The organism is Snodgrassella sp. W8124, from assembly GCF_016100875.1.
In the GTDB taxonomy this organism is placed as follows: domain Bacteria; phylum Pseudomonadota; class Gammaproteobacteria; order Burkholderiales; family Neisseriaceae; genus Snodgrassella; species Snodgrassella alvi.
Map to the genome: position 1 here is coordinate 1361354 of NZ_JACFRP010000001.1, position 57671 is coordinate 1419024.

52 protein-coding genes and 2 tRNA genes (2 of these 54 running past the window's edge) are annotated in these 57671 nt (G+C 41.2%); 19 read left to right on the forward strand and 35 right to left on the reverse strand.

Going from position 1 to position 57671, the window contains the following annotated elements; all coding sequences use genetic code 11:
* From H3U73_RS05975 to H3U73_RS06005, 7 genes are all read right to left on the reverse strand, one after another.
* Positions 1 to 637: the beginning of a sodium-dependent transporter gene (locus H3U73_RS05975; RefSeq protein WP_084551781.1), read on the reverse strand. The gene continues 725 nt to the left of window position 1, outside the view; the window shows 637 of its 1362 coding nt (coding positions 1–637); its start codon is at positions 635 to 637; its stop codon lies off the left edge, out of view.
* Positions 638 to 834: 197 nt separating this feature from the next.
* Positions 835 to 1638: a carbon-nitrogen hydrolase family protein gene (locus tag H3U73_RS05980; RefSeq protein ID WP_084551782.1), complete on the reverse strand. Its 804-nt coding sequence runs from the start codon at positions 1636 to 1638 to the stop codon at positions 835 to 837.
* 167 nt (positions 1639 to 1805) lie between these two features.
* Positions 1806 to 2906: an acyl-CoA desaturase gene (locus tag H3U73_RS05985; protein ID WP_198190182.1), complete on the reverse strand. Its 1101-nt coding sequence runs from the start codon at positions 2904 to 2906 to the stop codon at positions 1806 to 1808.
* 19 nt (positions 2907 to 2925) lie between these two features.
* Positions 2926 to 4050: a sterol desaturase family protein gene (locus H3U73_RS05990; RefSeq protein ID WP_084551784.1), complete on the reverse strand. Its 1125-nt coding sequence runs from the start codon at positions 4048 to 4050 to the stop codon at positions 2926 to 2928.
* Between the two features lie 632 nt (positions 4051 to 4682).
* Complete coding sequence (locus tag H3U73_RS05995; protein ID WP_078474283.1) at positions 4683 to 5192, reverse strand: Fur family transcriptional regulator; 510 nt, start codon at positions 5190 to 5192, stop codon at positions 4683 to 4685.
* Positions 5193 to 5202: 10 nt separating this feature from the next.
* On the reverse strand, positions 5203 to 5955 hold the full coding sequence (locus tag H3U73_RS06000) for an SDR family oxidoreductase (RefSeq protein ID WP_198190183.1): 753 nt from the start codon (positions 5953 to 5955) through the stop codon (positions 5203 to 5205).
* Positions 5956 to 6424: 469 nt separating this feature from the next.
* On the reverse strand, positions 6425 to 7375 hold the full coding sequence (locus H3U73_RS06005) for a D-alanyl-D-alanine carboxypeptidase family protein (protein ID WP_084547286.1): 951 nt from the start codon (positions 7373 to 7375) through the stop codon (positions 6425 to 6427).
* 407 nt (positions 7376 to 7782) lie between these two features.
* Between H3U73_RS06005 and clpX the strand changes: the two genes are divergently transcribed.
* Positions 7783 to 9045 (forward strand): ATP-dependent Clp protease ATP-binding subunit ClpX, encoded by a 1263-nt coding sequence (clpX, locus tag H3U73_RS06010; RefSeq protein WP_084547285.1) that lies wholly within the window; start codon positions 7783 to 7785, stop codon positions 9043 to 9045.
* A 164-nt stretch (positions 9046 to 9209) separates the two neighbouring features.
* Here the strand turns inward: clpX and H3U73_RS06015 are convergent, their stop codons facing one another.
* A complete protein-coding gene (locus tag H3U73_RS06015; protein ID WP_025330304.1) occupies positions 9210 to 9887 on the reverse strand; it encodes a helix-turn-helix transcriptional regulator in 678 nt (225 codons plus the stop codon).
* A 183-nt stretch (positions 9888 to 10070) separates the two neighbouring features.
* Here H3U73_RS06015 and H3U73_RS06020 point away from each other — a divergent pair, with 183 nt between their 5' ends.
* Positions 10071 to 10346 carry a hypothetical protein gene (locus tag H3U73_RS06020; protein ID WP_084551786.1) on the forward strand — a complete coding sequence of 92 codons (276 nt, stop codon included), beginning with the start codon at positions 10071 to 10073 and terminating at the stop codon, positions 10344 to 10346.
* Positions 10347 to 10539: 193 nt separating this feature from the next.
* Here H3U73_RS06020 and mpl read toward each other — a convergent pair whose 3' ends face one another.
* Together mpl and H3U73_RS06030 are read right to left on the reverse strand one after the other, a co-directional pair.
* Positions 10540 to 11943 (reverse strand): UDP-N-acetylmuramate:L-alanyl-gamma-D-glutamyl-meso-diaminopimelate ligase, encoded by a 1404-nt coding sequence (gene mpl / locus H3U73_RS06025; protein ID WP_084551787.1) that lies wholly within the window; start codon positions 11941 to 11943, stop codon positions 10540 to 10542.
* Between the two features lie 242 nt (positions 11944 to 12185).
* The gene (locus H3U73_RS06030; RefSeq protein WP_078474351.1) at positions 12186 to 12602 is read right to left on the reverse strand and encodes a hypothetical protein; all 417 of its coding nucleotides are present in this window, start codon (positions 12600 to 12602) and stop codon (positions 12186 to 12188) included.
* Between the two features lie 673 nt (positions 12603 to 13275).
* Between H3U73_RS06030 and H3U73_RS06035 the strand changes: the two genes are divergently transcribed.
* Positions 13276 to 14316 (forward strand): alpha/beta fold hydrolase, encoded by a 1041-nt coding sequence (locus tag H3U73_RS06035; RefSeq protein ID WP_084551788.1) that lies wholly within the window; start codon positions 13276 to 13278, stop codon positions 14314 to 14316.
* A 142-nt stretch (positions 14317 to 14458) separates the two neighbouring features.
* Here the strand turns inward: H3U73_RS06035 and pnp are convergent, their stop codons facing one another.
* A complete protein-coding gene (pnp, locus tag H3U73_RS06040) occupies positions 14459 to 16582 on the reverse strand; it encodes a polyribonucleotide nucleotidyltransferase (RefSeq protein WP_084551789.1) in 2124 nt (707 codons plus the stop codon).
* 429 nt (positions 16583 to 17011) lie between these two features.
* On the opposite strand from pnp, the gene H3U73_RS06045 reads away from it, so the two are divergent.
* The gene (locus tag H3U73_RS06045) at positions 17012 to 17587 is read left to right on the forward strand and encodes an acyl-CoA thioesterase (protein WP_037391735.1); all 576 of its coding nucleotides are present in this window, start codon (positions 17012 to 17014) and stop codon (positions 17585 to 17587) included.
* Positions 17588 to 17671: 84 nt separating this feature from the next.
* Here the strand turns inward: H3U73_RS06045 and rpsO are convergent, their stop codons facing one another.
* Both rpsO and truB read right to left on the reverse strand, forming a co-directional pair.
* Complete coding sequence (gene rpsO, locus H3U73_RS06050; RefSeq protein WP_025330297.1) at positions 17672 to 17938, reverse strand: 30S ribosomal protein S15; 267 nt, start codon at positions 17936 to 17938, stop codon at positions 17672 to 17674.
* An 87-nt stretch (positions 17939 to 18025) separates the two neighbouring features.
* Positions 18026 to 18949, reverse strand: coding sequence for a tRNA pseudouridine(55) synthase TruB (gene truB / locus H3U73_RS06055; protein WP_025330296.1), 924 nt, complete (start codon positions 18947 to 18949; stop codon positions 18026 to 18028).
* Positions 18950 to 19765: 816 nt separating this feature from the next.
* On the opposite strand from truB, the gene adhP reads away from it, so the two are divergent.
* On the forward strand, positions 19766 to 20779 hold the full coding sequence (gene adhP, locus H3U73_RS06060) for an alcohol dehydrogenase AdhP (RefSeq protein ID WP_025330295.1): 1014 nt from the start codon (positions 19766 to 19768) through the stop codon (positions 20777 to 20779).
* 64 nt (positions 20780 to 20843) lie between these two features.
* Here adhP and nagZ read toward each other — a convergent pair whose 3' ends face one another.
* The 11 genes from nagZ to H3U73_RS06115 all read right to left on the reverse strand — a co-directional run bounded on the left by nagZ (position 20844) and on the right by H3U73_RS06115 (position 33016).
* Entirely contained in the window at positions 20844 to 21941 is a 1098-nt protein-coding gene (gene nagZ, locus H3U73_RS06065) for a beta-N-acetylhexosaminidase (protein ID WP_084553997.1), read from the reverse strand.
* A 167-nt stretch (positions 21942 to 22108) separates the two neighbouring features.
* Positions 22109 to 23581 carry a DegQ family serine endoprotease gene (locus H3U73_RS06070; RefSeq protein ID WP_198190184.1) on the reverse strand — a complete coding sequence of 491 codons (1473 nt, stop codon included), beginning with the start codon at positions 23579 to 23581 and terminating at the stop codon, positions 22109 to 22111.
* A gap of 80 nt (positions 23582 to 23661) precedes the next feature.
* Positions 23662 to 24303 carry an endonuclease III gene (gene nth / locus H3U73_RS06075; RefSeq protein ID WP_198190185.1) on the reverse strand — a complete coding sequence of 214 codons (642 nt, stop codon included), beginning with the start codon at positions 24301 to 24303 and terminating at the stop codon, positions 23662 to 23664.
* A 12-nt stretch (positions 24304 to 24315) separates the two neighbouring features.
* Positions 24316 to 24966, reverse strand: coding sequence for a thermonuclease family protein (locus tag H3U73_RS06080; RefSeq protein ID WP_198190186.1), 651 nt, complete (start codon positions 24964 to 24966; stop codon positions 24316 to 24318).
* 163 nt (positions 24967 to 25129) lie between these two features.
* Positions 25130 to 25798 carry a ribose-5-phosphate isomerase RpiA gene (gene rpiA, locus H3U73_RS06085; RefSeq protein ID WP_198190187.1) on the reverse strand — a complete coding sequence of 223 codons (669 nt, stop codon included), beginning with the start codon at positions 25796 to 25798 and terminating at the stop codon, positions 25130 to 25132.
* 87 nt (positions 25799 to 25885) lie between these two features.
* Entirely contained in the window at positions 25886 to 26368 is a 483-nt protein-coding gene (gene ispF, locus H3U73_RS06090; RefSeq protein WP_084553989.1) for a 2-C-methyl-D-erythritol 2,4-cyclodiphosphate synthase, read from the reverse strand.
* The gene (ispD, locus tag H3U73_RS06095; protein WP_198190188.1) at positions 26365 to 27072 is read right to left on the reverse strand and encodes a 2-C-methyl-D-erythritol 4-phosphate cytidylyltransferase; all 708 of its coding nucleotides are present in this window, start codon (positions 27070 to 27072) and stop codon (positions 26365 to 26367) included. The genes ispF and ispD overlap by 4 nt, the downstream gene beginning before the upstream one ends.
* Entirely contained in the window at positions 27069 to 27809 is a 741-nt protein-coding gene (dnaQ, locus tag H3U73_RS06100; RefSeq protein WP_198190189.1) for a DNA polymerase III subunit epsilon, read from the reverse strand. The genes ispD and dnaQ overlap by 4 nt, the downstream gene beginning before the upstream one ends.
* A gap of 602 nt (positions 27810 to 28411) precedes the next feature.
* Positions 28412 to 29785: a TolC family protein gene (locus tag H3U73_RS06105; RefSeq protein ID WP_370570143.1), complete on the reverse strand. Its 1374-nt coding sequence runs from the start codon at positions 29783 to 29785 to the stop codon at positions 28412 to 28414.
* Between the two features lie 102 nt (positions 29786 to 29887).
* The gene (locus tag H3U73_RS06110; RefSeq protein WP_084551800.1) at positions 29888 to 31825 is read right to left on the reverse strand and encodes a MacB family efflux pump subunit; all 1938 of its coding nucleotides are present in this window, start codon (positions 31823 to 31825) and stop codon (positions 29888 to 29890) included.
* 3 nt (positions 31826 to 31828) lie between these two features.
* Entirely contained in the window at positions 31829 to 33016 is a 1188-nt protein-coding gene (locus H3U73_RS06115; RefSeq protein ID WP_078474340.1) for an efflux RND transporter periplasmic adaptor subunit, read from the reverse strand.
* Positions 33017 to 33868: 852 nt separating this feature from the next.
* Here H3U73_RS06115 and coaD point away from each other — a divergent pair.
* A complete protein-coding gene (gene coaD, locus H3U73_RS06120) occupies positions 33869 to 34384 on the forward strand; it encodes a pantetheine-phosphate adenylyltransferase (RefSeq protein ID WP_025330283.1) in 516 nt (171 codons plus the stop codon).
* A 108-nt stretch (positions 34385 to 34492) separates the two neighbouring features.
* On the opposite strand, the gene H3U73_RS06125 is transcribed toward coaD, so the two are convergent.
* Together H3U73_RS06125 and H3U73_RS06130 are read right to left on the reverse strand one after the other, a co-directional pair.
* Positions 34493 to 34837 (reverse strand): antibiotic biosynthesis monooxygenase, encoded by a 345-nt coding sequence (locus H3U73_RS06125; protein WP_100125244.1) that lies wholly within the window; start codon positions 34835 to 34837, stop codon positions 34493 to 34495.
* A gap of 232 nt (positions 34838 to 35069) precedes the next feature.
* The gene (locus H3U73_RS06130) at positions 35070 to 35963 is read right to left on the reverse strand and encodes a LysR substrate-binding domain-containing protein (protein ID WP_171991472.1); all 894 of its coding nucleotides are present in this window, start codon (positions 35961 to 35963) and stop codon (positions 35070 to 35072) included.
* 105 nt (positions 35964 to 36068) lie between these two features.
* Between H3U73_RS06130 and H3U73_RS06135 the strand changes: the two genes are divergently transcribed.
* From H3U73_RS06135 to H3U73_RS06145, 3 genes are all read left to right on the forward strand, one after another.
* Positions 36069 to 36473 (forward strand): CidA/LrgA family protein, encoded by a 405-nt coding sequence (locus H3U73_RS06135; RefSeq protein ID WP_078474338.1) that lies wholly within the window; start codon positions 36069 to 36071, stop codon positions 36471 to 36473.
* A gap of 36 nt (positions 36474 to 36509) precedes the next feature.
* On the forward strand, positions 36510 to 37199 hold the full coding sequence (locus H3U73_RS06140; protein WP_084551803.1) for an LrgB family protein: 690 nt from the start codon (positions 36510 to 36512) through the stop codon (positions 37197 to 37199).
* Between the two features lie 179 nt (positions 37200 to 37378).
* The gene (locus H3U73_RS06145; protein WP_198190190.1) at positions 37379 to 38749 is read left to right on the forward strand and encodes an NAD-dependent succinate-semialdehyde dehydrogenase; all 1371 of its coding nucleotides are present in this window, start codon (positions 37379 to 37381) and stop codon (positions 38747 to 38749) included.
* Between the two features lie 98 nt (positions 38750 to 38847).
* On the opposite strand, the gene H3U73_RS06150 is transcribed toward H3U73_RS06145, so the two are convergent.
* The 9 genes from H3U73_RS06150 to gluQRS all read right to left on the reverse strand — a co-directional run bounded on the left by H3U73_RS06150 (position 38848) and on the right by gluQRS (position 48193).
* Positions 38848 to 39336 (reverse strand): hypothetical protein, encoded by a 489-nt coding sequence (locus H3U73_RS06150; RefSeq protein WP_198190191.1) that lies wholly within the window; start codon positions 39334 to 39336, stop codon positions 38848 to 38850.
* 28 nt (positions 39337 to 39364) lie between these two features.
* Positions 39365 to 39727 carry a DUF423 domain-containing protein gene (locus tag H3U73_RS06155; RefSeq protein WP_198190192.1) on the reverse strand — a complete coding sequence of 121 codons (363 nt, stop codon included), beginning with the start codon at positions 39725 to 39727 and terminating at the stop codon, positions 39365 to 39367.
* Between the two features lie 371 nt (positions 39728 to 40098).
* Positions 40099 to 40380 carry a hypothetical protein gene (locus tag H3U73_RS06160; protein ID WP_084553978.1) on the reverse strand — a complete coding sequence of 94 codons (282 nt, stop codon included), beginning with the start codon at positions 40378 to 40380 and terminating at the stop codon, positions 40099 to 40101.
* A 260-nt stretch (positions 40381 to 40640) separates the two neighbouring features.
* The gene (cydX, locus tag H3U73_RS06165; RefSeq protein ID WP_025330274.1) at positions 40641 to 40760 is read right to left on the reverse strand and encodes a cytochrome bd-I oxidase subunit CydX; all 120 of its coding nucleotides are present in this window, start codon (positions 40758 to 40760) and stop codon (positions 40641 to 40643) included.
* Positions 40761 to 40824: 64 nt separating this feature from the next.
* Positions 40825 to 41973 (reverse strand): cytochrome d ubiquinol oxidase subunit II, encoded by a 1149-nt coding sequence (cydB, locus tag H3U73_RS06170; RefSeq protein ID WP_198190193.1) that lies wholly within the window; start codon positions 41971 to 41973, stop codon positions 40825 to 40827.
* Between the two features lie 9 nt (positions 41974 to 41982).
* Complete coding sequence (locus H3U73_RS06175) at positions 41983 to 43527, reverse strand: cytochrome ubiquinol oxidase subunit I (protein ID WP_037393520.1); 1545 nt, start codon at positions 43525 to 43527, stop codon at positions 41983 to 41985.
* Between the two features lie 378 nt (positions 43528 to 43905).
* Positions 43906 to 45561 carry an amino acid ABC transporter ATP-binding/permease protein gene (locus H3U73_RS06180; protein WP_198190194.1) on the reverse strand — a complete coding sequence of 552 codons (1656 nt, stop codon included), beginning with the start codon at positions 45559 to 45561 and terminating at the stop codon, positions 43906 to 43908.
* Entirely contained in the window at positions 45558 to 47261 is a 1704-nt protein-coding gene (gene cydD / locus H3U73_RS06185; protein WP_171991503.1) for a thiol reductant ABC exporter subunit CydD, read from the reverse strand. The genes H3U73_RS06180 and cydD overlap by 4 nt, the downstream gene beginning before the upstream one ends.
* A 38-nt stretch (positions 47262 to 47299) precedes the next feature.
* Positions 47300 to 48193, reverse strand: coding sequence for a tRNA glutamyl-Q(34) synthetase GluQRS (gluQRS, locus tag H3U73_RS06190; protein WP_198190347.1), 894 nt, complete (start codon positions 48191 to 48193; stop codon positions 47300 to 47302).
* A 261-nt stretch (positions 48194 to 48454) separates the two neighbouring features.
* Between gluQRS and tsaB the strand changes: the two genes are divergently transcribed.
* The 10 genes from tsaB to H3U73_RS06240 all read left to right on the forward strand — a co-directional run.
* Complete coding sequence (gene tsaB, locus H3U73_RS06195; RefSeq protein WP_025330268.1) at positions 48455 to 49138, forward strand: tRNA (adenosine(37)-N6)-threonylcarbamoyltransferase complex dimerization subunit type 1 TsaB; 684 nt, start codon at positions 48455 to 48457, stop codon at positions 49136 to 49138.
* Positions 49135 to 49566: a ribosomal protein S18-alanine N-acetyltransferase gene (gene rimI, locus H3U73_RS06200; RefSeq protein WP_198190195.1), complete on the forward strand. Its 432-nt coding sequence runs from the start codon at positions 49135 to 49137 to the stop codon at positions 49564 to 49566. The genes tsaB and rimI overlap by 4 nt, the downstream gene beginning before the upstream one ends.
* On the forward strand, positions 49560 to 50426 hold the full coding sequence (locus tag H3U73_RS06205) for a uracil-DNA glycosylase family protein (protein WP_198190196.1): 867 nt from the start codon (positions 49560 to 49562) through the stop codon (positions 50424 to 50426). The genes rimI and H3U73_RS06205 overlap by 7 nt, the downstream gene beginning before the upstream one ends.
* Before the next feature lie 99 nt (positions 50427 to 50525).
* Positions 50526 to 52499 carry a monovalent cation:proton antiporter family protein gene (locus H3U73_RS06210; RefSeq protein ID WP_172332926.1) on the forward strand — a complete coding sequence of 658 codons (1974 nt, stop codon included), beginning with the start codon at positions 50526 to 50528 and terminating at the stop codon, positions 52497 to 52499.
* 65 nt (positions 52500 to 52564) lie between these two features.
* Positions 52565 to 52640 (forward strand) — tRNA-Val (locus H3U73_RS06215).
* A gap of 32 nt (positions 52641 to 52672) precedes the next feature.
* Positions 52673 to 52749 (forward strand) — tRNA-Asp (locus tag H3U73_RS06220).
* A 460-nt stretch (positions 52750 to 53209) separates the two neighbouring features.
* Positions 53210 to 54154, forward strand: a complete 945-nt coding sequence (locus tag H3U73_RS06225; RefSeq protein WP_084551808.1) for an ABC transporter ATP-binding protein — start codon at positions 53210 to 53212, stop codon at positions 54152 to 54154.
* Complete coding sequence (locus H3U73_RS06230) at positions 54151 to 54951, forward strand: ABC transporter permease subunit (protein WP_198190197.1); 801 nt, start codon at positions 54151 to 54153, stop codon at positions 54949 to 54951. The genes H3U73_RS06225 and H3U73_RS06230 overlap by 4 nt, the downstream gene beginning before the upstream one ends.
* 266 nt (positions 54952 to 55217) lie before the next feature.
* Positions 55218 to 56417 carry an MFS transporter gene (locus H3U73_RS06235; RefSeq protein WP_198190198.1) on the forward strand — a complete coding sequence of 400 codons (1200 nt, stop codon included), beginning with the start codon at positions 55218 to 55220 and terminating at the stop codon, positions 56415 to 56417.
* 798 nt (positions 56418 to 57215) lie between these two features.
* Positions 57216 to 57671: the 5' portion of a LysR family transcriptional regulator gene (locus H3U73_RS06240; protein WP_198190199.1), read on the forward strand. It continues 513 nt past the right edge of the window; the window shows 456 of its 969 coding nt (coding positions 1–456); the start codon lies at positions 57216 to 57218; the stop codon falls past the right edge of the window.

A 57671-nucleotide genomic window follows, 5' to 3' on the forward strand; every position in this document is an offset into this window, starting at 1 on the left:
AAGCAAAAGCCTTACCAAATGAAGGTCCGCTGACAACAGCCGCATAAACTACCAGACCAATCAGTAAAAGACCCAGCCCTGGCATCATCACTTTACAAGAACGTTCCAAACCGGCACCTACACCCATGGCTACAATCAAAGCGGTAGCAAACATGAAGACGGTATGCCATGTAAGTAAATGGCTTACACTACCAAGAAATTGCTGGAAGACCTGACCGGTACCCTCGCCATTTAAACCTTTAAAAGTACCAGTACCGGCAAGAAAAATGTAATCAGCAGCCCACCCGCCAATAACGCTGTAAAAAGAAAGAATCAGGAATGAACCAAGTACGCCGATAATACCTACCCAGCGCCATGATTTAGATTGCCCTTCATCAGCAGCAACATCTTCCATGGTATGAATCGGATTTTTCTGCCCACGACGGCCAATCAGCCATTCAGCCACCAGAATAGGCAAACCAATCACAAACATGCAAATCAGATAGGTAAGCACAAATGCAGAACCGCCCATCTGACCGGCCATATAGGGAAATTTCCAGATATTACCCAAACCAACTGCTGAACCTGCTGCGGCGAGCATAAACCCCATCCGCGAGCTCCACTGAGAATGCGATTTTTTCTTTGTTCCGCCACTCATCGCTACTGCCCCTTACTTCTTAATTCAAACTTTAATCAATAATCATGCCATGAATCGTATTTTTGGACAAGAAATGATTGTGAATGTACCGTTTTTGAGACTATTAAGCCCATTATTCAGACATTATGTCCAAATAATGGGCTTAAGTATGGATTAAATTCAGGCTGGTTCAAAAAATACTAACTTAAAAAACATATTTACAACAGTCGATGCTGTAGTGCCGGTAGCTTAGTTCGTACTGATTGCAGAAATTCAGTATCCAGCTCTGCACAAATAACCCCCTCTCCTTCTGGCAAAGAGGCAAGAATTTCTCCCCAAGGATTAATAATCATACTATGGCCATATGTACGGCGGCCATTCTGATGTTGCCCACCCTGTGCAGACGCCAGCACATAACACTGATTTTCAATTGCTCTGGCAGTTAATAATGTGTTCCAGTGTGCTTTACCCGTGGTATAAGTAAATGCTGCCGGTAACACCAGTACTTCAAATGGAAGCTGGGCACGGAAAAATTCAGGAAAACGTAAATCGTAACAAATACCCTGTGCCACAGCGATATTATCAATTCTCAGCTCCGGTACATCCATGCCACGCAGTATTGTATCGGCTTCTGCGTAAGACTCATTGGCACCAGTGTAACCAAACAAATGCATTTTATGGTAGAAACCCAGTAACTCTCCTGAGCGCCCGTACACCAGCATGGTATTAAATATTTTGGTTTTATCCGTACTTTGTAAAGGTATGGTACCCCCAAATAGTATGATCCCCAGCTCAGCAGCCAGAGTTTTCAAAGCTGTTTGCAATCGGCCATCTCCAAAAACCTCAGCTACAGCTACTTTATCTGTTTCGTCTTTACCCATTATCGGCCAGTATTCAGGTAATACTACCCACTCTGCACCCTCAGCAGCTGCCTGTTGCACCAGTCGTTGCATTGTGCGCACATTCTCTGCTACCTGAGTACCAGATACCATTTGCACTATAGCTACTTTTACATTCAGCATCAGTTACTCCCGAATTTTATCCTCACCTATGCTCTTTATAACCGTAACATAGCCGTCTGGCAAATTATTCTCTTTTCAACAATATTATCTGAATTTTGATCTCAATTTTGTAAGCGTTGGCACATGCGGATTTATTTTACTTTGATTAGCATGGATAACAGCAAATATTACGACAAATTCTCTCGATAATTGCTTCCCATTTTCTTCAGAAATTCCTGTTGAGATTTAAACAGACCGATTAAAGATAAAGCCTGATACGAAATATTGAATTGCTGTGCTATATCCGCCACAATAGGAGTCAGTTTATGATAATGCCGGTGGCTAACACCGGGATATAAATGATGGGTTAAGTGCAAATTCAATCCGCCCAGCCAATATTCAAGCCAGCCATATTTTAGATGCCAGTTGAGCGTTGTGTTAAAAGCATGCTGCAAACGTCCATGCATAAAATGTCCATTTTCCGGCGCCTGATAGAAAGTAGCTTTAGCCCAATGACTACCTAAAATCAATACAACAAATATCAGCGAAGAACTCATTTGACTTAAACAATAAACCAGCACAATCCAGCTAAAATTGAATTGCGGACATACCCAAGCCGGCAAAATGAACGCCAGTAAAATATGCCCCGATTTAGCTAGTAAAAATACCATCCATCCATTCCTGCCCTGGCTAGTAAATTTTTTAACATTGAACTTAAGACCTAATCTGTCCTGCCAGTCAAAACACCAGACAATAGCCGGAAATGTCATTGCTGCTACTATTGGCCAGTAATAATGCTGATAGCGCATAAACCAATAATATACCTGAAACGGAGTCTGTCGCAACACTCCGTTATAATCAATATCTAAATCGTAGTATTCAACATTAGTGTAAGGATGATGTTGAATAACATGACGAACACGCCAGCAGTCTGGATCAATACCCAGGGGAATGGTAATAAGACAATTTAACCATTTATTTGCTCGTCCGGAACGGAAAAAAACATTATGTGAAGCATCATGTACTACATTAATAGCCAGCAGTAGCGCAAAGGTAATATAGCAAAAATATAATAATGAAAACCAAATTACTGAGCTTTGATGCAATGCCGTAATATAGCTTGCAGCACAAAACAGACAAAGTATTGCCAGCTTGAACTTCATACCCCTGTCAGCATAACGATGATCCTGATGTGCAGTCAGATATTCTTGCAAAGCATCATTAAGAACCTTTTTTAAACTTTTATCCTGTTGCGAATTGTATTCAAGTTCTCTTAATTCAGATCTCATATTTTATCCGTACTCGGCTTCAGGGTTCGATTACAGGCAGAGATTTTCGATATACTCTTATCCAGTTAATGAAAATAATGATGCCATGTATGCTCAGCAGTGCCATAGTAATTTGCCAGTAGATCTGATGCCATTGAAATCCATACAAAAATAACAATGGCATAGTTAAAGTTAATATTATCCAGCCTATTATTCCCCACGGGCGACCTTCGGACATCGCGCCCAGAAAAACTGTTCCACCAGCCAGGTAAGCAAATAATATATATTGAGTTAAACTAATATCGCTCAGACCGTATCCATATGTATAGATATAACTAATAGCTAAAATAAACAATGCTGTTGACCCTAAAGTCATGAGTAAATTTGAAATAGTAAATTTGTCAGGAAACGGGGAGGGCTGAAAAGGGATTTTAAATATTTGCATAAAAGGAAAATTACTGGCTAATAACGGATTAAATGTTTTTACGCCCGGAGAACCATAATTAATAGTGCCTTCCGGCATTTCAGCATAACTACCGAATAATTTATCCCATATAATAAATGAACCACCAAAATTGCGATTAGAATAATATCTGTCATTAATATGATGCACACGGTGGTGAGTGGGTGTAACAAAAATTTTCTCTAAAAAACCTAGTCGGGGCGTGAAATCATTATGATTAAAAAACTGGATAGAATAATGTATTATAGAAACTGTCAGGAAAATTTCTGTAGGTAATCCAAGAAAAGCTAAACCAACATTAAATACAGCAGACAGTATAGAAGAGTACCAGGAATTTCTGACCGCCAGGGACAAATTAAAATTTTCACCCTGATGATGAATTAAATGAACAGCATATAACAAACGAAAAGTATGTAATAAACGATGCTGCCAGTAAAAGCAAAAATCCCAGGCAAAGATGGCAAATATCCATATATAAAAGACCGGGGTTGAAGAAAATAAATTTAAACTACAATTTTGATAAACATAGGCATAACATAAAATTTCCAGCCCCCTGAATAACCACAAAACAAGATGCCCAGAATTTAAATTGAAGATAATATCAAGCCAATTAATATTCTGCTTTTTAATCCATTTCAATAATATTGCTTCAATATAGATACAAACCAACATAAAGATAATAGGGAATGTCAATGTATTCATTCTGCTTCCAATAACTTAATTGGTAAAATATTAACTGTTATTTATTAATCTATATTTCCGGCTAACTGCAGTAGTTCAGCGATTGCTTAGAATCAGATCAAATAATAGTTATAATCTTTTAAGAATTAAATTCTAAAAATTCAAAGACAGACTTCATAATACAGACATTAAAATTAGATACTTTACTCTAGATCAAATTTTCTAATTTTATTTATCATAGAAAAACTTGATTTAACATTTATTTTAAATGCTGGCTTATAATCGGATATGACAATATCGCTTTCAATCCTATTTAATTATTACAGGATAGCATGTCATACAATAAATAATGGAAATAATGTCAGACGCAACAATCTAATGTAATCTATATTTGTTTTTCTTTATTACTGTTTGGACACAATTTATTCCGTTAGTAGGATATTTGCTATAACAATAAAATTTAGTGTATATAGTTTTCATTCAACATTATAAAACGCCATCAGGATAGGTAATTCCACTTAATTCCTTGAGAATGTATAGATAATAATGTTGTTTAATTAACCATATTTTCACGAATAATTCGGCGTTTCTTATGCATAAAAGATAAAGGAATGGTTTCAACCGGTTTAAGAATCCAAAACTGACTGGATAACTTATTTAAAGTTTTCATTTTGAGTACGACACTGGCTACACATACCAGTCAAAACAATATGTTCATCATTAAGTAAAAATCCGCTATCAGCTACCCTCTGTCGTAAAGCTACCCATTCCGGGCTCATACTTTGTTCATCCACTGCTCCGCACTGATTACATACCAGCACAAAATCACTGTGATGAATATGATCCGGCTGGCATTGTTCACCACAATCATGCTGAGCATGCCGACATAATATATAGCCATTAATCGCCGGAATTTTGTGCAGAATACCTTGTTCTGTCCAAAAATCCAGCGCTCTGTACGCTGTCGGTGGTGCAATTGTGTTGTGACTACTTTGCTGCATATGAGCCAAAACCTGATAAGCTTTAATCACTCCGCTCATGCTCAGCACGATATCCAAAACCTGTGCGCGCAACTGAGTAATGGTTACACCTTGTGCTTCACATTGAGCCAATATACGCGTTTTCTCTGTGGTTCTTGTCGACCATGCAAGTTTATCCGTCATGACTCAAACCTCAAGCCAAATCACGGGTTACACTCAGACCGGCGAAGGTTTGTGATACCGGCATAATTTCAATATGGTTAACATTCATATGTGCCGGAGTCTGATACAGCCATAATACGGTGTTGGCAATATCTGCCGGTTGCAGATAGCTGATATTTTCATATACGGCAGCAGCCTGTTTATCATCGCCGCGAAAGCGTACATTGGAAAATTCAGTATCACCGCATAAACCGGGGGCAATATTGGTGACTCGTATGCGGGTACCGGCCAGATCAGTACGCAAATTCAGGCTGAACTGGCGTACAAAAGCTTTGGTAGCACCGTAAACATTACCGCCTTTATATGGCCATGATCCGGCAGTAGATCCCAGATTAATGATATAGCCGCTATTTTTCGCTACCATACGTGGCAATATTTGCCGGGTGACATAAGTTAAACCCAGAACATTGGTATGAATCATGGTTTCCCAGTCAGCAAAGTTTGCTTCCTGAGCCAGCTCCATGCCCAGTGCCAGCCCGGCATTGTTCACGAGTAAATCAATATCCGCCCAAGTACCCTGTAAGGAGGCTAATGCATTATCTACACTGCTTTTATCGGCTACATCCATTTGTAATGGTAAAAACTGTGTACCCAGTTCTGTCTGTAAATCTTGCAGCTTATCCAGCCGCCGTGCGGCACCAATAACCTGGTAACCGGCATGAACCAGCACACGACACATTTCTGCGCCAAATCCTGCAGAAGCACCTGTAATTAATATTGCCATGTCAGTATCTTTCTCTGTTTAAAGATAACACCTCTATTTGTCCCTTATGAGATAAGTCAATATTTATTCCATTTCCAATATTATGGTATTACATTTCTATTTTGCTACGACCGAGTCTTGTTTATCAACCGGTGACATCCATTCATTCATACCTCAGGAATATTTATCAGTCTCAGAACCAATATTTTACACTGATGATTAAGCTTTTTACTCAGTACTATTCTCGGAAACTATGCCTTGCCCATTATTTTACAAACAAAAGATGCAGACGAATCAACTGACTCATTTATAAAACGCTATTAATCATATCTGTTAAATTACTTTCAGTTGCTGATGTTAATTCGTTATGTCTGGCTTTCTATCATGTTAATTAACTGCTTTGACAGTTACATTACGATATAAACGGATTGATTTATTGATAAAAAACCCCGTTATTGCTAACGGGGCTCTTTGATAACAGATATATGGTTTATAAGGATTGCTGCATCGCCCATGAACGTAAAGCGCGGGCATCGCTTACGCGGGTTGTTGAACTGGGAGAGTTCAGTAAAACAATGGTTACCGGCTGGTTCTGCACACTGGTCAGCAGCACCATAGACCGACCTGCTTCACGAATATATCCGGTTTTTTGCAGCGCGATAGGCCATAAACCTTCGCGTACCAGCGCATTGGAGTTGTGATATTGCTCTACTCTGCCATTACTGGTGTATACCGAACCGGAATTGTCAGTTGAATATTGTCTGATAAGCGGATACTGACTGGCACCACGCACCAGCAAAGCCAAATCCCGTGCAGTGGACTGATTGCGCGGATCAAGCCCGGTTGGTTCGTAAAAACGTGAATTAGTCATTCCCAGCTCAGCCGCCTTATTATTCATGGCTTCTACAAATGCCGGCATACCGCCCGGATAAGTACGTGCCAGAGCATGGATTGCCCGGTTTTCACTACTCATTAAACCAATATGCAACAGCTCACGCCGGGTCATTACTGTACCAACAGACAGACGGCTGGTTGAGTTTTTCAGCCGGTCAATTTCGGCATCTGTGATGGTAATCTGATCATTCATGTTCTGATTGGCATCCAGCACTACCATTGCTGAAACCAGCTTAGAAATGGATGCAATTGAACGTACCTGATTGATATTTTTCTGGTAAAGAATTTCACCGGTCTGATTATTCATAATCAGAGCCGATTGTGAGCTTAATAAAGGGCCGGCAATCTGTGCACGTGTTTCCAGATTGGCATCCGGATGATTGCTGATAAATGTGCTGAGTGTGTCAGACTGACCACCTGTCTGCTTTTGTTCGATAAACTGGCCGAGAACATCAAGGTCTCCGGCTACAGCAGGTACTGCAAAAAACAGACTGCTGCTTAACAGGCTTACCCACTGCCAGCGACGCAGACGTGATAAACATGACATGATAACTTCCTTTTTAACCCTGAATCAGGGTAATTTATTTTTCAAGAGAATACTACTCAAACTGAACGCAATAGAGACAGACATAATTATTGTCTGTGTTTGAAAGAAGTTTTTAACGTCCAATTATTCAATAAATATATTGTTTCTCAATCTAATTATAAGACAAATTTGCTTACGGCCGGTATTTTCTTATTATATTTGGCTAAAAAGGTGTTTATAAACGATATTTTAATCAGATTTTCATTATCAAACTGATTTCTTCAGTGATTAAAACCACACTAGCATTCAGTTTGATATCAGCCTGATAAAACTATATACTCGTTTTTTGGCTGAATCCGATACGATATCATCTATGTATTTGGTCCGGCATTCAATATAAGCTCTATTTTCTTGATGAAATCCTGTTTATGAGTAAAGAAATTCGTTATTGTTCGTTTTGCGGTAAACCAGAAAACGAAGTTAAAAATTTAATTGAAGGTGAAAACGCATTAATCTGTAATGAGTGCGTGGATACATGCAATGAAATGCTACATAATCCGGGTGCTTCTTCTACAGAGAATGGCATGCCGGCAACTGACGGGGACGGTCAGGAAAAACTGCCTACTCCGGCAGAGATTGTTGCTAATCTTGATCAGTATGTAATCGGACAAGAAACAGCAAAAAAATCACTGGCTGTAGCGGTATATAATCATTACAAACGCTTGCGTCTGGGTAAGGAAGAAGGTCAGGTAGAGCTGTCTAAATCCAATATTCTGCTGATTGGACCTACCGGTTCGGGTAAAACTCTGCTCGCTCAGACTCTGGCGCGCAAACTGGATGTTCCGTTTGTGATGGCTGATGCCACCACACTTACCGAAGCCGGCTATGTTGGTGAGGATGTGGAACAGATTATCACTAAATTATTGGGTAAATGCGATTTTGATGTACAAAAAGCACAAAAAGGCATTGTATACATTGATGAAATCGATAAAATCTCCCGTAAAAGTGATAATCCCTCTATCACCCGCGATGTTTCCGGTGAGGGTGTTCAGCAGGCTTTACTTAAACTGATAGAAGGAACTGTTGCATCTGTGCCGCCACAAGGTGGACGCAAACATCCTAATCAGGAATTTATTAATGTAGACACTACTAATATTCTGTTTATCTGTGGTGGTGCATTTGCCGGACTGGAAAAAGTTATCCGTCAGCGTACTGAAAAAGGTGGTATCGGCTTTGGTGCTGCGGTACACAGCAAAGACGAAAATACCAATGTAAGCGAGCTGTTTCAGACGGTTGAACCGGAAGATCTGATTAAATTCGGTTTGATTCCCGAGCTGATCGGCCGTCTGCCAGTTATTGCAACGCTCACTGAGCTGGATGAAGATGCACTGATTAATATCCTTACCGAACCTAAAAATGCATTAATTAAGCAGTTTCAGGCTCTGTTTGCGATGGAAGGTGTGGAGCTACAGGTACAACCCTCTGCATTACGGGCAATTGCCAAGCTGGCCATGGCGCGCAAAACTGGTGCCCGCGGCCTACGCTCAATTGTAGAAAAAGCGTTGCTTAACACTATGTATGCTTTGCCGGATTTAAACGATGTAAAAAAAGTGGTTGTTAATCAGGATGTAATTGATAAAGGTGCTGAACCTGAATGGTTACTGGCTGATGGCAGTGCTTATAAAGGCTAAAACCATAAGCTGAATTTTACATGCATAAAAAACCGTCTGAATTTTAGAATTTCAGACGGTTTTTTTATGTACAGAATAAATGAGTTAACCGGTTAATAATGTGTCCGCAGTAATACCCGGATTATCAAACCGACTTTTCAGTATGAAATTTTATTATCAGAATATTACAGATAACGGCCAAACCACAATACTTTACCGATGATTTGTACATCATCACTTTCACTATCCAGACGGATTTCAAAACTCGGATAGGCTTCATTAGCAGAAATAACATTCACTACATTACCCGGCATCAGCTGTAAACGCTTAACCAGCAGATTATCGTTAATACGCAGTACATACAAACCATCACGGCGTATATGATTCATTTGCTGTACCAGAATGGTGTCTCCGTCATTGAGCACACCTTCCATTGAATCGCCTTTGACCGAAATCACTGACAAGCCACTAACTTCAGGGCTAATCATTGAATTTATCCAGTCCTTACGAAACGCCATGGTAAACATCGGTTTTTCATTAGCAACTAAACTACCATGTCCGGCAGCTGCTTCAATTGCATAACGCGGCACATAAACAAAATCTTCAGTATTCACCGGATTACCCAGCGTATCATGTGCTGCCTGAGTTTGCTGTTCAGGAAAGGGCTCCCCTTCTCCAGTCAGCAGCCAGTCAATACTGCAGCCTTTTAATTCTTTGATACGTTTCAGGGTTTCTGCTTTGGGTAACCCGCCTTCATGCCAGATACGGCTGAAACCGGCCATAGTCATATCAATGTCTGTGGCAATTTTAGACTGGCGCTCACCCGGCCACAGTGAAGCCAGACGGTCTTTAAATGTTTGCATGCACAAATTCCGGCAATTTCTTAGAAATATCGTCAATAAATTTATTTTTATTATACTTCATTTTTAGAAAAATGAAAAGTAACTAAATATTTAAGAAATAAATTCCTTGAATATTTATTTTTTTCTAATTAATATAATAAAAATTAAACAATTTATTAGATTTTCCTAAATAAGGAATGGATTATGAAATTATTAAAAATATATGGGTTAATGGCTTTATTATTGTTGCTGGGCAATTTTCATTCAGTACCAGCCCGTGCTACAGCTCCTGCGGTATTGATTTCGCAAACGCTGAACTGCCAGCATCTGGCGAATTTAACTTATACTGAAATGAATCCAACCCAGATTAAAGTAGCCAAAAACTGTGACCAGCGTGAAGCTGCACAAAGCTGGCAGAATGCATACGGGAAAATGAATCATACTGAAATGGCAAAAGCTACGGTTTATGAGGCTTCCTGAAATATTGTATCGCTCCGCTTCTGTTGTACTATCAACCATGTAATTTCATTATTTTTTATATTTACCCTGATACTGCACTGTTTTAAAACGCACATAAAATAAAAGCCTTAGCACCTGAAATAACAGATAGCTACGGCCTTTAGAAAATCTGAACAGGGGTTATTGTTTTACCTTGAATTCAGTACAAAAATAATTAATTATTTGCTTTGTGTTGTAACTGAGTCAGTAATTGCTGATGAATACCACCAAAGCCGCCATTACTCATTATCAGAATATGATCCCCCTGCTCTGCCTGTGCAGTGATAGCTTCAACCAGTGACTGCATATCCTGAAAAACTGCTACTTTATCCTGTAACGGACTTAGTGCAGCCGCAACATCCCAATCAACCCCGCCGGCATAACAGAATACTTTATCAGCTTCCGCCAGACTGGCAGATAAAGCAGCTTTCATGGTACCCAGCTTCATAGTATTAGAGCGTGGTTCAAGCACAGCCAGAATACGTGCATTAGCGACTTTCTGACGCAAACCGGCAATAGTTGTGGCAATGGCTGTCGGATGATGAGCAAAATCATCATAAACCGTAATATCGTTAACAACACCTTTGACTTCCATGCGCCGTTTAACATTCTCAAAACGAGATAATGCTGCACAAGATTGCCGGATCGACACACCTGCATGACGTGCTGCAGCAATCACTGCCAGTGCATTCATGCGGTTATGCTGCCCCAGTAGTTTCCACTCTATATGTCCCACCTTTTGTTGCTGATAGAGGACATCGAAGCCACCGGATGCAAAAATTTCACCAATTTGCCAATCCTTATTCAGACCAAAGCCTTCTACTTCTGACCAGCAGCCTTGCTGTAAAACTTCGTCCAGTGCAGCAGATTGTTCATTAACGACAATCAGCCCTTCACTGGGAATTGTACGAATCAAATGATGAAACTGAGTCTGAATTGCTGCAAGATTGGGGAAAATATCCGCATGATCATATTCCAGATTGTTCAGAATCGCCGTACGCGGACGATAGTGGACAAACTTACTGCGTTTATCAAAAAAAGCTGTGTCATACTCATCTGCCTCGATGACAAAAAACGGACTGCACTCTGGTTCAGATGTAGATTGCTCAGCCGGTGGTACCTGAGGCAGGCGCGCTGATACAGCAAAATTTTGCGGCACCCCGCCAATCAGAAATCCGGGAGCCAGACCAGCATCTTCAAGCACCCATGCCAGCATACTGGCTGTCGTTGTCTTACCATGAGTGCCGGCTACTGCCAGTACCCAGTGCTGTTGAAGGATATTTTCTGCCAGCCATTGCGGGCCGGAAGTATAAGGTAAGTTACGATTAAGGATGGCCTCTATGACAGGCATGCCGCGACGGGCAACATTACCAATTACATAGACATCAGCAGGATAACTGTCCAGCTGTGCTGCTTCGAATCCTTCCACCACATCAATGCCCAAATCAGCCAGCTGTGTACTCATGGGCGGATACATTTTGGCATCACAACCAGTTACATGATAGCCTGCCTGTTTGGCTATAGCGGCAATTCCTCCCATAAATGTTCCGCCGATACCAATGATGTGGATATGCTGCATTTCTCTGTCTCTATGCGATGAAAACCAGCATTATAGACTTTCCTCATATTTACTACATGGATGTTTTGTATTTTCTGTACACTATCACTGCTAAAATTAAATTCAAAATACAAACCGGCACTGAAATACAGAAAACAGACTATTGTGATTAATTTAAAAGGGTTTGTATTGAATCATTATAAATATTTGATTATGAGATATATTATCATCTGCTAATACTGAGAAATAATTATTTGGTGTTTTTATGAATATTTAATAATGTAACGCTGAAGGATATTTTTCAAATTTCTTTTTTGCCATTTCGCGACAAGAATAAAGTTCGGGACTTTTATAAGATATTCCTTTTGTTTAAATTTAAATGTCAGCTTGCCTCTGATAAAGCCTGATTTGAAGCTTAGTTCAGAAACTTCTGTCATAGGAATAACAGTAATTGCATCTGTTAAATTTGTATTCAAGGTTAAACCAATCAGAATTATTTTTTCTGCATTAAAATAAATAAGCAGATGTTTAATAAATAATCCAGAAAATTCAGTTATTACAATCTTTAGCCATAATTTTGCATCTATTGATCCATACAATATTGATGAACTGTCGAATTTTGGTAATTTGTGCTCTTCAAAATATGCTTCGATATTTTCTAACTTTAAACCATTACTCATATAAGATATCCATAATTTTTAAGAAATTCAAAATTTTTTTAATCCTGTCAATATAATAAATATATTTTAGTTTATCCACAATCATAATACCTGATATTGTTTTCCCCGGTTTTTATCCATGTATCTGTCAGTGTATGCGATAAGATGAATAAATACACATTATTCCTGTGATTATTGGGATGGTGTTGCACATAAACTGTGGATAAGTAATTTATAGCCTTGTTATATATAAATTAAATTTAACTGCCTATTTTTTAAGCAGCAAATTATAACTGAATCAATTTTCCTTAATTCCAATGCATAAACTGCACTGACAATATCTGTTTGCAGACAGCAGCATAGCCCTTATATCTATAACAGAAATAGCTGCTAGTACATATTAAATTCAGTATTACTTGTTGAGCTTGTTGATTATTTTGAAATGCTGATAAGTTTCCACCGTTATGATGTTAATCGGAATGGTTTTCCGAAAAGCTGATTATCTTTATCATAAAAAACCAGTAAACGCTGAAATCAGTGATAATTAAATTTTATATTCATTTCCGGATTTGAATTTGATTTATATAACGGAATATTGAACATTGATTACTGCTATTGATAATGGCTTTGATTTATTCCTTATTATATTATTTGAAATTATTATAACAACACTCCCTTATTAAAGAGGGATGCTATGATTAAATTACTTTTTTGCTTTATCAATTCATTTATTTTACTTTTTCCACTTATCTCCAACGCTTCAGAACATATTGGTTTTAAGCGAATTCACTATGATATACAAGATGGAAAGCCACTAGATATTGCTGTTTGGTATGCTACTAATAATAAGCAAAATTCAATAACTATAGCTGATAATGCTATTTTTGATGGTTCTGAAGTTATTGCTGATGCGGTACCGGAAGTAAAGAATACTAAATCGCCATTAATTTTACTTTCACATGGTTACGGTGGGAGCTGGCGAAATTTAAGCTGGCTTGCACATGCATTAGCTGCAAAGGGATATATTGTTGCAGCTCCTAATCATCCGGGGACAACTGGATTTGATCAGAATACTGAGCAGTCAGCCAAACTATGGTTACGGCCGCAAGATTTAAGTAAAACTATTGATGCACTGGCTGAAAATCAAACATTCTCAAATTTCATTAATTTAAATCAGATTTCCGCTATAGGCCATTCGCTTGGTGGTTGGTCAGTAATTGCACTTTCCGGAGCCAGATTTGATACAGAGTCCTTTAAGAAAGATTGTAATAAATATTCATATTTAAAAGCTTGTCATTTGATATCTGAACTTGGTTTGGCAAATTCAGAGCTTAATAAGAATATGTCAGCCCCCAGGATAAAAGCATTCGTATCATTGGATGCTGGTTTGACAAGAGGGTTTACCATTGAAAGCTTACAAAAAATCAAAATACCATCTCTTATTATTGGTGCAGGAGTTGATATAGGTGATACAAATACACAACTTGAATCGGGTTATGTACAAGAATTTCTACCAAAATCGTCCTCAACTTATATTATTATTCCAGATGCAATGCATTTTAGTTTTATCCAAATTTGTAAATCTGATGCAATTGATATATTGAATCAAGAAAAAGAAGGAGACGGAATTATTTGTAAGGATGGCGGCAGTCGGGATAGAAGTGAGATTCATCGTGAAATTACTCATCTCATTGTTGATTTTTTATTTAAGACATTTTCAAATTATAAAAACTGATTTCAAAACTGCTTTAAATGATGCGGTTTCTTATTATTCTTATAATGGGTTATACCCCTAATAAATGATGTAATACTTCTATTTTACTACAAAAAAAGACTGCCTTACATGTAAGGCAGTCTTGAATACTCAATATTAACGATTAATTTTCAGCCGGTTTTGGTTCTTGCGGTGCCTTTTCAAGCAAAGCTTTGATTGACAGGCGTACACGGCCGCGATCATCAATTTCCAACGCTTTTACTTTAACCTGCTGACCAATTTGCAGATAATCACTTACATTTTTCACACGATCATGTGAAATCTGGCTGATGTGTACCAAGCCGTCTTTACCCGGCATAACTGATACGATAGCACCAACATTGTTATCCAGAATCTTGATTACTGTGCCTTCGTATACTTTACCCACTTCTACTTCAGCAGTAATTTCTTCAATACGGCGTTTGGCCGCTTCTCCTGCTTCACTGGTGCTGGCAGCAATGGTAATTGTACCATCTTCGGCAATATTAATTTCAGTACCGGTTTCTGCGGTTAATGCACGGATGGTTTCACCGCCTTTACCAATAACATCACGAATTTTGTCCTGATGGATTTTCATGGTAAATAAACGTGGTGCATGTGCAGATAACTCTTGCGGACCTTCTACTGCTTCCTGCATTTGTCCGAGAATATTCAAACGAGCTTCTTTCGCCTGAGCCAGTGCAATCTGCATGATTTCCTTGGTAATTCCCTGAATTTTGATATCCATTTGCAGAGCAGTCACACCTGTAGTGGTGCCGGCAACTTTAAAGTCCATATCACCAAGGTGGTCTTCATCGCCCAGAATATCAGTCAGTACAGCAAATTTATTGCCATCCAGGATTAAACCCATGGCTATACCGGCAACATGGCTTTTCAGAGGAACGCCAGCATTCAGCAGACTCAGACATCCGGCACATACACTGGCCATGGAAGAAGAACCATTGGATTCAGTAATTTCAGACACCACACGCATGGTGTAGCTGAAATCTTCAACATCAGGCAATACTGCCAGCAGTGCGCGTTTTGCCAGACGGCCGTGCCCGATTTCACGGCGTTTTGGTGCACCCATACGGCCTACTTCACCGGTTGAGTATGGCGGGAAGTTGTAATGCAGCATAAAGCGGTCGGTATATTCACCACTCAGAGCATCGATAATCTGTTCATCACGCTGGGTGCCCAGTGTTGCTGTAGCCAGTGACTGAGTTTCACCACGGGTAAATAAGGCAGAACCATGTGTACGCGGTAATACGCCGGTCCGGATATTAATAGGTCGAACAGTACGGGTATCACGGCCGTCAATACGCGGCTGACCTTCCAGAATCTGGCCACGAACTACTTCTTTTTCCAGATCTTTGAAAATACCGCGAATCTGGTTAGCCAGTAAGGTATCAGTTTCTTCGGTAATCAAAGCCGCTTCAACAGCAGACCATGCTTCATCTAGTTTTGCTGTACGGGCTTGTTTTTGCTTGATTTTGAATGCTTCATCAATTGTTGCACCAGCCAGCTCACGCACTTTGGCAATCAGGCTTTCATCAGCAACAGGAGCCTGCCAGTCCCACATTTCCGGATTAACTTCATCAGCAAATTCATTGATGGCACGGATGGCTGCCTGCATTTGTTCATGACCGAATACTACTGCACCCAGCATGGTTTCTTCAGACAGTACATCTGCTTCAGATTCCACCATCAATACGGCTTTTTCTGTACCAGCAACAACTAAATCCAGTTGTGACTGAGCCAGCTGAGTTTTAGTCGGATTAAGAACATATTCACCATTGACATAGCCGACACGGGCTGCACCAATCGGACCGGCAAAAGGAACACCTGTTAGTAGTAGTGCAGCTGAAGCACCTAGCATAGCCGGAATATCTGAATCAATTTCCGGATCAACTGATACTACCATGGCAACTATCTGAATATCGTTGTAGAAACCTTCCGGAAATAAAGGACGAATCGGACGGTCAATCAGGCGGCTGGTAAGGATTTCTTTTTCACTCTGTTTGCCTTCCCGCTTAAAAAATCCGCCCGGAATTTTACCGGCTGCATAGGTGCGTTCCAGATAGTCTACGGTCAGCGGAAAGAAATCCTGACCAGGTTTGACTTCTTTAGCAGCTGTAACGGCTACCAGTACCACAGTATCGCCCATGGAAATTTTTACTGCACCGGCTGCCTGACGGGCAATTTCACCAGTTTCCAAAGTAACTGTCTGATTGCCGTATTGAAAGGTTTTAATGTGTTTATTAAACATATTGTTTTTCCATTCTAATTTTTTGCAGATACCGCACCTGCTAAAAAACCTAACAATGTACACGTAACTGGCATATACATAGGTAGGGTTTCTGGCCGGGCGTGATTTGCAAAATGATTATTAATGAGGTTTTAATCAAGCCTGTAACAGGCTATAAATACATTTTGTATTATGGTCAAATTCTAACATATATTTTTTACCTTATCGCAAACTCAATGACTGTCCCGACGCTGGTTAAGCTCAGGATATGCATTTTTGGTCTTTTTCAATCTGCCATAAAAATATTTCTATTGACCGTATATTTTTTCTTTACCAAAAATCATTAATATTAAAACTATTTACTTGTATGTTAGAATTGATTTTACTAATGTAAATTACCATATTGGTTCAACCGGATCTGGCTGTACCTGTATTATTGAGGACAAAGTAATGTCTGAATTTTTATATAAAAAACCAACTGACAGTGATGTACTGTTATCTGTAGTGATGCATCCGGAAGATACCAACGCAAACAATACTATTTTCGGCGGACGTATTCTGGCTTTAATGGATCAGGCCGCGTATGCATGCGCCTGTAAACACTCACGTTCTGTAACGGTAACAGCAGCTATTAATACTGTTAATTTCCGTACGCCAATTTATGTAGGTGATTTGGTCTCAATTAAAGCACGGGTCAATTATGTAGGTAAATCGTCCATGATGATTGGTATTCGTGTAGAAGCGGAAAATCTGCTTACCGGAGAAATTCGTCATAGTAATTCAAGTTATTTCACCATGGTCGCCATTGATTCTGCCACTGGTAAACCACAGTCGGTACCCGGTCTGATTCTGGAAACATCCAATGAAGTACGCCGTTTTGTACGCTCATATACTCGCAAGATAGAACAGCAGGAAGCTTTGAAAGAATTTCAGGCAAAAGCTTTTCATTTAAATAAGGATCATCTGGACTGGTGTCAGACACAGAATGCGCGTTTAAATCCGGATTTATATAACGAAATAGGATAATCAAATATTGCCTGAATGGTTTTAGTTTGATGTATAAAAAAGCCGCCTCTTTTAAAAGGCGGCTTTTTTTCAGATGGAGAATGCTTATTTACGCAGACCCAGACGTGCAATCAATTCGCGGTAGGTATCCGGTTTAGTGCGGCGGATGTACGCCAGCAAACGACGACGGGAGCTAACCATTTTCAACAGACCACGACGGCTGTGATGGTCTTTCGGGTTAGCTTTAAAGTGACCAGTCAGATCATTAATACGGAAAGTCAATAACGCGATTTGTACTTCAGAAGAACCAGTGTCCCCTTCGGCACGTTGATAATCTTTAATAATTTGTGCTTTTTGTTCAACAGATAACATGTAATTTACTCTTAAAAAAAGCCTTACGGCAGACAAGTTGGCCAAGCTAATATATGTCATTAACAAATACCAACTCCGGATACATATTTAACTGATATAAGCCGTATTCATCAGACGCAGCACTTTCAAACGCCTGCTGGCAGCCTGATATTGCACCAGCCCGATAAAGCGACCATCAACAGCATAAATACGCAAGGGGCACATTGTGCCATAATTTTGCTCAGAATGCACGGCTATACCATGCTGTAACTGCAAAATATCTTTATCATTCAGAGTGACAGCCGGAAAATGTTGTACGAGTACATCACAAGGTAAAAGCCAGTTATCCCGTGCTGTCTCATCCAGATTACTGATTGCTGCAAGTGAATGAGTCTGTTCAATGGTAAAGCCGGCAGTAGCAGTGCGGCGTAATGCAGTCAGATGCGCTACAGTTCCCATATGTTTGGCCATATCTTCAGCCAGAGTACGTATATACGTTCCCTTACTGCAACGCACACTGATGACCAGCCGCGGGAAAGTAAATTCAATAATATCTATCTGATAAATCGTTACCTGACGGCTTTTGCGTTCGATGGTGATACCCGCACGGGCATATTCATATAATGGCTTACCCTGATATTTAATAGCTGAATACATAGGTGGTGTCTGAGTAATTTCACCACTAAAAGCAGAAATGGCTGCCTGTACCTGCGCCAGTGTAATCACTGTATCGGCAGTGGCAACGATTTCACCTTCAGCATCACCTGTGCTGGTAGCCGCACCCAGCTGTAAAGTCGCTATATAAGCTTTATCTGCATCCAGAAGATACTGAGCAAATTTAGTTGCTTCTCCAAAGCATACGGGTAACAAACCTGTTGCCAGCGGATCCAGTACACCGGTATGCCCTGCTTTGGCCGCACCATATAAAAAGCGCGCCCGCTGCAAAGCACTGTTACTACTCATTCCGCTGTCTTTATCGAGTAACAGCACACCATTAAGAACGCGTTTGCGCCGGCTAGTCTGGGTATTCATGATGTTGTTTATCTAATTTCAGTTTCAGGGTCATTAGGCGAGCGCATCATAACATGCTTTATCCGGCCTATTCAGGATTAGTCGCTTTTTCGATCAGAAACAGGCTTGAGAACCAGTACTGGCTTTTAAAATTATTGGTTCTGCCGATAACAGAATTTCGGACATCTATATTTTCAAACTTAAAAACTGACTATAAAAGCATCTTATCAGGATGCACACAGATGACATAATTACCAGATTTCACTATCAGTGAAATCTGCGAACCCAGATAGGTGTATAGATCAGATGTATATGCCGATAGTCATACTATTCCTGATTTCCAGCGATGTTTACCCATGTGACAGTTAATTTTGCATACTGTTTTATTGTCTTAATTTAGGTGTGCATGCCTCTATGCAGATTTTATGTTTTCTTACCTGAGCAGATCTGATTAGCAGGACAATAGCAAAAAAGAATCATTGAAATTTATTAAAATTTCTTATAAATATATGGTATTTTGCTGCAATTAAGTCTTACGCAGATGCTTTATTTAGAGTTACAATTATTTTATATACTAGTGCTGGTACTGCACTGATATATCTGTCAGAATAACTGGTAGAAAATAAATATTTTAATCCTGTTTTAAATGACATTTAATCGGTAATATGAGGTGCATATACACCTCTGAATAATTTTCTGTCATTTTTATTCAGGATTATATTTATACCGGTATCGATTTTATCCGGTAAATGATTTTCTGGTTGTACCGGTCTGTTTATCTGAGAACAGAAACTAACAGACTAAACACTTCTTCTTTACTGATGAAAAGGGTTCATTATGAAAGCAGCCGTAGTAACAAAAGACAAAAAAGTTGCCATCCAGGATAAAGCTGTACGCCCGCTGAAAGCCAATGAAGCATTGCTGAAAATGGAATGCTGTGGCGTTTGCCATACCGACTTGCATGTAAAAAATGCGGATTTTGGTGACGTAACCGGTGTAACACTGGGACATGAAGGTATTGGAGTAGTAACTGCTGTAGGTGAAGATGTTACTTCTTTAAAAGTGGGTGACCGTGCCAGTGTTGCCTGGTTCTTTGAAGGCTGCGGACATTGTGAATATTGCAACAGTGGTCGCGAAACCTTCTGCCGTGAAGTTAAAAATGCCGGCTATACTGTAGACGGTGGTATGGCTGAAGAATGTATCGTTGTAGCAGATTATGCAGTTAAAGTACCAGACGGACTGAGTTCTGAAGCAGCCAGCAGTATTACCTGTGCCGGTGTGACAACCTACAAGGCAATCAAAGTATCACACATCCAGCCGGGTCAGTGGATTGCGATTTATGGCCTTGGTGGCTTAGGTAATCTGGCGTTGCAGTATGCCAAAAACGTGTTTAATGCTAAAGTAATTGCTATTGATGTCAATGAAAAACAACTTGAGCTGGCACGCGAAATGGGCGCAGATATGACTCTGAACCCTGCTAAAGAAAAAGTAGAAGAAATCATTCAGGAAAAAGTAGGTGGTGCTTACGCTGCTGTGGTTACAGCTGTAGCTAAATCTGCTTTCAATTCAGCCGTAGCCTCTGTACGTGCCGGCGGACGTATTGTTGCTGTAGCCTTGCCAGTTGACACTATGGATCTGAATATTCCGCGTCTGGTTCTGGATGGTATTGAAGTGGTAGGTTCACTGGTAGGTACACGTGAAGATTTGCGTGAAGCATTCCAGTTTGGTGCAGAAGGTAAAGTAGTACCAAAAGTAACTATGCGCCCTCTGGAAGATATCAATGATATTTTCGATGAAATGACTGCCGGTAAGTTTACTGGTCGTATGGTAATCGACTTTAAAAATGCCTGATATCTGTTAGGCAGTTTAAAAAAGCCATAGTTTGACTATGGCTTTTTTGTTGTCCGGAAAATAATTAGCAGGCTTCGCCCACCTGAACACCATTGAGAGTATCCTGAGCAGAGGCCAGACTGGCAACCAGTTGCTGAGCTGCCTGAAATTCAGGTGTCTGCATAGTAGCAACGTATTCTGTTGCACTCCCCTTACCGGCAATCATCTGCCAGCGCTGTGCCAGCCGGCTGATATCCGGCCAGACAAAATCGGTCAGCAGATTATCTACCCAGTCTGGTTTATTACATACCAGAGCAATATCACAGCCGGCACCAAAAGCCTGCGCTGTACGTGCATGGATATCACCGGCACAGCTGGCTCCTTCCATAGTTAAATCATCAGAGAAAATCACCCCATCAAACTGCATTTTATCGCGCAAAACACCCCCCAGCCAGATAGTGGAGAATCCTGCCGGTTCTGTCGGATCAACTTTAGGATATACCACATGTGCGGGCATGAGTGCCGGCATACCATTATGAATTAAATCTTTAAATGGCTGAATATCATCAGCCCACAATTCTTCCCAGCTGCGGTTATCTTCCGGTAAGGTAAGATGGCTATCACCACTGACGGCTCCATGTCCGGGAAAATGTTTGCCACAGCAAGCCATACCACCACGAGCCAGACCACGTTGCAAAGCTATTGCCAGAGAGCTGACTACAGCCGGCTGCTGATGAAAACTGCGATTACCAATAACAGCACATTCACCCCAGTCCAAATCCAGAACAGGCGTAAATGATAAATCTATGCCACAGGCACGTAATTCAGTAGCCAGCACCCAGCCTACTGTTTCGGCCATTTTGTCGGCCATTGCTGCACCATGCTGCTCCCAGCACTGTCCCAGAGTACGCATGGCCGGCAATCGGGTAAATTCGGGAATAAAGCGCTGTACCCGCCCGCCTTCATGATCAACAGCGACAATAAGTTCCGGTGTTCTTAATGTTTTAATTTCAGCAACCAGCTCGGTTAACTGAGCACGGGATTGATAATTGCGCCGGAACAGAATCACGCCACCAATGGCCGGATGACATAAACGTTCACGTTCAATATCACTTAACCTGAACTCTGCCACATCAGCCATAACCGGACCACGTGCTAATGCTTTGGGATGTACTGACAACATAAATTATTCCAAAATTTTTCTGAATGAATCGCGCGGTCTGACCTGAAAGTGATCCATCATTAACAATGGAACAATTAAAAAAACCTGCATAATGGTGTAAACGACCTGTGCGATTAACTGATAACCCAACTAGAACATATCCAAAAGACAATATCTTTATAAAAAAATTACGGCAACATCATAGCAATAAACAAGGTATTGTTTGCACGCCTGATTAACAGAGGTACATTTTTTCCACTGGCTGCTACTGCATTATCAAAATCTTTTTCATCATGTACCAGTTTCTGACCAACGGCGATAATAATATCGCCACGACGTAAATCTACCTGTGCAGCCAGCCCGCTGATGTCTTCAATAATCAGCCCCTGAGCTGTTGCCCTCAATACCAGACCGAGACGGTGTTCGGCAAAACTGGTTCCGTCAGTTGGCATAATGGTACTACTGGCAGAACTGGCCGGATTAGCTACAGCCGGAGACACATTATCCAGCGTTACCCTGATTTCTTCTTTTTGACCTTTACGCCAGATACCCAGAACGATTTGCTTACCTGGTGGCAGTAAACCAACTTTCACCGGCAAATCGCTTGAATTCTTTAGCTCATCGCCATTCACACTTTGTACGATATCACCGGATAATAAGCCTGCTTTAGCTGCCGGTCCGCCGGCAACAACTTGAGTAATCAGCGCACCATTAGCTTTATCCAGACCAAAAGATTTGGCCAGATTATAGTTGACTTCCTGAATAACTACTCCAAGCCGGCCTCGCTGTACCTTACCAGATGTTTTCAATTGTTCGGCTACATTCATGGCCACATCAATCGGAATGGCAAAAGAAATACCCATAAAGCCACCACTGCGGCTGTATATCTGTGAGTTAATTCCTACTACCTGTCCCTTAAGATTAAATAATGGTCCACCTGAATTTCCGGGATTAATAGCCACATCAGTCTGGATAAACGGCGTATAGTTTTCTTCCGGCAGACTGCGTCCTTTGGCTGAAACGATGCCGGCAGTCACACTATTATCAAAACCAAACGGCGCACCAATGGCCGCTACCCATTCTCCGACTTTTAATTCTTCAGGATTACCCAGTTCTACAACCGGTAATTCATCGGCATTGATTTTTAATAATGCAACATCAGACTGAGCATCAGCACCAATCAGTTTTGCCTGAAATTCACGTTTGTCATTCAGTAAAACCTTAATATTATTCATACCGTTGACTACATGAGTGTTGGTAAGAATATAACCATCCTTACTGATAATAAAACCTGAACCAAAATTATATTCATCATCATTTGCCTGCGGGGTTTGCGGTACATTTGGCAAAAGGCGTTTGAAGTATTCGTAAAACGGATCATTGTCAGGCAAAGCATCCGGACCGGCTTCATTATCGATATTACGGTTATTGCGTGTAGCCTGAATATTGACTACTGCCGGACCTTGCTGGTCGACCAGCCGGGTAAAATCGGGCAACAACATAGCTACCTGATTGCTGTTCCCATCAGTACCGGCAGGTATTTCCTTCACAAAACCCTGACCGTCCTTATTTTTGCCAAACCATTGTTCCAGCCTGTCACAACCTGCTACTAACAACACTGACAAAATTGCCGTCAACATATATTTGCGATTTATCCGCATCCACTTCCCTAACTTTTTTGTTTTCTTACACAAGCAAAGATTAATAATATTGTAACGAAAAGAGGCGTTAAGTTACACAATCAGACGGTTAAAGTCGTCTTTGCCGGGTACTCACACAAATCATTTATCAGACATTGCTCACACAGCGGTTTACGCGCTTTACATATGTAACGTCCGTGTAAAATAAGCCAGTGATGTGCATTAAGTCTGAACTGTTTCGGCACTACCTGCATTAATTTATCCTCAACTTCACGTACCGTTTTACCCGGTGCCAGACCAGTACGATTACATACCCGGAAAATATGCGTATCTACTGCAATCGTTGGATGACCAAAAGCTGTATTCAGCACAACATTAGCCGTTTTTCTCCCTACTCCCGGCAATGCCTCCAGCTCTTCTCTGGTTTGCGGTACATCTCCGTTATACAGCTGCACCAGAATCCGGCAAGTTTCCATCACATGTTTGGCTTTGGTTTTATATAAACCGATGGTCCGAATACACTCCATAACTTTATCTATTCCTAACTCCAGCATAGCTTGTGCCGTGGGTGCCATTCGGAATAAATGTATAGTGCATTTATTGACAGAAACATCCGTTGCCTGTGCCGAGAGCATAACAGCTATCAATAATTCAAATGGTGAATGATATATCAGCTCTGTAGTCGGATTCTGACAGACGGCCTGCAAACGAGTGAATATTTTCTTGCGCTTTTGTGCATTCATGAAATTAAACCATTATCGGTTTTTTTGTTGCTGACGAAACTGCCACGGTGCTATTGCACTGGCATTGTGCCATAAACCGAGACGATTTTGGCGCGCCTGTATCTGAGCACTTTGATAACGGCCAAAACCTAATCGATCCTGCTGCTTTTTAGCAATTGAGTCGTAATGCCATGCATATCCCTGCTGAACCATCCATAAGTTAATATCTGCATTATTCAATATAATCTGACCAACTTCACGCTGATACTGATCTATAGCAACCACATTGACATCAACATACTTACCCTCAATACGTGCTTTTAAGGCATCGCGACTGGCTATACCATAAGCTTGTTTGATTTCCGGCGCATCAATATTAGCCAGACGAACTTTATGCGTATGCCCATCCTTGTCTCTGATATGCACAGTATCTCCATCATGCACACTGTCAACATTACCTGAATAGCGTCCTTTACTGGCTACTGCCCATTTTTTTCCTCTTACAGGCGGCTTACCATTAAGCAAATCCTGTACAGAGCGCACAATACTGTCCGCTTTCTGTGTCCATTCCGCTAAAGGTGCAATTATACTTTCCGGCAACCACACTTTAGCGATTGTCAGAATAACAGCCACCCAGACCAGAATTTTACGCCAGTTAGTCAGAATTTTTTTTCTTTTATGCATTTATCAGAAAACCACATTGTTAAATATACCCGGCCTGAACAGAATAAATCACAGACAGTAAAATAAACCCTTAAAACAACAGCAGCCAGCTACCCTTTTTTCAGGTAACTGGCTGCGCAGATATTAATTAATTGTATTATTCAATACTTCTGCTGCAGCAAATTCAGACTCTGGCAGTTAATACCTTGACACCATTGCTGCAACCCAGCACCAGTAAATCAGCTGGATGGTGAGTAAACAAACCATTTTCTACTACACCGGGTATCTTATTAATGGCATCTTCCATTTTAATCGGCTCATCAAAGTTCAGATTAGCTACATCCAGAATCTGATTACCATGATCAGAAGTAAAACCCAGACGCAGTTCAGGCTCTCCACCAAGTTTCAGTAGCCGGCGCGCTACCAGTGAACGAGCATTGGGTGTCACTTCCACTGGTAACGATACATGACCAAGACGACTGGTATATTTACTTTCATCAGCAATACAAATGAATTTCTCAGCAGCACTGGCAACAATTTTTTCATTTAACAATGCACCGCCGCCACCTTTAATCATCTGCAATAAATGATTGATTTCATCAGCTCCATCAATGTACAGCGGTAAACCATTCACTTCATTGAGTGTTACTTCCGGAATACCAAATTTTTTCAAAGTTTCACTGGTCAGGGCAGATGTGGATACTGCACCTTTAATCTGCTTTTTACTTTGTGCCAGTGCCTCAATAAAAAAATACACGGTAGAACCGGTACCAATACCCAGATACTCGTTTTCATTGACATATTCAACAGCTTTTTGCGCTGCCTGACGTTTCAACTCATCCTGTGTGGCCATTCTACTGCTCCTTGATCAGCTTAACTTTAAGTACATTTCAAACAATAATTATTCCTGCACGAAATTATAACTGATGCCGCAACAGGATTAAACTGCCGTCAGCAATACGACTGCCTGAGCCTCAATAGCTTCTTTCCGCCCCAGATAGCCTAATTTTTCATTGGTTTTACCCTTAACATTTACTGCATCCACAGCTATATTCAAATCAGCTGCAATATTTATACGCATCTGATCTATATAAGGACGCAATTTCGGCTCCTGAGCAATAACCGTACTATCAACATTGACCACACGCCAGCCGGCAGCCCGAACGGCAGCACAGGCACCGCGTAACAGTACACGGCTATCGGCATCTTTATTTGCAGCAGCTGTATCTGGATAAAGCTTGCCAATATCACCTAAAGCGGCTGCACCCAGCAGTGCATCGGTAATCGCATGCAATAGCGCATCTGCATCAGAATGACCAAGCAAACCTTTATCAAAAGGAATTTTTACGCCGCCAAGTAACAATGGCCGCCCGCTAACGAGCTGATGCACATCATAACCCTGACCAATTCTTAAAGAACTCATTTAATGGTGTCCTGCTGTAAAAAATAGCTAGCCAGTAACGCATCCTGTGCACTGGTGAGTTTCAGATTGCGTATGTCCCCTGCTACCAGTAATGGAGCCAGACCAAGCGCCTCTACGGCAGAAGATTCATCTGTAATCACATCTAAATCTGCTTGTGCCAGTGCTCTGGCCAGAATACCGGTACGAAACATTTGTGGAGTCTGAGCCTGCCATAAACCTGCCCTGTTCACTGTCCGGCTTACCTGCTGTTGTTCATCTGCCTGTTTAAGCGTATCTGCTACGGGAAGCGCCAGTAACCCGCCTACTGCATGATCTTGCACAGCAGCTAATAAACGTTTTACAGAATCCGTACTCACACAGCAACGAGCGGCATCATGTACCAGTATCCAGTCGTTATCCTGTACATTAAAATATTTTTGCGCCTGCACAATCCCATTGCGCACAGTTTGCGCCCGCGTCGCTCCGCCACAACGCAGGATATGCACATCCGGCGGTAATAAATCTGCCGGATAGACAGCATCGATATATTCATCCTGTTCTGATACAACAATCAAAAACAGATCAATTGCACTGATTTGTGCCAGTCGCGACACTGTGTGCTGTAATACAGTCTGACCGGCTAAAGTAACATACTGTTTCGGACATTCTGCACCAAATCGTGCTCCGACACCCGCGGCAGGAATCAGCACTACATGCCGGGTCATACAGATTTATCTCCGTTATTTTCCTGCCATTTTCGCCACATACAGGGTTCACCAACTATTTTATCCAACGCCTGCAAATAAGCTTCATGTTCAGCCAGTTCTTCTGCACTGGGTTCCACTACTGTTAATCCAGTATGTTTTATCTGATATTTGCTTTCTGCAATCTGATTTTCACTGGCAGCAGCAGTGGCCATCAGTTCATCTACCAGACTGAACTGGCTTCGGGTCATGGCAAGATAAACTTCACCAAGTAATTCACAGTCAATCAGCGCACCATGCAGTACACGCTTACTGCGGTCTACTTCCAGCCGTGTACATAAAGCATCCAGCGAATTTTTCTGACCCGGATATTTATCACGAGCCATTTTGAGCGTATCAACTATCCCACTGGTAATCGTTTTAATTTTGGGCATACTCAGACGCTCAAACTCCATATCCAGAAAGCCTTCATCAAACACAGCATTATGAATAATCAGTTCGGCACCATGCAGGTAGTCGGCAATCTGCTGAGCCACACCGGCAAACACCGGTGCATTCATTTCCTGTAGCTTTTCCAGTGTAATTCCGTGTACTGCCACAGCTTCGTCTGGAATATCGCGCTCAGGATTAATATACAGATGCAGATTATTTCCGGTAAGGCGCCGGTCTACCATTTCTACACCGGCAAATTCAATCAGGCGATCACCATTGTTTGCATACAGTCCGGTGGTTTCAGTATCAAGAATAATTTGACGCATATTGATTCAATGCTTTATGCGGTTGAACACCGCTGACTTAAAACTCCGATAATACTAAAAAATCAACTCCGGTGCATAACAGCCGTCCGCACCGGTAAAACAAATTACTCAGCAGGCAAATCCAACAGATGACTATTACAAACTAATAGTCATCAAGCTGTTTTATCCGGATAAAACATTATTTTTTAGTATTTTTTGTCATAGTCTCTATTAACGGGTATATATACCACTATTTATTTTTCTTTTAAAAACAAAATTATAAATAAAATTCTCAGTTATTTTTGCAAATAATAATAACTATCATTTGCAATTAGAAAATAATTTGTTTATGATGCATCTATGTTCACGAAACGACACAAATATTCACAAATATTTTGCAGCCATTTCTGAACATACTCACAGATTTAAAATATATTGTTTTTGTTCAACAATTTATTTAGCACTTTTCTATTGGTAGTGGTTTGTGTTCCTTTTTGCGCCCCCTTTTTGAGGGGCGATTTTTTTTGTTAGTCATTAGTGTAATAAAAACAGAAAAATAATTCAATTATCAACTAACCTATAAAAAGCCGGCCTGTATATTTTCAAACAGGCCGGCTTGAATATTATTGCGGCTGATAGCGTCCGGCCATAGCCTGATAAATCAGATTCTCATTTTGCAGGACACTATAACGGTTGTTTAACACGTTTTGTGCCGAAGAATACTGTGTATTCAATGCATCCAGCCAGTCACTAAGCGGATTAGTACCGTATTGATAGCGGGCATGGTAGTAGCGACTGTTTTTTAAATCGTACTGGTATTTTTGTTCATTATTGGCCAGAGTATTGCGGCTAAGCGTGTATTGCCGGTAATAGCGTTCAACTTCATTAAGGGCCGTAGTCAGAGATTGTTCAAAAGTCAGTTTTGCACTTTCAAAATCTGCCTTAGCCTGCTTGTTCTGCCAATACAGAGTCTGCCAGTCGAGAAAAGGCAAATTTACATTAACACTTGCCGTACCGACAGGAAAATGTAAAGCAGAAGAAGCAGCCTCAGAACGCGAATTAACCGCACCATTCAGACTAATACTCGGATACCAGCTACGTTTAGTTGCCTGCTGACTGGAAAAAGCAGATTGCAAACGATATTCTGCCGCACGTAAATCAGGGCGATTAGCCAGTACAGACAATGGCACATTCAGATTCACTTCACTCAAATGAATCTGATTTAAAGATGTTGGCTGAATATCCGTTACCTCACCCGGACGCTGATTAAGTAAATTATGCAGATTCTGCAATACTTCCAGCCGGTTCTGCTGCAATGAGGTCAGATTATTCTCTGCGCTCAGTAATGATTGTTTGGCATTAGTGGCATTAATGCTGCTGACTTTACCTACCTGATACTGTGCCTGAGAGATTCTGGCAATCTGCCGGTATTGTTCAATACTGTCTTTGGTTAAACTGATTGCACCATCAATGTAGGCAAGATGAAAATAATTATCGACGACACTATTAATCAGTGAGAGTCTGCTGGCAGCCAGATCCTCTTCACTGGCCTGATATTTCCAGCGTGCCGCATTGGTATTGGCACGAATTTTCTGCCATACGTCCAGCTCATAACTTAATCCGAGCTGGCCGGTAAAATTACGGCTGGACACCCCGCCATGTTTCAAATCTTTGGAGCTGCTGGCGCCAAGAGAACCACTTGCATTCGGTACCAGGTCTACTGCTGTCAGACGGGCACTATAACGTGCTTTTTCAGCTGTCAGTGCTGCCTGACGCAAATCAACATTATTAGCCAGCGCAGTATTTACCAGCTGATTCAGAGTGTCATCATGGTAAATTTCCCACCAGTTAGCATTAACCTGATACTGCGCAGCAATTTCTGCACTGCTTAGCATTCCGGCTTTATGCATGCTTTGCTGCGGATAGGAACTATGCGTAGCACAGGCGGTTAACAGCAGACTCAGACTCAGCATCCATACTGCGCTGCGTTTTTTCACAAAATTATCTCTCATCATCGTAACTTTTTATTCTGACGCTTACTGCATTTATCAATGCAGTACAGCCATTTCCGCCAGATTGAAATTTCAGCATCAACACAATTAATCGCGTGACAGCGCGTCAATAGGATTAAGCTGCGATGCACGTTTTGCCGGCATAAAACCAAACAGCACACCAATTACACTTGAACAAAGTACAGCCATCACAATAGAAATTGTTGAGAATGACATAGCAAAATCTGTTGCCAGCAAATTAAACAGCATACTGATGGCAAACGAAAACAGTACACCTACCAACCCGCCAATCAGACAAATAAGCACCGCTTCAATCAGAAACTGTTCAAGAATATTGTGCTGACGTGCACCGATAGCCATGCGTATACCAATCTCCTTCACCCGCTCGGTTACTGATACCAGCATGATATTCATCACCCCGATACCGCCTACGACCAGAGATATCAGCGCAATACTTGATATCAGCAGAGTCATGGTGCCGGTAGTACTTTCAATTGTCTGCTTAATAGTGTCACTGTTACGGGTAAAAAAGTCCTCTGTACCATGACGTACTTTCAGTAATTCAATAATGCCTTTTTCTGCCGTTTGTGAATTGACATTATCTTTTACCTTCACTGTAACTGAAGTAATGTATTTAGAGCCGGAAATCCGGTTCATCAGCGTGGTATAAGGAGTAAACAGTTGTAAACTGTCACTGTCCGAAAAGCCGTTATTATTAGGTTCTGTTACTCCGATAATACGCAATGGCCGTTTATTAAACAGAATAACCTTTCCCAGCGGATTAGTACCATCTGCAAACAATTTATTTTTGGTATTGTCATCAATTACGACTACCTGACTGTTCTGAGTTACATCATCCTCATTAAACAGCCGGCCAAAAGCAAGCTTGATACCACGTACATCAAAATACTGGTCACCTACACCGTATAGCTGAGCTGAAAGAGACTGATTATCATAAGTCAGCGTACCACTGGTATTAACACCCGGAGTGACACTGTCAACATAGTCCTGTTGCTTCAGAACCTCTGCATCACCAACAGTCAGCGTTTTAATACGGGAAGAACGGCGATCCCCATATCCGTAACCCGGATATACGGAAACCGTGTTTGTGCCCATAGCATTGATGTTTTCAAGAATTTTTTCCTGCGACCCTCTTCCCAGTGCCACTACCGACACCACTGAAGCAATCCCGATAATAATGCCGAGCATCGTAAGAAACGAGCGCATCTTATGCGCCATAATCGCCTGAATAGACATCAGAAAAGATTCAAAAAACTGATCACGGTAAAAATGCCATGAATTATGCTCTTCAATACTCTCAATATTGCTGGGCGGAATATCTGTATTCTTACTGTGGTCGGCGATAATCCGTCCGTCACTAATTTCAATTACCCGGTTAGCATTAGCTGCAATCGTCGGATCATGTGTAACCATCACAATGGTATGACCGGCATCATGCAGTTTATGCAGGATTTCCATCACGTTTTTTCCGCTACCGGTATCAAGCGCACCTGTTGGCTCGTCTGCCAGAATAATTTCACCGCCGTTCATCAGCGCACGGGCAATACTTACCCGCTGCTGCTGACCACCGGACAGTTCACTGGGACGGTTTTCTTCCTTACCGGCAAGCCCGAGCTGAGCCAGCAACTCATCCGCCCGTTTCATTCGCTCACCGTATTCCATACCGGCATATACAGCCGGCAGGGCTACATTTTCACGTGCTGTTAATGTGCCGAGCAGGTTATAGCGCTGAAAAATAAAACCAAAGCTGCGACGGCGCAAAGCGGCCTGTTCATCTGCGGTCATAGCAGCAGTTTCTACGCCGTCAATTTTGTACGAACCGCTGGACGGCACATCCAGACAGCCAATGATGTTCATCAGGGTAGACTTACCCGAACCAGACTGACCGATAATAGCTACAAAATCACCTTTTTCTATGCTCAGATTAATATCTTTGAGCACCTGAACCCGGTTTTCACCAGTGCCGAACCAGCGATTGATTGCCTTAATTTCCAATAAACTCATGGCTTACATTCTCGGACCGCGCATTTTAGGTTCTTTGCTGACACCATTTTTGGCGTCTGCCTTGCTCAGCGCAGATAAAACTACCCGGTCACCCTCTTTCAGGCCTGATTTCACTTCTGTGCGCATACCGTCTGTAATACCAGTCTCAATCTGTTTTTCCTGAACCTGCTGATTATCGCCCAGCACCTTCACCACTTTTTTACCACGGTTATGCCTGATTGCCTGATTCGATACAGTCAGTACATTTTTAACAGATTTCACAAAAATATTATTCTGAGTAGTCATCCCGATGTGCAGTGTGCCATCATCATTCGGAACCAGAGCCCGGGCATAGTAATAAATAGCTGTATCAGTTGTATCCGTACTGGTGTCATAACTTCCCTGAGACATCTTGGTTAACCCCGGATCTACTGCTTCAAGAGTAGCTTTACGCACTTTGTTATTGTCCGCCAGTGTAGTAAAAGTTAAATGCATTCCTGCCTTAACCTTACTCATGTCGCCCTCGGCAATCTGCATTTTATTCAGCATTTTGCTTAAGTCAGCCAGCTGTACAATCGTTGGCGTATTCTGGCTGGAGTTCACAGTTTGTCCCTCTTCTACTGGAATGGATACAACTGTACCGTCCATCGGAGCAGTAATGCGGGTATAGCCTAAATCTGCTTCTGAAGTGTTAATGGCAATCTGTGTTTGCCGGATTTGTGACTTCAGCTCAGCCACGTTAGCCCGTGCTGCGGCCAGATTATCCTGAGCATTATCAAAATCTGCTTTAGAGGTAGCATCCTGCCCCATCAGCGCGCGTTCACGGTCAAATGCACGCTGCTTCATTTTCAATGCAATTTGAGCAGATACCAGCTGAGCACGATAAGTATCCAGCTTAGCTTTATTAGTGTTGAGGGTATTTAACTGGGTAGTGGAATCAATATCAGCAATCAAATCACCTTTTTTAACCTGCTGACCCAGTTTAACATACAGTTTTTTGATCTGGCCGGAAGCCTGAGCACCGACATCAACCAATTGTGCCGCCGCAATTTCTCCTGTGGCATTAACTGTCTGCATGATATCGCTGCGGCGAACATCATCTGTCACAAAATTCATCTGGTCTTTAGGTTTAAAAAACAGGCTCCATACAACAGCAGCCAGCACCACCACAACTAACAACCATACAAACCTTTTAACCCATTTTTTTTTCATTTGCTTAATAATCCGTATATCACTCAAATTTTGCTCTAATTAATAAATTTAATAAATAGCGGCAAAAGATTAAGATTGTAAAGGATGAAAACCATTCTCATCAATATATCATGTTAGTTATTAATATCTGATATCCATTATTAATTTATGAATATTAAATAATAATCCAAGCTCTTTATAAAATCATATATATTAAATCTTTGCTTGCTTAAAAAAATATAATGATAAAATTTTAAATGATTTCAACAAAATACACATTTTACTGATACTCAAATATGAATAAGAGTCTGAAAATATATTTAACTATTCATTAACTACAGAGTCGCTGCTCCATATCGAAATTCTGCTAATAAAAATATAGTAGTTATTAAGAAAAACCGCCACTACAAATACAGCAGAAAAATTAAAGGATTCCACTTTTTTAAGTATTTTTTAATAAAATTAATAAAATCAACATAAAAAATTATCTAAATAGAAATTAAAAAACTCCTCTTTTTATATGAACCGTTAAAACAAAATGACGAAACCTAATCTGAATATTCATATATGGCAAAATTAAGCAGGCAAACTACTTACTATTTATACTATTAAAACAAAAATGATTATTTTATAATATTTCATATTATTCTTTTGAATTCTTTACCTTTATTCGGCTTAATATTTTCTTTCCCACATAAAAAAACATTTATGTTTTGACAATGCACACACAACTGATTAAGCTGCGCAGCTTTGTACTGACAACATTGAAAAAAATAATAACTGTTTACAATTAAATCAATCATGTTCAGCAGATAATATCTGCATACTGGTTATTTTTCCGGCACATGAAAAAGCAGTTTGGAATAAGCAACAATGACTAATTCAACTACCCGCCGTGCAGTCTATGCCGGCAGCTTTGATCCCCCTACCAATGGTCACTTATGGATGATTCGTGAAGCACAACCATTATTTGATGAACTAATCGTCGCTATTGGTGTTAATCCGGAAAAAAACGCCACATATTCAGTTGAAGAGCGCAAAGAAATGCTTCAGGCTATCACGGCAAATTTTCCCAATGTTAAAATCTCCAGTTTTCAAAATCAGTATCTGGTTAATTATGCACGCAGTATTGGTGCAGATTTCATTATCCGCGGTATCCGTACCGCTTCTGATTATGAGTATGAGCGTTCCATGCGCCATATCAATCATGACTTACAGCCGGAAATTTCCACTATCTTCCTGATACCGCCGCGTGAATATGCCGAAGTATCATCAACCATGATAAAAGGCATGGTCGGACCGCAAAACTGGCAGGCCATGATTCGCCGTTATGTCCCTGATGCAGTTTATGAAAAAATTATGCAAGACCATATGTACACTGAGAATTGAACAGACAGAATGATCCGGGCAGTCGCAACCTGAGTGCCCGGTTCAGAGACTGATTTTGCATTAATCTTGATTCTTGACTAATAGGGTAGCTGATTATCAGCTACCCTATTATCCATCTGGTTTTAAAACAGAGGATTCAAAAAATTTTTCATATTCAACTTTACAGATACGAATTGAATATTCTTCGTACCATTGTTTGATATCCATCTTTTTCCCCTCTATGTGCAGCGTATGGTTTTTCCATTTATCAATAGCCTCTAGTGTTCGCCAGTATGAAACTGTAATACCGATTCCTTCTGCGTCTCTAACACTGTCCGCTCCTAAAAATCCTTCTATTTTTTCGGCTTCAATTAATAAATTTTGTGCCATCTCTAAGTAGCCAAAATCTCCCGGGCTGCGTTTAGAGGTAAAAATAACGGCGTAATAGGGTAATTCAAACACTTTACTGATCATTTAAAACCTTTTTACTCTTGATTGCCGTATTCTGTAATGGAAAGTGATAAAAGGGTTTTTCCGGTTATTATATGAATTTATCCCTAGCTTTTTTTAAAATAACTCTTTGTAAAAATATAAATCATTATCATTCTGCAAACAATAAAGCAAGCTATTTTTCAGGCTGCTGTTTGTCATTGGTTACTATTTTGTCTGCATTTTTCAATACTCTGCTTACTTATACGTTAAACAGTTATTTGGAAAATTCCTCTCTGATAACTTTAAGCCATGCTTTTACAGCCGGTGTCAGTTTTTTGTGACGAGGCCACGCCATAGACAAACTCCAGTTAATTGCCGGATCGGTTAACGGAACAGCTGCAAATATTTTATCGTCAAATTCATCCGTATAATAACTGGGCAGTAAAGCAATGCCCATTTCTTTTGCTACCATATCACGCAAAAGTTCCCACTGGCTGGTACAGCAAACCACATTTGGCTCAAATCCCTGATCATGACAACCATTAATAACACGTTCAAATAAAACAAAACCGCGACTAAACAAAATAAAAGACTCATCACGCAAACTGCGCAAAGACATAGATGCAGGTATTTTTGCTAACCGTTTACGCGGAAACAGTACCATCATCGGGTAATCGCATAAAGGAATATAATCAAATTCATCACTTACCGGTAACAGTAACTGACCTACATCCAGACGGTTATCCAGCAAGGCTGCTTCAATATCACGAGTACCGGCTTCAATAAAAGCCAGCTCAATATCCGGACATTGCTGATGAAAATTAAAAAAAGCCGGTGTTAGCAAACGGCTCCCTAGTAACGACATACCGATACGCAATGTACCCAATTTTAGTTCACGATAATCTTCTACCTCCTGTTTCAGCAACGACACCTGATTAAGTATCTGTAGAGAATGTTCATATACACGCTTACCAATTTCTGTTGGTAGTACCTGACGCTTGCGTCCGTTTTCTCCTTTCTGCAGTAAGGCTACATTTAAATCATTTTCCAGTGCGTGAATTATTTTGCTGATACTCGGTTGGGATAATGCCAGTTTTTCCGCAGTAACTGAAAAGCTGTGATTCTGAACCAGAGTGACCCAGCATTGAAGTGCTTTTATATCAATCATAAATATTCAAAAAAAGAATAATAAAAAAATTATAATTCATATTATGCCTAATAAAGCTAATTATAATCAGTGGTTTCCAATAATTGGCTATAAGGAACAGCCAAAATGAATATGTTACACCTTCGCATGGCAAACTGCTTACGTATATGCGCACAAATTTTATTAATCATTTTATTTTGGCTGATAGGGCTGGGTATCGAAAAAGCTACTCATATCCCTTTATCTGCCGGTGTAATCGGATTATTTCTGGTATTGCTGTTATTACAGCTTAACATATTGAAATTATCATGGATTGCCAGTGGTGCGCAGGTTTTGCTGGGTGAATTAATGTTGTATTTTATGCCTGTTCTTGTTGCAGTGGTTCAATACAAGGCATTGTTTGCTGCTGAAGGATGGCAACTGATTATTAGCATCGTAACAGGTACATTTCTAGTAATGAGCAGTACTGCTCTGACCTTAAAATACTGCTATCGTCTGCGCCGTGTATGGATTAAACATCGCCATGTCTGAACTGGCATATATTTAATTTCTAACTGGATATCTGTTATGAATATAATTGCTGCCGGCTGTTTTATCTGGACAATTGCATTGTATGCACTGGCAAAAAAATGCTATCGCGCCAAACCGGTTATATTTTTGTCACCCGCCATTACTTTTAGTGTATTAACCATAGCCCTCATGCAATGGCTGGACATCAGTTATACACAATATAATCAATATACGCGTTATATTTCCGGCTTACTTGGCCCTGCCACTGTTGCTTTTGCCATTCCAATTTATCAATATCGTGATGTAATGAAACGTCAGTTACCGATTCTGATGACAGCTATTATTGTGGGAATGTTTGTCGGAGTGGGCAGTGCTTATCTGATGGCTCGTCTGTTTCATTTTAACCACGAAGTAACCTACAGCCTGATGGCACGTTCCGTATCTACTCCGTTTGCCATTGAGCTTGCTGACAAAATTCATGGTTCAGCGGCGCTGGTATCCGTATTCACCATCATAACCGGACTGGTAGGCATGCTATTTGGTGATATCACACTGGCTTTCAGTCGCAGCCGGCTGCATCTGGCCAATGGTGCTGCTTTTGGTAATGCCGCACATGGATTTGGTACTTCGCGGGCAATTCAGCGTAATGCCGACGAAGGTGTGGTTGCCAGCCTGACTATGATTCTGGCAGGTTTATTTATGGTGCTGGCCGGACCTTTAATAGTGAAAATCATAGTCTGGTTATAATAAAGATAACCTGCTTTACATAAACTTTACCGCTGCCGTACAATCATTAGCGGCTTCTGTTACTATTTCTTAATTGCGTTAAAGCTGTTCCGGCATGATTCGGACAGCCGCTTTCTTCTGCTCTGCATTTTTACAGACAAATTACTCTTATCTATTACATCTGTGGAGGATAGCTGAATATGGCTTATCAATCTATCAATCCGTTTACTGGCGAGCTGGCCAGAACTTTTTCCAATCATACTAATACTGAGGTAGAAAATGCACTGACTCAGGCTCATGCTCTGTACAAGTCTGAATGGTCGCAACCGGAAAACATCGGCGAAAGACAGGCATTACTACAACGCCTGGCTGAAATTATGACACGGCATCAGGAAAAAATTGCCCGTATTATCACATTGGATATGGGTAAGCGTATTGCAGAGAGCCGTAACGAAATTGTTAATTGCATTGAAATTGTCCAGTACTATGCAAAACAGGCTGCAGAACTGCTAAAACCGGCAGCCTATCCGAGCAAACTGGGCAAAGGCTGGGTGGAACATCATCCTATCGGTATCATTCTGGCAGTTGAACCGTGGAATTTTCCTATTTACCAGCTTATCCGGGTTATTGCACCGGCTATTGCTGTAGGCAATCCGGTTGTAGCCAAACATGCCAGTAATGTTCCGCAATGTGCGCAACTAGTGGAAGATCTGCTGCATGAAGCCCAGGCACCTGCCGGTACTTATACCAATCTGTTTGTAACTCCGGAGCAGATAGAAACCATTATCAGTGACAAACGCGTACAGGGTGTGGCTCTGACAGGCTCAGAAGGTGCCGGCAGTATTGTAGCCGGACAGGCTGGCAGTAAACTGAAAAAATCTACTATGGAACTAGGCGGTAATGATGTATTCGTTGTCACAGATGATGCAGATGTAGTAGCCGCCGCACATACCGCAGTAGCAGGACGCTTGTTTAACGCCGGTCAGGTATGTATTGCAGCAAAACGTTTTATCGTGCATGAAAAAGTGGCTGAACAATTCACTCGGATTGTTCAGGAAGATTTTGCCCAGGTAGTGATGGGCGATCCGTTGGATGAAAATACGACACTGGCACCACTTTCATCTCGTAAAAGCAAGGATACATTACAAGAGCAGCTCAATGCAGCCATTGCACATGGTGCTAAGGTATTATGTGGTAATAAACCTGCTGAAGGCAATTTCTTTACCCCTACACTGATCACGGATATTAGCCGGGATAATCCGGCCTATTTCGAAGAATTTTTCGGACCTGTAGCACAGTTGTATGTTGTAAAAAATGATGAAGAAGCAATTACATTGGCTAATGATTCTAATTTTGGTCTGGGCGGAACCGTTTTCTGTAAAGATATTGAACGCGCCAAAAATCTGGCCTCGCGAATTGAAACCGGTATGGTATTTATTAACCGTTTCGGTGATTCCGTAGCTGAACTGCCGTTTGGCGGAATTAAACGTTCAGGCTTCGGACGTGAACTAAGTGATCTGGGCATTAAAGAATTTGTTAATCACAAACTTGTGGTACTTGCACAGGACTAATCCTCCTATTAATGCAAAAAGCAGTCTGTTTATACAGACTGCTTTTTTTAGATAATAATCAGTTACTGGCCATAAAACACCAACCATATCTTTACTGCTTATGGTTGTAGCAATTTGAATTCCACTTTATCAGCTAAGTTTTTAGGCACAATCAAGATAACAAACGGATGCATCTGATAACTCTGTCTTGCTCCAGAACGAATGCGTACATCTAATATCAGCTTATCCTGAGCATAATTTAAGGTTAAGGGCGTAATTTCCAGCTGCTTTTGCACGATTCCGGCATCATATACAATTACATCATGAGCTGCAAAATCAATAGGAGTTGGTTTCCCATTTTTCCCCATAGTTGCAGCCATACCGAAATAACGGGCAAACTCAACAGATGAACTAATGTGTCTCGGGACTAATCCGGTTACCGTATTTTTAATGAAGTAATTATCGGCCAGCTGATAAGCAACTGGCGTCGCTGATTGGTTGAAAACCTGAGCAGAACTATTAGCTGTGACAGCTGCTGAATGGCTACAAGCACACAGACTGCCTGCCAGTAAGAAACTCATTATCATTGAATAAACATTACCGCGCATAGCAACCTCCTGTCAGGTTTCGTAAATTTTACTGCTGCTTAAAGGCCAGCCATGCCAGAGTCAGCCAGCCGGTAATCATTAAAACACCGCCAACCGGTGTAATTGCACCGAGCCAGCGAGGCAAACCCAAAGCCATCAGATACAGTGAACCACAAAAAATAATCAATCCCAGCTGTAGTAAAGAAAACGGTATTTTTACCATAAATGCCGGTACTGCTTTTGCCAGTACGCCTAATACCAGTAATCCCAATGCATGCCAGAAAAAATACTGTGTTGCTGTATGCCACCATTCCAGTTGCTGCACACTGGCCATATGTTTTAATCCGTGTGCACCAAATGCACCCAGCATTACCGCCAAAGCCAGATTAACCGCTGCAATACCTAACCACATATCAATTCCCCATTATTCAATTAATTAAACCGTAGATATGCCTGTCTTATTACCAACAGACTATTCAGCTAAGCGAAGTATAAAGGTCGGTTTACTGAATCTCAAATTACTTACATAAATACAATTATTATGGCAAATTCCCGTTTTCTGTCCTTCATGCAAATAAAAACCAAAATAAAAATTAAAGGAAAGATTATATTGCTGAAAATAGATCTATAAAAACCAATCAAAAGAGTAAATTTTCCTCCAAGATACATTAATCTTTTCACTCTTTCTTCTAATTTTCATAATACTATTACCGATAAAAAAACTGACCAGTTACTATGAACAGGTCAGTTTTTCATCTTTTGATTGTAATAGCTATTTTCTATTTATTTACAGCTGATACCGCTAATTTGTGGCGTTTTTGCCGTACCTACTTTAAATATACATTTAGTGTCACTACTGCCGGTAACAATGAGATTACCGGAAGCAACGTTCATATTCAGAGGTTCTTTTACACCCATTTTTACTGCTGTATTGGCCAGTTTCTGTACCTCTTCCGGCGCATATGCAGTGTTATTACTAGCTACTTTGATTTCCTTAGCACTAACACCTGCTGCTACAACAAGCCCAATAGCAAAAATCAGACTATTACGCATAGATTTATTCATTCGGATTCCTTTCCGAAGATTATATTCATTAATTATACTAATACAAAAAACCAGCACTTTCCAGCAAAATACATCAAATTTACTGTAAATCAAACAATAATGAACAAATCATTTCAATAAATATAATTATTACCTTTGTATTACCTTTAGTATAAAAGAAAAAGCTGTATACCAAGCAAACTGGTATACAGCAAACCAAAGGAACTTTTTTAAAATTAATTAATTCAGTAACAGAATGTATCAGACTGGCATACACTATTTCATTGTTGTGATTGCTGATCTAACTTATCTCTGTCTTGCTGATATTCACCCCATAATGCATTTACTACTCCAAGCAGTATGGCAAAACCAATACCTAAACACCAGGCAAAATACCACATAAAATACTCCTTATTTTACTGGCTTGTCTGCCGACTAAAATACCAGCGGCAGACTAAGCCGAATTTAATACAGGCTATGGTCATTTTTGCGAATCATGTCGGTAGTTACCTTACCGCGCATCACCCGATAACACCAGCTGGTATAGCACAACATTAGCGGCACGAAAATTAATGCCACCACCAGCATAATTTTAAGAGTAAATTCACTCGAACTGGCATCCCATACCGTCAGGCTGGAGCGCAAATCTGTGCTTGAAGGCATGATAAAGGGGAACATGGATACACCAGCGGTACTGATTACGCCGCCAAGACCCAATGCTGAAAACCAGAATGCTACAAAATTCTTCCCGCCTTTTGCCAGAAGCCATGCCACTATAAAACCAACATAAGCCAGTACCGGTATCACTAACAGCAGCGGATATTGCTGATAGTTATTCATCCATGCACCAGTGGCACTAACCACCTGTTTATTCAGCGGATCAGGTGAAGCTCCAGGCAAATAACTTCCCTCAACCATGCTGTAACCATTAATTCCCATATTGACCCAGATACCGGCCAGTGAGAATGCAATTACCACAACAATCAGAGCAATTGTGCTGGCACGCAGTGCACGTTGTCTTACCTGTTCATCTGTGCGCAATGCCAGATAAATCGCACCATGAAAGGTAATCATTGCAGCCGATACCACACCACACAACAAACTGAAAGGATTGAGCAAAGCCCAGAATGAACCAGTATAGAAAGAACGCAAATCATCATTAAAATGAAATGGCACCCCCAGCAGCAGATTACCGAAAGCCACACCGAAAATCAGCGGTGGAACGAAACTGCCGACAAACAGTAACCAGTCCCAGGTAGTACGCCAGCGGGCATTATTGATTTTACTGCGATAGTCAAATCCTACCGGACGGAAAAACATTGCCCACAGCACAGCCATCATTGCCCAGTAAAAGCCGGAAAATGCTGTCGCATAAGCATATGGCCATGCTGCAAAAATAGCACCACCACCAGTAAGAAACCATACCTGATTACCATCCCAGTGCGGGGCTATTGAATTAATAATGACACGGCGCTCGTTATCGTTTCTGCCAACAAACGGAAGCAGACAACCTGCCCCCATATCCTGCCCGTCCATGATGGCAAAGCCAATCAGCAGAACACCCAGCAACAACCACCAGATGAATTTTAATACCGAATAATCCAAGAATTCCATGGTCTACTCCTAATGTTCTGCTTCATTAGCATAACGCCCTGTACCCAGTGAACCCGGGCCCTGACGGGAAAACCGTACCATCAGATACACTTCCACAATTAATAAGATTGTGTACAGTGTTACAAAACCGAAAATTGATCCCCAGAGACTAGCAGCCGTCAGCGAAGAAGCCGAAAGATTAGTCGGTAGTACACCATATACTGTCCATGGCTGGCGTCCATACTCCGCAACAAACCATCCTGCCTCACAGGCCAGCCAGGGCAATGGTAAACTCCAGAACACCCATTTAAGCAACCAGCGTTTATCTGCAAAACTATTTCTAACCGAAGTATAAAATGCTACAACCATCAGCAACAGCAGCAGACAGCCACACAATACCATGATGCGGAAACTCCAGAACATCGGAGCGACACGCGGAATTGTTTCCCGGGCTGCATGTGCGATATCAGATTCAGTAGCCTGACGTACATCCGGCACATAGGATTTAAGCAGTAAGCCAAAGCCCAGATCATCGCCATATTTTTTCATGGCAGCCTGTGCTTGTGCATCTGTACGGTCTTTACGCAATGTTTCCAGCGCAATCACAGCTTCCCGACCATTGCGAATACGCTCCGTATTCTCAGCAATGATTTCCTTGATTCCCGGAATCTGTTTATCCAGTGACCGGGTACCGATTAAACCCATTACCCATGGAATTTCGATAGCGAAATCATTTTCCATTTTCTGCTCATTTGGCAGAGCAATCAGATTAAACGAAGCCGGAGCCGGTTCTGTTTCCCACATGGCTTCCAGTGTCGCCATTTTAGTTTGCTGTGATTTTCCCACGGTATAACCGGATTCATCACCCAGGATAATAACTGACAGAATTGAAGCTACACCAAAAGCTACGGCAATACGAAAGCTTTTTTTGGCAAATTCGACATCCTGACGTTTCAGCAAATACCAGGCAGAAATAGACATCACGAAAACCGCAGCGGTTACATAACCGGCAGAGACTGTATGTACAAATTTATTCTGCGCTACTTCATTCAGGAAAATGTCAGTAAAACTGGTCATTTCCATACGCATTGATTCAAAATTGAAATGCGCCCCTACCGGATCCTGCATCCAGCCATTGGCTACCAGAATCCACAATGCAGACAGATTGGAACCAAGTGCCATAAGAATGGTAACTAATAGATGACCAGGCCGGCTCAGTCTTTCCCAGCCAAAAAAGAACAGGCCTACAAAAGTGGATTCCAGAAAAAATGCCATCAGCGCTTCAATAGCCAATGGCGCACCAAAAATATCCCCCACATAATGCGAATAATATGACCAGTTGGTACCAAACTGGAATTCCATTGTTATACCGGTAGTTACACCCAGAGCAAAATTGATGCCGAACAATTTGCCCCAGAATCGCGTCATATCTTTATATATCTGCTTACCGGTTAACACATAAGTGGATTCCATTATTACCAGAATCCATACTATCCCCAATGTTAGCGGTACAAACAAAAAATGATAAAGCGCGACCAGCGCAAACTGCAGCCTTGACAGTTCCACTAAATCCATGGCTTTGTTCCTGTAATTTATATTAATAAAAATTATATTTATCTTTAAACCGGCATTGATAAATATTTCAATTTAATAGAATTTAATATACTATACAAATCGAAAATATTAAACTAATGCATAAATTTAACAAATAAATATAGTTATTTAAGTTTACATTAAATATGTAAAATTAAAAATAAACTAAACTTCTATTGTTAAAAATATTATATATTTTACTTTTACATTATAAATGCTAAAAATATATATTTAGAAATTATAATACAATGTCTTTGTTAAAATTTGTTATTAGTTATTTTTTTGATCTAGATCAAATAAAGGCAGCCACAAAATGGCTGCCAGAAAAGTAAATCAGCTAAAAATTTATTCAGAATTTATTCAATTTATTTGCAAAATCTGAGCTTCAGGCCACGGATTAGTCTGATGGCTTGCTACAATCAGAATACCTTGCCGCTGATGCTGTTGCAGCACAGAAGCCAGCTCTGCCTGTGCCTGCTCATCAATACCGGCAAACGGTTCATCCAGTATCAGTATTTTATAAGGACGCAGCAGTAAACGTGCCAAAGCAATACGACGTGCCTGCCCTCCTGACACAGCTGCTCCATATTCTCCCAGACGTGTCTCCAGAAGCTGGGGCTGATTTTCAGCCCATACAGCCAGCCCGACGCTGGAAAGTACTGACCACAACTCATCCTCAGTAGCATCAGCTTTACCCAAACGCAGATTCTCAGCCAGAGTTAAATCAAATATATCCAGTTGCTGAGCCAGATAACCCACCTCTCCCTGCCACTGCCATGCTGAAAACGGTTGCTGATTACAACACAATTGCCCTGCTGCTGGTTCCAGTTCCCCCGCTAATACTGCCAGCAAAGTTGATTTCCCGGCACCAGATGCTCCTTGCAGCAACAAAATATTACCGTTAACCAAATCAAAACTGACATTTTCCGCTCCGTTCAGCGCATCCGGCCAGCGTGCCTGTAATGCACGCGCCTGTAAATGCAGTTGTGCCGGTAAAGGCTTTTTATCTGATTCTTCAACAGTCAGTGCGGGCGTAATTGCATTAAGACGTATGCATGCAGCCTGACACAGACCATAGGTCATCATATTCATACCCAGTACCAGCACCAGTTCTGTAAAACCAAATACAGCCAGCACCAGCGCCAGCAACATGGCTACTGAAAGGTTTGCATCGCCACCGAAACGCTCACTTCCCAACCATAACAAAACAGCCACTGCTGCAGCCATCAATACCTGCTGTAACAATACTACTCTTCCTGCCAATTGCTGCTGATGCAACTGGCCAGAGACATAATATTGATCTTCGGCATGAAAAACCGTTGCAAAGCGTGACCATTGCTGCCATTGCAACAAAGCTGTTATTGCTTCAAGCGGTTGCAATAAAGCTATACGCCGCTTTTCAGCCAATCCTGCCTGCTGTTTGCCCCAGTTTTGTCCGTACAGTGCAGCCAATGCCGGAATCACGACAGTTGCCAGAAATAATGGAATAGACAGATACAATGTCAGTTTGCTGCCGGCCACAATTAAAGTTAGCCCCAGAATGCCCAGCAACATGAATAATGCCCATAACCATGGCAATACAACATTAAGCGGCCAGTTATTCAGCAATTCAATATCACTCAGTAAAGAATGCATCTGCCGCAGAGCGTTCTGTTGCTGCTGTTTACCTGTAGCCAGACGAGAAAACAGCCCGCTACGTAAATCAGCCAGAAGACCCAGTACTGCATCATGTGAACCAAGACGCTCACCATAGCGCCCCGCGGTACGCACAATCGCCAGCAAACGGATCACCCCTGCCGGAGTAAAATAGTTAAAGGTGTAAGCTGTTGCCAGACTTATTATTCCGGCCAGCCCGGCAGCAGTAATAAACCAGCCGGACAGAGCCAGCAGTCCGGTACTGGCTATAGCCGTTACCTGCCCTAATAACCATGCCAGTAACCAGGCACGCTTGCGACTCAGCAATAAATTAGACAGTTTCAGCTGCTGTTGTGACCATAACAAATGATAACGCTTCATCGTAATTGCTCCTGCCGGTCAGTCAGCATGATTTCCCTATCAACCCATCCGGCAAAACTAATATCATGACTAACGAGTATCACCGTTTTACCGATACTCAGCTGCGCCAGCAACTGCATAATTTCCGATGCTGTTTGCGCATCCAGATGAGCGGTTGGTTCATCCAGCAGCCATAACGGTGCTTTTCGTAACAGCATTTGTGCCAGCGCCAGTCGTTGTAACTGTCCGCCGGACATTCCACGACCACGCTCACCCAGTTGTGTATCCATTTGATGAGGTAAACGCTGAATTAATACCCACAGTCCTACTTGTTGCAGTACCTGCTGCAATTCTTCATCCGTAGCATCCGGGCTGGCCAGCCGCAAATTTTCGGCAACTGATAGTGACAATATTGGTGGCGTCTGTGCCAGATAAGCCACCGACTGTCGTAATAGCGGTAAATTTAATTCAGCATAATTATGCTGATTGATCCATAAAGTACCAGAGTAAGGAGCAAACCCCAGTAAGGCCTGCAGCAGACTGGATTTTCCACTGCCACTCGCTCCTCTGAGCAGAACACGTTCTCCGGCTTCTATGCAAAAACTGAATTGCGGCAGACGGATACGTTCATCACGTCCGTATACCACCAGATAATCTGCGCGCAAACTGGGAGGTGTTTGCAATACAAAATCAACTTCTTCAGAAACAGCAGGAATATTTTCGACCACTTTATATAGTGGCATTAATGTCTCGGCTGCTGCCTCTGCCTTAGCTTTATCATGATAATCAGCACCAAGCTGACGCAATGGTGCATAAAATTCCGGCGCCAGCAATAAAATAAATAATGCCCCCTGATAAGGTACCGGTATTTGTCCGTTTGCCCAGGGCAATACACCCAGCAGTCCGAGACCCAGATAGACAGCCACCAGTGCGATCGCCAGTGAAGCAAACAGTTCCAGAACGGCTGTAGACAGAAATGCCAGCCGTAATACCGCCATTGTTCGCACCCGATAAGACTCAGCAGCGGCATCAATAGTCTTCTGTGCCTGCAACTGAGCACCTAAACGACGTAACGTGGGCAGACCCCGCAGCAAATCCAGAAAACGTCCGCTTAAAGCCGCCAGTGCTGAAAACTGCGCACGATTTTTACGTGCTGCCGCCTGTCCGAGCAAAATCATAAAAATCGGAACCAATGGCGCAGTCAGCAATAATAGTGCAGCAGCAAATGGACTATAAAAACAGGTAGCCGCAGCAATCAGTACCGGCATCAGTACTGCAAGTTGCTGTTGCAGAACATAACGGCTTAAATATCCATCCAGAGCATCTACCTGTTCCAGAACCATTGTAGACAGAGCTCCATCACTGCCATACTGGCTACGCTCAGGTCCCAGTAATGCCAGTGCTTTCATTAACTGACTGCGCAACTGTAATCTGATTGCCACACTTGCCCGTAATAGCAACCGGTCTTTAAAATAGTTCAGTAACGGCCGCAACAGCCAGCAGATTAATAGATAAGGTAAAAACTGAAATAAAGTCTCAGTTACATCCTCTCCATTAAGCCACAAAGCAAAAAGGTTAGCCAGTAGAGCACTCTGTACAATAATTAATACGGCTGCGGTAACCATCAGCACCCATGCCAGCCGGTATGAGCGGTGTTGTCGTTTTTGCCATAAGCGCAGATAAAATCGCGGAGCAGATGCATGTAAGTTACTTCGAACCAACCCTTTTCTCCCTCGTTGTCTAAAACTTTCTATCAGCATTAATTTGTTGCAATTGCCTGTGGTGAAATACGCTTAAGCTGCCAGTGCTGCACCGCCCAGCTCAGCAAATCAGACAGACTATCCACCTCTGGTGCCTGCGGCTGCCCGAGATAAGTGAGAACCTGCCGCAGTAAAGTTTCACGCCGGCGCAAATCTAATGCAGGTGCCTGCGTCTGTTTTGACCATTTTTGTCCCAGCGTATTAGTCAGCAACGGTAAATGAGCATAAGCCGGCTGTGAAAAACCCAGTAACTGCTGTAAATAAATCTGACGGGGGGTAGATAATAACAAATCCTGACCGCGTACTACATGATTGATTCCCTGATCCGCATCATCAACTACGACCGCCAGTTGATAAGCCCAGAAACCATCTGCCCGCAACAAAACAAAATCGCCCACATCTCTGGATAAACACTGTTGCTTATAACCTTGTATTGCATCCGTAAAACCGGTTATATCTGTACCAGTTCGCAAACGCCATGCCGGCATTTTCTCTGAACAGACAGACATATCTGCATTCAAAGATGCACAATGTCCGGCATAAATAAAACCATCCGTACCCATGCCCTGTGCTTCAGCCTGTATCGTTTTTCGGCTGCAAAAGCACGGATACACCAGTTCTTGCGCTTTCAATCGCGCCAGAGCTGCAGCATAAAGGTGATGACGCTTGCTCTGATAAACAACTTCACCATCCCAGTGCAGTTCAAAAGCTTCCAGTGCAGATAAAATAGCTGCTGCCGCACCCGGCATTTCACGTGGCGGATCCAGATCTTCCATCCGCACCAGCCAGCGTCCCTCTCGGCTGCGGGCATCCAGATAAGAAGCTACCGCAGTAAGCAGCGAACCGATATGCAACAAACCGGTAGGGCTAGGGGCAAAACGCCCTACATACAACTCATCCACAAACAACTTCCATTCTTAATTCAATTTCACAGCCGGCACAGCTAATATAACTTAACATCACACCCGAAAAAGTACAAACCAGCCGTGATAATTAATCACTAAATCTAGAATATAAACAATTATTTATCAAAAAATTACCCAAAAATAGCATTTATTACCCTTACCTATAACTTTACTCTGGCACAATATTTAACCTAAAAAATAAAGGCATAAAACGGTATAATTCAATTTATCCGAATACATTAACACATCATGATTAGCAATGATTCACGTCTGCTTGTAATCGATACCAGCACCAGTTATCTGTCACTGGGACTGCATCACAACGGACATACTGACAGCATCTGCGAAGCAGCCGGTGCAAAACAGTCTGAACTGATATTACCGCGTATACAGCAGTTACTGGCAGAATCCGGACTGATACTGTCTCAGCTGGATGCCATCATTTACGCACAAGGCCCCGGTGCTTTCACCGGATTACGCATTGGTCTAGGTGTAGCTACTGGTTTAGCATTGCCATTCAGTCTGCCACTGATTGGCATTCCCTGTCTGGATGCTGTAGCTGCTCTTGCACCGGATCAGCCTTGCGTACTGGCCGCAACAGACGCACGTATGAACGAACTATTCTATGCATGGTATGACACCCATAATCATAAACGTCTGAGTGATTATCTGGTGGGTACTGCCGAAAGCATCTGTCTGCCGGCCGGTCAGCATCAGGCTACAGGTATCGGTAATGCTTACGGGCTGAATATCAATTTACCCGTATCAGGGCAGAATCTTATGCCCGGAGCTCAGGAGTATGTGCAACTGGCCTTATCCGGTCGTTACAAAGCAACTGATGCTGCTCATGCCAGCCTGCATTATGTCCGCAATAAAATTGCTCTGACAGCTGCCGAACAGGCTGCCAGACGAACTGCGAGTCAGATAGCATGAATATCCGTGCCGCCACTCTCGCTGATGTCGCCGCTCTGCATGAGCTTGAAAAACAGTGTAATCCGGCGCCATGGTCAGCAACACAACTGGCCAATACCGTTTATGCACCACAGCCTGTATGGGTAATTGACCTGCCTGTGCATGGAATTGTCAGCATGCTGGTCTGGCAAAAACTACCGGGGGAAGCCGAAATTCATTTGCTTGACACCCAGCCTGATTTCAGAAGGCAGGGTTATGCACAACAATTACTGGAACATTTATTCCAGCATGCAAAGCAACAGCATCTGAACCGGATATTGCTTGAAGTGCGTGCCGGCAATTCCGGTGCACTGCAACTGTATACAAACAATGGTTTTGTATCCTGTGGCATACGTAAAAATTATTACCAGAATGGTGATGATGCTGTATTAATGGAAAAACCATGCTAGACAGCCGCTATCTTTATCTGCACGAAGCGCTGGGTCTCGGCCCCATGTGGTTATCACAAACTGCTTATCTGATACCTTCCGAAATTACAGAAACAAATACGCCAGTAAAAAACGATACCCGGCTTGTGGCACGTTCTGCTTCGGATAATTCTGTCCATCTAGAACCAGTGAGAACTTCTCACCAGACGTCACCGGCAGATATTTCTGCAACTCAGCCAGCCAACCGGCATCGTGACGCACTTCGGCAAATTATCAATCAACCGGCAACTGAATCTGTAACACAGATTACCAAAGAAGATAACACTAGCAAAATCAGCCCCATTACCACAAGTGACAAATTAAATATCAGTTTCGAATCGATTCCGGCAACACTGGCCGCATGCACCCGCTGCAATTTGCATCAGGAGCGCTGCACTCCACTTCCGGGATATGGTGCAAGCAATGCACGGCTTCTGGTTATCAGCTCTAATCCTGCACCGCCCGACGACAGCAGCAGGCAGCTTTTCAGCGGAGAAGTCGGCAAATTGCTCAGCAATATGCTGGCAGCCATCAATATTACTGCTGAAGAAGTTTTTTTTACCAGCCAGGTGAAGTGTGCGCCTAATGTCAGCCTGCGCATTACTGATGAGCATCTGCAAGCCTGTTTGCCTTATCTGAGTGCTCAGATCGAACATATCCGGCCTCAGGCTATTCTGCTGCTTGGGCAGATATTCAGCCAGCTCGACCAGACAATACTGGCACAAAATCTGCACAATACTCCTTACGTAATATCGCCCCACCCTGCACGATTATTGCGTCAAAGCCATTTAAAAGCCAATGCATGGACAGCACTTAAACAATTGCGCAATTTCTTACAATAATCTGTTAAAAAATGTATCTTTATAAGGTATAAGTCCGCACAAGCCAAAACATCTATGTTAAAATATGATAATAAAATTTTAATTAAATAAAATCAATATATTATGCATATTTCTCTTGGCCCTGTCGTGATGATTCTTTTGGTGGCCGTTTTGGCCTCTATCATCTGCCGACGTTTACACATTCCCGCCATGCTAGGCTACCTGGTAGTTGGCTTCATAGCCGGTCCTGGCTGGCTGCATTTAATTAATCAGAGTCATGCCACCGAATTTATCGGAGAAATCGGCATTACTTTTCTTATGTTCAGCATCGGGCTTGAATTTTCCATCGGCAAACTCAAAGCCATGCGCAGGCTGGTGCTTGGTTTAGGCGGATTACAGGTTGCACTTACCCTGTTGATACTTTTTATCCTGTTTGCAGCTATGCGTATTCAGCTGACATGGGCGTTTACCCTTGCCGCAGCCATGACCATGTCTTCGACGGCTATTGTCAGCCGCATTATGGTAGAAAAAAACGAACTGGGACAGCATTACGGCCACATGATTATGGGCGTACTGCTGATGCAGGATATTGCCGTCGTTCCATTGATGATTTTATTACCTGCTCTGGCTCACAGCAGTGACGGTCTGATCCTGCAAATGGGCAAAGCCCTGCTTACCATGGCACTTGCCTTAGGTCTGCTGCTGGTGGTCGGCAGTAAAATCATGCCTATGTGGTTCCGTCTGATTGCCCGCACCAAATCCAGCGAACTCTTCATGATTAACGTTTTGCTGGTCACTCTCGGAGTTGCTTATCTTACTCAGCTGGCCGGTCTGTCACTGGCACTGGGCGCCTTTGTTGCCGGTATGCTGATATCAGAAACCGAATACCGCTATCAGGTAGAAGATGACATTCGCCCCTTCCGGGACATTCTGCTCGGCTTCTTCTTCATTACCATCGGCATGAAACTGAATATACAAGTTTTACAATCAAGCTGGTTAATGATACTGATACTGGGAGCACTGCTGGTTATTCTGAAAGCAGCGGTACTATTTGGCATTAGCCGCTACATGAAAGAAAATACCGGCGACAGCATTAAAACAGCTTTGTATCTCGCTCAGGGTGGTGAATTCGGCTTTGTTATGCTGGCCATTAGTGGCGCATTAAAACTCATTTCTCTTGAGCTGCAACAAGCAGCCATTGCCGCCATCCTGCTTTCCATGATACTGGCACCCTTTATTATGCGAAGTGCAGATAAAATCAATAAACTGCTGGTTAAACGCAGCTGGGACGAACAGGCAGTTGATTTACAGAGCATACTGGTAGATACCATGAGCAAATCTGACCATATTCTCATCATCGGTTTCGGCCGCTGCGGTCAGAGCATTGCCCGTATCCTGCAACAGGAGGATACACCCTACTATGCCATTGATCTGGATGCTGAACGGGTTGCCACAGCCAAAGCTGCCGGAGAACCGGTCACATTCGGTGATGCCAAACGGCAGGAAGTATTACAGGCAGCCGGATTAAAACGTGCCAATACCGTACTGATTACCATCAACAACATGACAGAGGCCAAGCATATTCTCAATAATATTATGCTGATTGCCCCTACCATGCCGGTAATCGTGCGCGTTACCAACGACGACAACATTCCTGTGCTAACCAATATGGGTGCAGACGATATCGTTTCTGATGAGAAAGAATCCAGCCTTACACTCGCCAGTCAGGCATTATTAAGCTCAGGCAAACCGTTTGATGAAGTCTATCAAATCATGCAGCGTATTCGTCAAAATCGTTATCAGGCACTTGAAGGTTTATTTGCCGGCAGCGATGACACCGTCTCTGATGAGAATATCCATTATTTCCGTCAGGCTTTCACTCTGCCGCCAGATGCTTTTCTGGTAGGTAAAAGTGTAGACGACCTTCCGCTGGACAAATTGAAAGTAAAACTGCTCTCAGTACGCCGCAATGCTCATCAATTACGCAAATTTGACTCTGAATTCCGTTTTAAAAATGCAGATACTCTGGTTGTACTCGGCCCCAGAGACAAAGTAATTCTTTTTGAAAACTGGTCACTACAGGGAACGAACTAATTTTTTCATCACTAGTACTTGCCAGCGAACGGCATATCTGGTTTAATAGCGTCTTTCCCAAGCAGGGGTGATTAGCTCAGTTGGTAGAGCGTCTGCCTTACAAGCAGAATGTCGGCGGTTCGACTCCGTCATCACCCACCAGTTTTCTGTTTTATGCGTTGCATAAAACTTGCGCGGTGGTAGCTCAGTTGGTTAGAGTACCGGCCTGTCACGCCGGGGGTCGCGGGTTCGAGCCCCGTCCGCCGCGCCAAATTAAATAAAAAAGCACAGCATAAGCTGTGCTTTTTTATTATTCATTATATACAAACATTTTTCAGACAACCTATTACGTCAAACCCGAATATTCAAATACATAATCCTTATAGAACAGATATCCTTTAATCAGACCATTTATACATCATTCCCAGAATTTTTCTGGTAGATAATTTCGATTACAGCAAAAATTATTTCAGTCAGATTTTTTCTGCTTAGCTATTTATCTGATTCATTATATAAAAAAGATTCAAAAGCAACACTCAACTTATATTCAGCATGTCCAGCTGAATAAACCACCAATAAACCAGACATTTTAATATTGTTAAATTATGTATAATACATTATTATAAATAAGGAAAATAAAAATTCCGTATACCATAAAGACAGGTATTGCTTTACTCATATAACATCGACAAAATCAATAAATTTAACTCCCTGAACAAGAAAGGTTTAGAGTGGGAAAAATCAATTATCTCATTGAAGTTAAAAATGTTAGCAAAAAGATTAAAAACAGGAAGATTCTGGATAACATTTCTTTCAAGATTGCACCCGGTCGGATTATGGGCTTTTTAGGCCCCAATGGTGCCGGCAAAACCACTATGCTGAAAATACTCACAGGTCTGATGTTTCCCACTTCCGGAGACATTAAAATCTGTGGACACAATATACAAAAAGACTTTGAAAAAGCAGCTTTTAATCTTGGTACCATCATTGAAAATCCGGAATTCTATAATTACATGTCCGGTTTCAATAATCTGCAAATTTTTGCTGATATGAGCCGTCAGTCAATCAGTAAAGATGATTTAATGCAAACATTAACCAGAACCGGGCTTAAAGGTGCAGAACACCAAAAAGTCAAAGGCTATTCTCTGGGTATGCGCCAAAGATTAGGCGTCGCAAACGCAACTATTCATCAGCCTAAAGTATTAATTCTAGATGAACCCATGAATGGTCTTGATCCGGAAGGAATGAAAGATTTTCGTACATTGATGAAAAATTTTGTTCAGCATGGAAACAGCATTATTATTTCCAGCCACCTGCTTTCCGAGCTTCAGGAAATTGTTAATGATATTTTTATCGTTAATCAGGGCAGACAGGTCTATGCGGGAACAATGAGTGATTTTCTGGGTAAATCCAATAACATTATTCATATCGAAGTAGACGGAGATTTAGCACCGGCAGAAAAAATTCTGCTGAACAACGGGTATCAGGTTACCCGTCAGCTCAATAATCTTGAAATTGCAACTGATTCAACTGACCACGATCCGCGTGCAGAAATTGCCAGACTTCTTGTTCAACATGATATTCCCTTAATTGGTTTGAAGCTGACTCATTACTCTCTGGAAGATTCTTTTCTGCAAAGCATAAAAAACGATAATCAACAAAAGGTCAACAAATGAAATTACTAATTAATGAATGGCGTAAATACCTTAAAAACACCCGAAGTGTCATTATCATACCCCTAATATTATTATTGACACTAATTATTTATTTCAGCACTATGCATTTTGTGGTCACTCATACATCACATTCAATTTCTAAAAATGATAGTGACCAAGTCTTTTTAATTAGTATCGCTATTTGTTACAGTTTTATTAATTTTATCTCTATTATCTATTCATCTAATATTCTAAGTTCTGAAATATCCAAAGGAACAATTAAATTTATTCTGACCCGTCCTTATCAGCGTTACAAAATATTACTGGCTAAAATTGCAGCGATTACTATATTAATGCCTGTTTTTCTGATTATATCTGTAATCGTTTCTCTATTATTACATATACTGACAATTCACCAAATGCCGGAAATTAGCATCATATTAAAGTACACTGGAATACACAGCATATTCATATTAGCCATTACAATATTTTTTACTGCTTTTGCTCTGATGCTTTCTTCTGTATTTAACAGCAGTGCACTCGTAACCGGAAGCTGTATTGTGTATTATTTCTTTGCTGATAATCTTTGGGAAATAATCAACTTTTTTTATCTTCATTTACCTGAAGACGGATGGATATACAAATTAAATCCATTAAATGTAAACAGTTATTTGATTAAATTAATGGCGGATGCAGTTGAAAAACCTGTCCAGAGTGAATTTTTTATTACCTTGGCAGCCAATATTGTCTATGCATTGATTTTTTTCCTGATAGCCACATTGATATTCAGACGGCGTGATATTTCATTATCCAACTAACAGACACTAAAATTTTAAAGGTCAGGCTTCAAAATATTATTTAATAATTCAGTAATTTAAATGATATTTTCAGTCTGCCCTTTATGCTATTTTGCAATTTATCTACCTCAATCAGATTAGTATGATTGAGGTCTTTGCTTTTTACATTGGTTTATCTTGTTTTTTCTACAATACGAATTTCGTATAACAAATTATATATTTCTCAATTCTTTTTTTGTTAGTTAACCTGTCTTGAACTCAATCACTCGCTAATCGGGATTTTGTTCATGGAAGCAAAGTCTAAAGAAAATCTTGTACAGACAAAACCGAATTTAATGTTATCAGCATTATTAATCATGCTGTTAGTCGGGTCGGTTTATATCAGCCAACTTATTTTTCAAGAGATCTCTCAAAGCTATCATATCGATATTTTAGCAGCGAGAAATGTATTCAGCTTATCTTGCTTTTTTTATGCCATTTCTTTTTTTATTTATGGCCCGCTTTCGGACAAAGTTTCGACAAAGTTGTTAGTTTTAGTCGGTAGTATTGGAACTGTTTGTTGTTTATTTTTATCGGTGATTGTTGATTCTTTTACGTTGTATTTGGTCACCATGTCATTAATCGGTTTTTTCGCCGCTGCTGTTCCTGCGGCATTATTCGCTTATACAGCTAAAAACACGCCTAACCATAAGTTACCACAAGCAATGGGAATGATGATTTCAGCTTCTATTGTGGGCATGAATTTTAGCCGAAGTATAGTCGCAATGCTGACCGATCTTTGGTCTTGGCAAGTTGCATTTATTATTTATGCGGGTTTGATAACTGCAACATGTTTTTTTGTCCCTTACGGTATAAAACGCTCAATAATCCAACCTTCAGCTAATAGTGTACGGGGTACTTATCTAGCAGCAATTAAATTATTACTTGATAAAACGGTAGTTATTTTTTTATTAGTCGGCTTTTTACTATTTTTTGTTTATTTAGGATTGTCTTCATTACTTACTTTTTATTTGAAAAGTTCACCTTTTTATTTGTCTGCAACAACTTTAGGCTGGCTTAATTTTGCCGGTCTGAGTGCGGTTATTGGCACCATAATTACTGGTAAATTATCACAGATTATCAAAGAACGGTCTCTCTTAATCATCTGTTTGCTAGCTGTATGTATATCGGTTGTGACTATTGGTTATAGCTCAGCAATGTATGTTATCGGATTCGGGATTTTTGCTTTGTTTTTATTTGTATTTGGCATTCAGCCATTAGTTATAGCCATGCTTAATAAAATTGTGCCAATTAATTCGCGCGGTGCGATTTCGTCTTTATATTTACTTTCGTGTTTGGCAGGAGGCAGTATTGGCACTTATCTATTAGGTATAGTTTATCAAAACATGACCTGGAGTGGAGTAATTGCCATTTGTGTTCTGTTATCAACGTTAAATCTAATCTTAGCGTTAGTTGGTATTCAACTTATTAACAATAATCATAAATAATCATAAATAATCATAAATAATCATAAATAATCATAAATAATCATAAATAATCATAAATAATCATAAATAATAAAAATACAGGAATTTACTGATAAGGAAACTCGTTATGAAAAAAAGATTATTATCATTCTTGATATTTATATTTTGCTGATTTATTGATGATTAAGTGTGGAAAATTTAAAATGATCAGTTCCGGGCTCAATACTCCGACAGCAATTGCCTTTGATAGCGCAGAGCTTATGTACGTAACAGATTAGTCAAATAATTCAATAATTAAAGTAAACGCCAACGGTGAAAAAGAGACTTTCTTTGACATCATACATAAACACCTAAATCCATATTTGCAGACAATATTTGAGATTCTGTTATTAAATAAAATAGCTAAACGAATTCATAAGCGAAACTGACACAACTTATTTTCAACAATATCTGTTTTCTGCTGATCCAGCCAATGCATAATTGATAATCAGCTTAGCCGATATCTATAAACCATATATTTAGTTTTCCATACGATTGTTACACCAGATTATTTGGTATTATTTCTCTCATTATTAGTTTCTATAGATTTAATTAATATTTTCTCGTTAACTTTCATACTAACATTAACTATATCTTTTCTGTTATGATTCCCGACGATATCAATAATTACCTGCAGATAATTTAATTTTAGATTTGATTTTTTTTAAATCATTTCCATTAAACATTCGCATGATGTGCTTTTCCAGTCTGATTGACGAAAATATTGTCGCTTATACAGTTTAATTGCGAACGGATGCACAACAATGAATTAGGGGAAATATGTATAATCAATTACCTGCTCAGACAGAACATAATCTCGATAACTCAGCCATTTACAGCCGACATCTGCCAACAGTCCGACAATTGCAATATTTTCTGGCAGTATGTGAAGAAGGCAATTTTCGCAAAGCTGCCAGCAGACTGGGTATTAGTCAGCCTCCGTTATCAATGCAAATCAAAGAGCTGGAAGAAAAGCTGCAAACTACTTTATTAGTACGTAATACCCGCTATGTCATGCTTACTGAACAGGGAAGACAATTCAGAGACAAAGCCAGAAACTGGCTGGAAGGCTTATCTATGGCCATAACCAATGTTAATAATTATTCGACAGACAGAATAACTGTTGGCATAACTAAAATTCTGGGTTTTAATTTTATTCCGCTATTCAGCGAATTTATTAATAAATTCCAGCCAAACATCGATCTTTTGCAGCAAGACTACTCTTCAAAAGAGCTA

Bases quoted from the DNA above. Each gene is read 5' to 3' on its own strand.
- H3U73_RS05980 (WP_084551782.1), bottom strand. From the start codon at position 1,638: ATGCTGAATGTAAAAGTAGCTATAGTGCAAATGGTATCTGGTACTCAG.
- H3U73_RS05985 (WP_198190182.1), bottom strand. From the start codon at position 2,906: ATGAGATCTGAATTAAGAGAACTTGAATACAATTCGCAACAGGATAAA.
- H3U73_RS05990 (WP_084551784.1), bottom strand. From the start codon at position 4,050: ATGAATACATTGACATTCCCTATTATCTTTATGTTGGTTTGTATCTAT.
- H3U73_RS05995 (WP_078474283.1), bottom strand. From the start codon at position 5,192: ATGACGGATAAACTTGCATGGTCGACAAGAACCACAGAGAAAACGCGT.
- H3U73_RS06000 (WP_198190183.1), bottom strand. From the start codon at position 5,955: ATGGCAATATTAATTACAGGTGCTTCTGCAGGATTTGGCGCAGAAATG.
- H3U73_RS06005 (WP_084547286.1), bottom strand. From the start codon at position 7,375: ATGTCATGTTTATCACGTCTGCGTCGCTGGCAGTGGGTAAGCCTGTTA.
- clpX (WP_084547285.1), top strand. From the start codon at position 7,783: ATGAGTAAAGAAATTCGTTATTGTTCGTTTTGCGGTAAACCAGAAAAC.
- H3U73_RS06015 (WP_025330304.1), bottom strand. From the start codon at position 9,887: ATGCAAACATTTAAAGACCGTCTGGCTTCACTGTGGCCGGGTGAGCGC.
- H3U73_RS06020 (WP_084551786.1), top strand. From the start codon at position 10,071: ATGAAATTATTAAAAATATATGGGTTAATGGCTTTATTATTGTTGCTG.
- mpl (WP_084551787.1), bottom strand. From the start codon at position 11,943: ATGCAGCATATCCACATCATTGGTATCGGCGGAACATTTATGGGAGGA.
- H3U73_RS06030 (WP_078474351.1), bottom strand. From the start codon at position 12,602: ATGAGTAATGGTTTAAAGTTAGAAAATATCGAAGCATATTTTGAAGAG.
- H3U73_RS06035 (WP_084551788.1), top strand. From the start codon at position 13,276: ATGATTAAATTACTTTTTTGCTTTATCAATTCATTTATTTTACTTTTT.
- pnp (WP_084551789.1), bottom strand. From the start codon at position 16,582: ATGTTTAATAAACACATTAAAACCTTTCAATACGGCAATCAGACAGTT.
- H3U73_RS06045 (WP_037391735.1), top strand. From the start codon at position 17,012: ATGTCTGAATTTTTATATAAAAAACCAACTGACAGTGATGTACTGTTA.
- rpsO (WP_025330297.1), bottom strand. From the start codon at position 17,938: ATGTTATCTGTTGAACAAAAAGCACAAATTATTAAAGATTATCAACGT.
- truB (WP_025330296.1), bottom strand. From the start codon at position 18,949: ATGAATACCCAGACTAGCCGGCGCAAACGCGTTCTTAATGGTGTGCTG.
- adhP (WP_025330295.1), top strand. From the start codon at position 19,766: ATGAAAGCAGCCGTAGTAACAAAAGACAAAAAAGTTGCCATCCAGGAT.
- nagZ (WP_084553997.1), bottom strand. From the start codon at position 21,941: ATGTTGTCAGTACATCCCAAAGCATTAGCACGTGGTCCGGTTATGGCT.
- H3U73_RS06070 (WP_198190184.1), bottom strand. From the start codon at position 23,581: ATGCGGATAAATCGCAAATATATGTTGACGGCAATTTTGTCAGTGTTG.
- nth (WP_198190185.1), bottom strand. From the start codon at position 24,303: ATGAATGCACAAAAGCGCAAGAAAATATTCACTCGTTTGCAGGCCGTC.
- H3U73_RS06080 (WP_198190186.1), bottom strand. From the start codon at position 24,966: ATGCATAAAAGAAAAAAAATTCTGACTAACTGGCGTAAAATTCTGGTC.
- rpiA (WP_198190187.1), bottom strand. From the start codon at position 25,798: ATGGCCACACAGGATGAGTTGAAACGTCAGGCAGCGCAAAAAGCTGTT.
- ispF (WP_084553989.1), bottom strand. From the start codon at position 26,368: ATGAGTTCTTTAAGAATTGGTCAGGGTTATGATGTGCATCAGCTCGTT.
- ispD (WP_198190188.1), bottom strand. From the start codon at position 27,072: ATGACCCGGCATGTAGTGCTGATTCCTGCCGCGGGTGTCGGAGCACGA.
- dnaQ (WP_198190189.1), bottom strand. From the start codon at position 27,809: ATGCGTCAAATTATTCTTGATACTGAAACCACCGGACTGTATGCAAAC.
- H3U73_RS06110 (WP_084551800.1), bottom strand. From the start codon at position 31,825: ATGAGTTTATTGGAAATTAAGGCAATCAATCGCTGGTTCGGCACTGGT.
- H3U73_RS06115 (WP_078474340.1), bottom strand. From the start codon at position 33,016: ATGAAAAAAAAATGGGTTAAAAGGTTTGTATGGTTGTTAGTTGTGGTG.
- coaD (WP_025330283.1), top strand. From the start codon at position 33,869: ATGACTAATTCAACTACCCGCCGTGCAGTCTATGCCGGCAGCTTTGAT.
- H3U73_RS06125 (WP_100125244.1), bottom strand. From the start codon at position 34,837: ATGATCAGTAAAGTGTTTGAATTACCCTATTACGCCGTTATTTTTACC.
- H3U73_RS06130 (WP_171991472.1), bottom strand. From the start codon at position 35,963: ATGATTGATATAAAAGCACTTCAATGCTGGGTCACTCTGGTTCAGAAT.
- H3U73_RS06135 (WP_078474338.1), top strand. From the start codon at position 36,069: ATGAATATGTTACACCTTCGCATGGCAAACTGCTTACGTATATGCGCA.
- H3U73_RS06140 (WP_084551803.1), top strand. From the start codon at position 36,510: ATGAATATAATTGCTGCCGGCTGTTTTATCTGGACAATTGCATTGTAT.
- H3U73_RS06145 (WP_198190190.1), top strand. From the start codon at position 37,379: ATGGCTTATCAATCTATCAATCCGTTTACTGGCGAGCTGGCCAGAACT.
- H3U73_RS06150 (WP_198190191.1), bottom strand. From the start codon at position 39,336: ATGCGCGGTAATGTTTATTCAATGATAATGAGTTTCTTACTGGCAGGC.
- H3U73_RS06155 (WP_198190192.1), bottom strand. From the start codon at position 39,727: ATGTGGTTAGGTATTGCAGCGGTTAATCTGGCTTTGGCGGTAATGCTG.
- H3U73_RS06160 (WP_084553978.1), bottom strand. From the start codon at position 40,380: ATGAATAAATCTATGCGTAATAGTCTGATTTTTGCTATTGGGCTTGTT.
- cydX (WP_025330274.1), bottom strand. From the start codon at position 40,760: ATGTGGTATTTTGCCTGGTGTTTAGGTATTGGTTTTGCCATACTGCTT.
- cydB (WP_198190193.1), bottom strand. From the start codon at position 41,973: ATGGAATTCTTGGATTATTCGGTATTAAAATTCATCTGGTGGTTGTTG.
- H3U73_RS06175 (WP_037393520.1), bottom strand. From the start codon at position 43,527: ATGGATTTAGTGGAACTGTCAAGGCTGCAGTTTGCGCTGGTCGCGCTT.
- H3U73_RS06180 (WP_198190194.1), bottom strand. From the start codon at position 45,561: ATGAAGCGTTATCATTTGTTATGGTCACAACAGCAGCTGAAACTGTCT.
- tsaB (WP_025330268.1), top strand. From the start codon at position 48,455: ATGATTAGCAATGATTCACGTCTGCTTGTAATCGATACCAGCACCAGT.
- rimI (WP_198190195.1), top strand. From the start codon at position 49,135: ATGAATATCCGTGCCGCCACTCTCGCTGATGTCGCCGCTCTGCATGAG.
- H3U73_RS06205 (WP_198190196.1), top strand. From the start codon at position 49,560: ATGCTAGACAGCCGCTATCTTTATCTGCACGAAGCGCTGGGTCTCGGC.
- H3U73_RS06230 (WP_198190197.1), top strand. From the start codon at position 54,151: ATGAAATTACTAATTAATGAATGGCGTAAATACCTTAAAAACACCCGA.
- H3U73_RS06235 (WP_198190198.1), top strand. From the start codon at position 55,218: ATGGAAGCAAAGTCTAAAGAAAATCTTGTACAGACAAAACCGAATTTA.